This is a genomic window from Pseudomonas eucalypticola (assembly GCF_013374995.1).
In the GTDB taxonomy this organism is placed as follows: domain Bacteria; phylum Pseudomonadota; class Gammaproteobacteria; order Pseudomonadales; family Pseudomonadaceae; genus Aquipseudomonas; species Aquipseudomonas eucalypticola.
The window spans coordinates 3,064,069-3,119,745 of the sequence record NZ_CP056030.1; the positions used below are offsets into that span (position 1 = coordinate 3,064,069).

The window sequence follows — 55,677 nt, forward strand, 5'->3', positions numbered from 1 at the left end:
GGTGCGGGGACGGTAGCCAGGGCCAACCGGGCCGCGCCACGGCCCGCCCATTGCCCCGAAGACAAGGCCCAGGCGGAATTCTGCGCGCCGCCCCCGGAAGTAGCCCCCGCGATGAGCTCGCGGCTGGCGGCATCACCGGCGACGAACAAACCGGGGATGCCGCTCTGGCAGTCCCGGTCCACCACCCGCACACCGCCCACGCCGCGAATGGTGCCCTCCGGATGCAGGGTGACCTCGAACCGCTGGCGGTAGGGGTCGATACCCCGGCGGTCGAACGGCAACATCAGGTTGGGTTGGATGCTGGGCAGGCGTGCCCGCACATCGGCAGGCACGTCACCCAACTGGCAGAAGACCGGCCCGCGCAGCAACGCACGGCCCAGCGCTTCGGTGAAGCCCGGCCCCTGGGGCAAGTCCAGGGCACGGCCGGCCGTATCGGTGTAGTCGCCAAAACCGTAGACCATGGAACGGGTCATGGTGCTATGGGCGGCGGCGATGCAGTAGTAGTTGGAGAACTCCATGCCCGACAGTTCGGCGCCTGCTTCGACTGCCATCAGGTAGCCGTCGCCGGTATTGGTGTGGCAGCCCAGCAAGCGGGAAAGAAAGGCGCAGCCACCGGTGGCCAGCACCACGGCGCCGGCCCGTACTTGCCACTGCCCGCCAGCCTGGCGCCGCCAGCCACGAGCACCGGCCAGGCGCCCGTGGTCATCGCGCAACAGCTCCAGGGCGGGGCAGTGGTCCAGGATCGTCACCCCGCTGTCCAGCACCCGGCTGCGCAGCGCGCGCATGTATTCCGGGCCACGCAGGCCTCGGTACTGGGTCACGCCGTGGTCGTCGCGGGGAAAATCATAATAACCGGCCAGGCCGGGCAAGCTTGTCCAGGTGGTGTCGATGATGCGGGCCATCCAGTGCCTGTCTGCCAAGCCGAAGGCCGTGCCCAGGCGTTTGTCGATGGCCGCTTCGCGGGCGCCCGGCAACGGGGGTACCCACCAGTGCCCAGGGCCGGCCGTGGCGGTCACGCCACTGGTGCCGCAGTAGCCCTTGTCCACCAGCACGACGCGAGCGCCTTCGCGGGCAGCGCCGATAGCGGCCCAGGTGCCGGCCAGCCCGCCCCCGATGATCAGCACATCAGTGTTCAGCGCCAGGGCGGGGGTGGTTTTTCTCACGGTGGGTTTCCTTTTTCCCGATGGGGTGGGCGCACGCTATAGCGTCAAGGGCGGGTAAGGGAAATGTCGGTTAGTTATATGAATATATTGCATATATTTAGGTAAATATAATTCCTTTTGGTTTGGTAAAGCTGATGGCGGCCGCGGGTGCACGCTCCTCGGGAATGAAACTCTACCGGCGGGCCAGGGTCAGTTTTTGCGTAGCGCACTGAAACCGGTTCCAGTTTCGATCCACTCTGCCGTCAAGGAGACTTGCCATGCTTTCCCCTGTTCCCTCCATTACCCTCAACGATGGCCATACTCTGCCGGCCGTGGGCTTCGGCACCTACCGCCTCAATGGCAGGGAAGGCGTCGAGGCCATCGTCAACGCCACCGCCAGCGGTTACCGGCTGCTCGACGGCGCGGTGAATTATGAGAACGAAGGTGCCGTCGGTGAAGCCGTGCGCCGCAGCGGGGTGGCCCGCCAGGACCTGCGTATCGCCTCCAAGTTGCCCGGCCGCCACCACGCCTACGAAGAGGCGCTGGTGTGTATCGAGGAGTCACTGTTCCGCACTCGCCTGGACTACTTCGACCTGTACCTGGTGCACTGGCCCAACCCCAGCAAGGATCTGTACGTGGACGCCTGGCGAGCGTTGATCGAGGCCCAGCGGCGCGGTCAGGTGAAGTCCATCGGGGTGTGCAATTTCCTGCCCGAGCATCTGCAGCGCATCATCGACGCCACCGGCGTCAAGCCGGCTGTCAACCAGATCGAACTGCATCCCTATTTTCCCCAGCATGAGCAGTTGGCCTGGCACCGTGAGCACGGCATCGCCACCCAGTCCTGGAGCCCCCTGGGGCGCGCCAACCATTTGCTCAAGGACCCGGCGCTGCAGGGTATCGCCCAGCGGTTGGGCAAAACCCTGGTGCAGGTGATTCTGCGCTGGCATCACCAAATGGGCACCATCGCTTTGCCCAAGGCGGCGTCAGTGCAGCGCCAGCGCGAGAACCTGGCCATTTTCGATTTCGAGCTCAGTGCCGAGGACATGGCGCTCATCGCCACCTTGGCGACGCCCGACGGGCGTACGTTCGACCAGGACCCGGCGCACTACGAAGAGTACTGACCGGCCCTGGATGGCCGGTGTCACGAAGTCATCAGGGGGCCGTGAGGCTGCGCTTGATCCAGTTGTACAGGTTCAGCCCATCGGCGGACAGCTCGGTGGCTGAACGCCGGCACAGGAAATACGCCCGCCCATCATCGATCTGCAGCGGCGACAAGCGCACCAGTTCGCCGCTGGCCACCAGGGGCGCCACCAGGGGTGGGCGCAGCAGCGCGCAGCCCAGGCCGGTCAGGGTGGCAGTCAGTGCCAGTTGGCCATCCTCGAACAGCAGCCCATTGAGGGCCGCCGCGTGTTTGACCTCGGCGGCCTGGAGCCACTGCGCCCAGGTGCCGCGCTCTTCATCATGCAGCAATGGCAGGTCGGCCAGCGCGTGGTCGCCCTCGAACGGCCCATGCTCGGCGCTGAAGGCGCGGCTGCAGTAAGGGCTCACCGCACCGCTGAGCAGCAGTTCACTGTGGTAGCCCGGCCAGTGCCCGGTACCGAAGCGTATCGACAAGTCTGCCGCGTCACTGGGATAGCTGCGGTGGTTGGCGTAGGTGACGTTGATGTCCAGCCCCGGGTTTTCCTGCAGGAAGCTGCCCAGCCGGGGAATGAACAGGTTGAAACCGAACATGGGGATCAGGCTGATGGTGACCTGGCGCGTGGCGGACTTTTCCAGCACATGCTCGGTGGCACTGCGCAGCACCGCAAACGCGGAGCGAATGGCGCGGTAATACTCGCGGCCTTCTTCGGTGAGCACCAGGTTGCGGCCCTGGCGCAAGGTCAGTGGCTGCTGCAGGAAGGTTTCCAGCAGGCGCAGCTGGTGGCTGACCGCGGAAGCGGAGATCCCCAGTTCCCTGGCAGCGGCGTTGACGCCGCCATGCCGGGCGAAGGCTTCGAAAGTGCGCACGGCACGCAGGGGAGGGTCATTGGGTAACTGTTCTAAATTATTCATGTATTGAATTTAGCATGAGTGTAATGGCGACTAAAACCCCTGTTTTTATTCAATTGTTGAAGTTCAAGTGGGCGATTTTCGATTGGAATAAGCATATAAACTTCTGATAGTTGATAAAAACAGAATAGATAATTACCGTGCCGCCTTCTCGCTTCTCGGAATTGATCGATTCACATGGATACTTTTATCCAGCAGGTGCTCAACGGGCTCCTGCTCGGCAGTCTTTACGCGCTGATCGCCCTGGGCTACACCATGGTCTACGGCATCTTGCGCATCATCAACTTTGCCCATGGCGACCTGCTGATGGTGGGCGCGCTCGTGGGCCTGTCGGTGCTGCATGGGGTGCAGGCTGCGTTCCCGCACTGCCCAGGGACATTGATGCTGTTGGCGGCGACCCTGATGGCCATGGCCGCCTGCGCCTTGTTGGCCATGCTGATCGAGCGCGTGGCCTACCGCCGGCTGCGCAACGCGCCGCGCCTGGCGCCGCTGATCAGTGGCATCGGCGTGTCCTTGCTGTTGCAGACCGTGGCCATGCTGGTGTGGTCGCGCAACCCACTGATGTTTGCCCAACTGTTGCCCCTGGACCCGATCCAGGTCACGCCGGGGCCCACGGGCGCCATCACCAATGGCACGGCCCTGACCACCATCGCCGTGGCGTTGCTGGTGATGGCCGGCCTGTGGTTGCTGGTGGAGCACACCCGGCTGGGCCGTGCCATGCGCGCCGTGGCCGAAAACCCCCAGGTCGCTAGCCTGATGGGCATCAACCCCAACCGGGTCATCGTGCTGACGTTCGCCATCGGCGGGGCGCTGGCGGCGTTGGCCGGCATCATGATGGCCAGCAACTACGGCAGCGCCAATTTCTACATGGGGTTCCTGCCGGGCATCAAAGCCTTCACCGCCGCGGTGCTGGGCGGTATCGGCAACCTGCGTGGCGCGATGCTGGGCGGCATTCTGCTGGGGCTGATCGAAGCCCTTGGCACCGGTTACCTGGGCCAAGCCACCGGCGGTGTATTGGGCAGCAACTACCAGGACGTGTTCGCCTTCGTGGTGTTGATCGCGGTGCTGGTGCTTCGGCCTTCGGGCCTTCTCGGTGAACGCCTGGCGAGTCGCGCATGAATCTTTCAACGACATTGACCCTGCCACGGGCCAAGGCCCGCCTGGGGGTGCTGCTGTTTGCCCTGGCGATTGTGCTGGCGCCCTGGCTGTTGGGCCATGCGGGCGGCAACGCCTGGGTACGGACCCTGGATTTTGCCTTGCTGTACCTGATGCTGGCGCTGGGCTTGAACATCGTGGTGGGTTACGCGGGGCTGCTGGACATGGGCTTCATCGCGTTCTACGCCGTGGGCGCCTACCTCACCGCACTGCTGGCGTCGCCGCACCTGACCAGCCAGTTCGCCGTGCTGGCGGCCTGGTTTCCCCAGGGCCTGCATGTCAGCGTGTGGCTGATCGTTCCCCTCGCAGCCCTGCTGGCGGCCGGTTTCGGGGCGCTGCTGGGAGCGCCGACCCTACGCTTGCGCGGTGACTACCTGGCCATCGTCACCCTGGGCTTTGGTGAAATCATCCGCATCTTCATGCGCAACCTGGACCGGCCGCTGAACATCACCAATGGCCCCAAAGGCATCGCCTCGGTGGACCCGGTCAGCCTGTTCGGCGTCAACCTGGCACGCACCCAGGACCTGTTCGGCCTGCGCGTGCCCTCGGTGTATCTCTATTACTACCTGTTTGCAGCATTGGCCCTGTTGATCGTGTTCGTCTGCGTGCGCCTGGAACACTCGCGCATCGGTCGCGCCTGGGTGGCGGTGCGCGAGGACGAACAGGCCGCGAGCGCCATGGGGCTGGATACCCGGCGGCTGAAGCTGCTGGCCTTCGCCATGGGCGCGGCTTTTGGCGGTGTCAGCGGGGCGATGTTCGCTTCCTTCCAGGGCTTTGTCTCGCCGGAATCATTTAGCCTCAACGAGTCCATCGTGGTGCTGGCCATGGTGGTGCTCGGCGGCATGGGGCACATTCCCGGTGTCATCCTCGGCTGCCTGTTGCTGGCCGCCTTGCCGGAACTGCTGCGCGCCAGCCTTGGCCCGTTGCAGCAAAGCGTCTTCGGCCAGGTGCTGGTGGACCCGGAAATCATCCGGCAATTGATCTACGGCCTGGCGCTGATCCTGGCGATGCTCTATCGCCCGGCGGGCCTGTGGCCGGCTTCCCGAGGTGGCCAATGAGCACTCCCCTGTTGCAGATCGACCAGGTGCGCAAGCAGTTCGGTGGGGTCGCCGCGCTCAATGGCGTGAGCCTGACCATTGCCCCCGGGCATGTCCACGGCCTGATTGGCCCCAACGGCGCTGGCAAGACCACCTTTTTCAACGTGATGACCGGGCTGTACACCGCTGACAGCGGCCGGTTCATGCTCGACGGCCAGCCCTACGCGCCCACGGCGGTGCACAAAGTGGCCCAGGCCGGCATTGCCCGTACGTTCCAGAACATCCGCCTGTTCAATTCGATGACAGTGCTGGAGAACGTCATGGTCGGCCGCCATGTGCGCACTCGCAACGGCGTGTGGGCGGCCCTGAGCCGCCACCGCCGGGCCCGGGAGGAGGAGCGCGAGACCGAAGCCATGGCCCGCCACCTGCTGGACTATGTCGGTATTGGCCAGTGGGCCGACAGCCGTGCCGATGCGTTGTCCTACGGCCACCAGCGGCGCCTGGAAATTGCCCGGGCGCTGGCCACCGAGCCGCGCTTGCTGGCCCTGGATGAACCGGCTGCCGGCATGAATGCCACCGAGAAGCAGCAACTGCGCGGGCTCCTGGAGAAGATCCGTGACGATGGCCGCACGGTGCTGTTGATCGAGCATGACGTGAAGTTGGTGATGGGCGTGTGCGACCGTATCAGCGTGCTCGACTACGGCACCCTGATCGCCGAAGGCACGCCCCAGGACGTGCGCCGCCATCCCGCCGTGATAAAGGCTTACCTGGGGGGCGCTGCCCATGTCTGAAGCACTGTTGCACATCAAGGGGCTGAAGGTGCGCTACGGCGCCATCGAAGCGGTGAAGGGCATCGACCTGCAGGTGCAGGCCGGGGAGCGCGTGACCCTGATCGGCGCAAACGGCGCTGGCAAGACGTCCACCCTCAAGGCCCTGGCAGGCTTGCTGCCAGCGGCAGCGGGGGAGATCCGCTTCGGCGGGCGCTCGATCGCCGGCGCGGCCGCCCACCGGCTGCCGGGGCAGGGCATGGCCCTGGTGCCGGAGGGGCGGGGTATTTTCACCCGCATGAGCGTGCTGGAGAACCTGCAAGCCGGCGCTTACCTGCGCCGCGACCGTGAACAGGTGGCCAGTGAAATGGACGGCCTGTTCGACCACTTTCCGCGCCTGCGCGAGCGCCTGGCACAGCCGGCAGGCCTGTTGTCCGGCGGTGAACAGCAGATGCTGGCGCTGGCCCGTGCGCTGCTGTCCAGGCCGCGCCTGCTGGTGCTCGATGAACCGTCCATGGGCCTGGCGCCGTTGATGGTGGAGAAGATATTCGAGGTGATCGACCGCGTCTGCCAGGCCGGCATGACCCTGCTGCTGGTAGAGCAGAACGCCCGGCTGGCCTTGCAGGTCACCGACCGCGCTTACGTGATGGACAGTGGCCGCATCACCCTCAGCGGGCCGTCTGCGCAGTTGCTGGACGATGCGCAGATTCGCGCGGCGTACCTGGGTGAATGAAGTGATTTGAACCCCGACGCCACCGGACCGCCGGCGTGTTCCTCCTTGCAGTGTGGCTGGCAGCAGCCGCGATTTTTTACAGGAAATGACCATGAACAACTTTTACAAGCGCGCGGCCCTCGTGGGCGTGGCCCTCAGCAGCCTGGCCAGTGCCGTGGCCCAGGCCGACCAGGAAGTCCTGATCGGCCTGGCCGGGCCCTTGACCGGGCCGTCGGCCCGTATCGGCAAGGACCTGGAAAACGGTGCTCAACTGGCCATCAGTGATGCCAACGCCAAGCACCCGACCCTCGGCGGCAAGCCGGTGACGTTCAAGCTGGTCAGCGAAGACGACCAATCGGACCCGCGCACCGCGGTCACCGTGGCCCAGCGCCTGGTGGATGCGGGCGTGGTGGGCGTGGTGGGCCATTGGAACACCGGCACCAGCATTCCGGCGGCGCGGGTTTACCATGATGCCGGTATCGCCCAGGTGGCCCCGGTCGCCACTGGCCATGCCTACACCCAGCAGGGCTTCGACACCAGCTTCCGCATCATGGGCCACGACGATGACGGCGGCCAGGTTGCGGGCCAATACGCCTTGCAAACCCTCAAGGCCCAGCGCATCGCCGTCATCGACGACCGCACGGCCTTCGGCCAGGGCCTGGCCGACCAGTTCATCAAGGCCGTCGACGCCCATGGCGGCAAGGTGGTGGCCCGTGAGTACGTCGACGACAAGACCATCGACTTCAGCGCCGTGCTTACCACGATTCGCGCGCAGAACCCGGACCTGATCTTCTTTGGCGGCGTCGACTCCCAGGCCGCGCCCCTGGCCCGGCGCATCAAGCAGTTGGGCATCAAGGCTACCCTGATGGGCGCGGGTGGCTTCGTCAGCCAGACCTTCCTGCAACTGGCGCAGAACGATGGCGAGGGCGTGACTGCCCTGGAGCCGGGCCTGGCCGTGGCGCAGATGCCGGGCGGCCAGGCGTTCGAGGCGGCCTACCGCGCCCGCTTCAAGGCGCCCATCGAGCTGCACGCGCCCTTTGCCTATGACGGTGTGGGCGTGCTGATCGCCGCCATCGAAAAAGCGGACTCCACCGACCCGCAGCAGTACCTGCCGGCGCTGCGCGCCAGCCAGTATGCCGGGGTGACTGGCACCATCGCCTTCGATGCCCAGGGCAACCTGAAGAACCCATCGTTCACTGTGTACCAGGTCAAGGCCAACCAATGGCAGCCGGTCAGCGTGGTTCACGGCGGCCAGTAAACATTTCATCACGGCGCGGGCAGCCCCCGCGCCTTCGCAGGAGACACGCGCATGAGCAGTCATGACGGTGAACTGGGCATTCTGGCCCGTCGGCGCATCGAAGCCGAAATCATCAAGCCTATCTACGAGATCCTCGTCCGTGAGCATGGCAAGGCCCACGCCGCGGCAGTCATTGGCGAGGCGGTGGGCAACGCCGCCATCGAGGCCGGGCGCAGCTTCGCGGCCAAGGAAACCAAGGGCGCCGACCTGCAGAGCTTTGTCGAACTGCAGGTGCTGTGGGAGAAGGATGACGCCCTCAAGGTCGAGGTGATCGCCAGTGACGCCCAGCACTATGACTACGACGTCAAGCGCTGCCGTTACGCCGAGATGTACCACGAAATGGGCCTGGGCGAGATCGGCCACCTGTTGTCGTGCAACCGCGATGAGTTGTTCATCGTCGGCTACAACCCTGACATTGAGCTGACCCGCACCCAGACCATCATGGGCGGGGCGCCGCGCTGCGACTTCCGCTACCGCGCCAAGCCCGAGGGCGGCCAGCCATGAGCCAGGGGCCACGGGTAAACGGCGAGCGCTTGTGGCAGACGCTGATGGACATGGCCCAGCATGGCGCCACCGCCAACGGCGGCGTGTCGCGCCTGGCCCTGAGCGAAGAAGACCGCCTGGGCCGTGAGCTATTCGTACGCTGGGCGGAGGAGGCGGGGTGCCAGATCCGTGTCGATGCCATGGGCAATATTTTCGCCCGTCGTGAAGGCCGCGATCCGCAATTGGCGCCGGTGGTCACGGGTTCCCACGGTGATTCGCAACCGGCGGGGGGCAAGTTCGACGGTATCTACGGCGTGCTGGCCGGCCTTGAGGTAGTGCGCAGCCTGAATGACCATGGTATTCAGACTGATCGGTCTATCGAGGTGGTCAACTGGACCAACGAAGAGGGCTCGCGGTTCGCCCCGGCCATGATTGCCTCGGGTGTCTATGCCGGGGTATTCGACCTGGAATACGGTTTGTCGCGGGTCGATGCCAACGGCGTCACGCTCGGTCAGGCACTGGCGCAGATCGGTTACGCGGGCTCGCATCTCTGCCAGGTCACGCCTATTCATGCTGCGTTTGAGTTGCACATCGAACAGGGGCCGATCCTGGAAGCCCAAGGCATCACCATCGGCGTCGTCACCGGCGCCCAAGGCCAGCGCTGGTATGAAGTGGAGCTCAGGGGCCGCAGCGCCCACGCCGGCACCACGCCCATGGACCACCGGCTGGACGCCTTGCTCGGCTTTGCCCGCGTGGTAGAGGCGGTCAACGGCCTGGGCCTGGCCCAGGGGGCGGAAGGGCGGGCCACGGTGGGCATGGCCAACGTCTACCCCAATTCGCGCAACGTGGTGCCCGGCCGGGTGTTCTTCAGCGTGGAATTCCGCCATCCGGACGAAGCGGTGCTGGCCGCCCTGGATGGCCAGTTGCGCGAGGCCGTGCAAGGCATTGCCGACGGTATCGGCTTGCGCTGGCAGGTAGAGCAGATTTTCCAGTATGCGCCGATTGCGTTCGATGCCGACTGCGTGGCCACCGTGCGTACCGCCTGCGAGCGTCTGGGCCACAGCTATCGCCCCATGATCTCGGGTGCGGGGCATGATGCCTGCTACCTCAACCGCGTGGCGCCTACCGCGATGATCTTCGTCCCCTGCGTGGATGGCCTCAGCCATAACGAAGCCGAGCACATCCATCCCCACTGGGCAACCGCTGGGGCCGATGTACTGCTGCACGCCATACTGGCCAAGAGCAGCGCCCACGACTGAAACTGTGGGGCCGGGCTTGCCCGGGAAAGGCCTGGCGGGGTATGTCGGGAATACCGCGGCGCCTGCTTCCCGAGCTTCGCCCGGTCCCACAGGGCAAACCCCAAAACCGCAGCCACTCCTTGTGGGACCGGGCTTGCCCGGGAAGGGCCTGGCGGGGTATGTCGGGAATACCGCGGCGCCTGCTTCCCGAGCTTCGCCCGGTCCCACAGGGCAAATCCCCAAACCGCAGCCACCTCCTTGAACTGACCCCAGCTGCACCCTCCCTGTGGGACCGGGCTTGCCCGGGAAGGGCCTGGCGGGGTATGTCGGGAATACCGCGGCGCCTGCTTCCCGAGCTTCGCCCGGTCCCACAGGGCAAACCCCAAAACCGCAGCCACCTCCTTGAACTGACCCCAGCCGCCCCCCTGTGGGACCGGGCTTGCCCGGGAAGGACACGCAGCGGTGGGACTGGATAACCAAAGCGCCGCTTTCTCGGCGGTCAGCGCCCCGTGCTGTCCCAGATCGGCCAGCAGGTCCTCGCGTACGATGTGTTCGAGGCGCGCAGCTGTAATGCCCAGCGCTGCAGCAGCGGCGTCGAACACGGGGATGGCTATGCAAACAGGCAATATGCCTGGACAGCCTCCCAACGCAATGAGTGAAAATGCAAATAGCTGATAACACAATGAAGATTTAATAAACATTAATTAGCATATAACTAATCAGAATTTTACTAGTAATACTTAGACGAATAATGTTGATACACGCTTGAGCCCGAGCGTCCATCCCGACCCCCCGCACGGTGGAGGAGAGCCTTTCTGCTTCCTGACCTGCGAGGGGTACACCATGCAAACCTGACCACCCGACTGCTTCGCGCCACCGCCATCGCAGCCCCCTGGCCCTCGCCAGCGAACCCGGCTGCGCCGAAGAAGCACCTGCCCCGGCAGGAGACAACCCGAGTCTGTCACCATGAGCCAACATCCGTCGTTCCCCCAAGGCATCTACAGCCTGCCCCAGGACAATAACCGCTTGGCCCTGCGCCAACCGGTGCGTCACGAAGACCCGCTCAAGGAACGCCTGCACCGCAAGCAGCGGCTGGCAGCGGCCTATCGCCTGTTCGCCCAATCAGGCTTCGAGGTCGGCGTAGCGGGGCATTTTACCGCCCGCGACCCGGTGGAGCCCGACCACTACTGGATCAACCCGCTGGGCGTGCCGTTTTCCCAGATCAGCGTCTCACACCTGCTGCGCGTGGACGGTGATGGCCAGGTCGTGGAAGGCGAGGGCGTGCTCAACACCAGTGCGCTGGAACTGCACTACGACTTGCAGAAGGCGCGCCCGGAGGTGGTGGGCATCGCCCATGTGCATGGTTTCCATGGGCGGGTGTGGTCGTCCCAGGGCCGCCTGTTCCAGCCCATCACCGCCGAGGCCGGGGCCTTCATCAATGACCAGGTGATTTTCGACCGCCACGCCTTGCGTGCCGCCGACGGGCGCCTGGAGCAAGACCGCGACCGGGTCAGCCAGGCGTTTGTCGAGACCTTTGCCGACCATAACCTGCTGGTGTGGCAAAACCACGGGCTATGGGCCGTAGGCCAGACCGTGGAGAGTGCCGCCTGGCGCTTCATTCTCGCCGATGACACGGCCCGGGCGCACTTGTTGGCGTATGCCGCCGGCACGCCCGTGGTGCCTGATCTCGACCCGGCCGACAGTGGCGACAAGGCCCGCCATGAGTTCTTTGCCTGGCTGAACTTCCTGCCGCTGTGGGACCGCATCCGCGTGGAACAACCCGACCTGCTGGATTGAGGAATCACCATGTCGCATTTTTCTCGACGCCGCGTGCTGCAGGCGGGGCTGGCGCTGGGCGCAGGCTGCCTGGCGGGCCGCGCAATGGCCACCGGGCCGGGGCTGCGGGTCTGGCGGTACAAGGGCCTGGTGCCGTCGTTTCTCGACCTGGCCGGGCAGGGCAACCTGCCGTACCCGGTGCAGTGGGCGGATATCGCCGGGGGCAGCATCGTCATCGAAGCGCTGGCCAGCGACCACCTGGACTACGCCTACATGAGCGAGATCCCGCCCGTGTTCGCTGCCGCGGCCAACGCTCCGATCAAGCTGATCGCCGTGGTGCGTGGCGATGCCAACGAGACGCGCCTGGTGGTCAACAAGGCGGCGGGCATCCAGCACATCCGTGACCTGCGGGGCAAGCGGGTGAGTTTCGTGCGCGGCACCAACACCCAGGCGTTTCTGCTCAACCTGCTGCAGCGCAACGGCCTGGCCCTGACCGACGTGGTGCCGGTGCCCATGCCCATGCAGGACGCGCTGATCGCCTTCCAGAACGGCCACATCGACGCGCTGGTGGCTGGTGGCATCAGCGGGCTTCGGGCCGCGACGATGATGGATGGCGAGATGCTCGAGGGGACGGCGGGTTACTACGCCGGCAACTACCTGATCGCCACCAATGACGCTGCCCTGGCCGACCCCGTGCGCCGCGCGCGCATCGGCGATTTCCTGCAGCGCGAGCGTGCTACCTGGGCCTGGATACAGGCGCACCCGGACGCCTGGGCCGACCGCAGCGCGCAGCTGACCGGCATCAGCCGCGAGCTGTACCTGCAGCAATTCCACCAGCGCAGCCAGCCGGCGGAGGTGGTCGCCGTGGATGACACGGCCATCGCTTCGCAACAGCACGTCGCCGACCTGTTTCATGACCAGCAATTGATTCGCCGCGCCGTCGACGTCCGACCGCTGTGGCGCCACGACTTCAATCAACTTCTGAGCCGTTGACATGACCCCGTATTCCTCGCGTCTTACCCTGCGCTTCGCCCCCCTGTTGCTGGCCGGTTATGCGCTGCAGCCGATGTTCGCCGCCGCCGATACCAACAGTGATGACACCTTGGGCACGGTGATCGTCACCGGCTCGCGCGGCAGCGAGTCCCGTACCGTGACCAGCAGCCCCGCACCTATCGATGTCATCAGTGGCCAGCAACTGGAGAAAACCGGCAGCGGCAGCCTGCGCGGCGCCTTGCAGAAGGCCTTGCCGTCGTTCTCCCAGCGGCCCTCCGGCAGTTCCAACGACAGCATCGCCAGGCCTTACAGCTTGCGAGGCCTGAACGGCTCAAACGTGCTGGTGCTGGTCAACGGCAAACGCCGGCACAACAGCGCGGTGATCAACCTCGACTCCACGGCAGCCTACGGCACCAACCCCGTGGACCTGGACATGATCCCGGTCAGTGCCGTGGACCATATCGAGGTGCTGCGCGATGGCGCCTCGGCCCAGTACGGATCGGACGCCATCGCCGGGGTGATCAACATCATCCTCAAACAACAGGATCATGGGGGTTCGGTCAGTACTTCCTACGGCGAATATTACGAACGCGGTGACGGAGGCACCCTTCGCCAGACCTACAACCAGGGCGCGGCGCTGCCCAACGACGGTTTCATCAATTTCTCCCTGGACGCCAAATCGCAGCAGACCGCCGTGCGTTCGCGCGACGCCACCGGCAGCTTCTACTATAAGCAACCGGACGGCAGCGCCGACCCGCGCGACGCCACCGCCGACCGCAAAGTGCAGGAGAACGGCCTGCCGAAGGTCAAGGACATCAAGGTCGCCTACAACGCCGAATTGCCGCTGGACGATGTGACGCTGTATTCGTTTTCCACCTACAGCCACCGTGACGCCCGAGGCGGGCAGAACTACCGCCGGCCCAACTCGACCAATATCATTCCGCAGATCTACCCCGACGGCACCGCGCCGTTCTACACCCTGGTGGAGGACGACTACCAGGCCGCTACGGGTGCCAAGGGCCAGGCCCTGGGTTGGGACTGGGACCTGAGTTCCACCTTCGGCCGCGATGACGCTCAGTCCGGCGCCGACAAGACCCTCAACGCCTCGTTAGGCCCCAGCAGCCCGACCCATTTCGATACCTACAGCAGCACCTTCGATCAATGGACCAACAACCTGGACGTCACCCGTGCCTTCGATGTTGGCCTGAGCAAGCCAGCCCAGGTGTCCTGGGGCCTGGAACACCGGCATGAGCGCTACAAGACCGAGTCCGACAACCCGCTGTCGTACATCAACGGCGGCTACATTTACCCCAGTGGCCCGTTGGCCGGCCAGCCCGCCGCCGTCGGTGCCCAGGGCGCCATCACCCTCACGCCCGAGGATGCCGGCCAGGCCAGCCGCAACAGCTACGCCAGCTACCTGGACGTGGGCTTCAACCCCTTCGAGAAACTCTACGTGGGCGCCGCGGGGCGCTTCGAAGGCTACGACGACGGCTCGGGCACTACCACCAGCGGCAAGCTCTCGCTGCGTTACGACCTGACACCGACCTTCGCCCTGCGCGGCACCGTGAGCAACGGCTTCCGCGCCCCGTCGCTGTCGCAATCGGTGTACGCCCAGACGTCCAACCAGTACACCTCGGTCAACGGCGTGTCGCAGTTCGTCGAAGCCAAGACCGCCCGCGTCGACTCGGCGCTGGCCCGTGCCCTGGGCGCTGAAGACCTCAAACCCGAAAAATCCCAGAACATCAGCCTGGGTTTCACCTGGCAGCCGATACAGGCGGCCAGCGTGACCCTGGACGCCTACCAGATCAAGATCGACGACCGTATCGCCTTGACCGGCTTCCTGTCCGGCGCCGGGGTCAACCAGATTCTGGTCGCCAACGGCTACAAGCCCGGTTACCAGGTCAAATACTTCACGAATGCCGCCGACACCACGACCCGTGGCCTGGACCTGGTGACCGACTACAAGGTGGACTACGGCGCCTACGGTAGCGTCAAGTACGGCGTCGCGTTCAACTGGAACAAGACCCAGATCGACAGCATCAAGTCCACGCCGGCGGCGCTCACCGCTGCCGGCAGCAACCTGGCGCTGTTCGACCGCGTAGCGCAGGGCTACCTGACCGTGGCCAACCCCAAGACCAAGCTGATCCTCAGTGGCGTCTGGGACATCGGCCAGTTCACCGTCACCGGCGCCGTGACCCGTTACGACAAGGTCACCGCCCGCGACACCAACCCTCAGTACGACGTGACCTACGGTGCCAAGTGGCTCACCGACCTGGAGGTGGCTTACGCCGTGACCAAGGACCTGAGCCTGGCGGTGGGGGCCAACAACCTGTTCGACGTGCGCGCCGACAACAACGCCTACCCCCAGGGGGACGTCAACGGCTTTCCCAAATTCGGCAGCATCTCGCCGTTCGACCCCTACGGCGGCTTCTGGTACACGCGCCTGACCTACAACTTCTGAGGAGTGGCACATGAGCACAGCGCATAAGCAAATCATCCTCGGCGCCTTCATTCCCAGCGCGGGCATCATGGGCGCCGGCTGGCGCCATCCCTCGGCGGCGGCGGACTCGTTCCGCGACTTCGAGCACTTTCGCTGGGTGGCCCAGACCCTGGAAGCAGCGCGTTTCCATGCCGTTTTCTTCAACGACACGGTGAACGTCGACACCGACCTGGACGTACTGGCCCACGGGCCCAACAGCGTGCGCTGGGACCCCCTGGTGCTGCTGCCTGCGCTGGCCCTGAGCACCCAGCGCATTGGCCTGATCGCCACTGCGAGCACCACCTACAACGAGCCCTACAACCTGGCGCGCAAGTTCGCCAATATCGACCACCTGAGCGGCGGCCGGGTAGGCTGGAATCTGGTGACGTCCCTGGGCGGTGGCGAGAATTTCAACCGCGACGCCCATGTGCTGCACGCCGATCGCTACGACCGCGCAGAGGAGTTCTACGACGTGGTCACCGGCCTGTGGGACAGTTGGGACGATGACGCGTTTATCCAGGACAAGGCCAGCGGCCGTTTTCTGGACACTGACAAGCTCCATGTGCTGAACCACCACGGCACCCATTTTCAGGTGCGTGGCCCGCTGAACGCCGCGCGCCCGGTGCAGGGCTACCCGGTGATTGCCCAGGCCGGTTCGTCCGACGCGGGCCGGGCACTGGCGACCCGGGCAGGCGAACTGATCTTCACCGCCCAGCACACGGTAGAGCAGGGCCAGGCGTTTTACGCCGAGATCAAGCAGCGCGCCGCCGCTCTGGGGCGCGACCCTGAGCACCTGAAGGTATTGCCCGGTGTGTCGCCCATCGTCGGCCGCACGCTTGAGGAGGCCCAGGCGCGCTACGACCAGCAACAGGCGCTGCTGGACCCGCCTTCGTTCCTGCGTTCGATCTCGCGTTTTACCAGCCTGGGCTTTGATCTGTCCGAGCTGCCGTTCGACGCGGTGGTGCCGCTGCCGCCCGAGCAATTCGACACCAACACCCACAAGAGCCGGCAGAAACTGGTCTTCGACCTGATCCGCCGCGAACGGCCCACGGTGCGTCAGTTGTTCAACAAGCTGACCGCTGGTGGCCATCGCATCCTGATCGGTACCCCCGAAAGCATCGCCGACGATTTTCAGGCCTGGTTCGAGGCGGGCGCCGCCGATGGCTTCAACGTGATGTTCTCCGGGCTGCACCAGGGCATCGGTGATTTTGCCGAACAGGTGGTACCGGAACTGCAACGTCGTGGGCTGTTCCGCCGCGAGTACCAGGGCCGGACCCTGCGGGAAAACCTCGGGCTGCCCTTTATTGCCAACCGCCGCGCCGGGGGCCGTTCATGAGCCTGCTTCGTCCTTTCGCCGCGTCGCTGCTGGCCGTGGCGCTGGCCGCCTGCGGTGATGCCCACGCGCCGGTGGCCAGCGCCGGCCAGCCAGGCACGCCGCACCGCGGGGGTGTGTTGAAGGTAGCCCTGGACGGTGACCCGCAATGCATCGATCCGCAACAGGCGGGTAACAACACGGCACTCAACGTGGGCCGGCAACTGGTGGATTCGCTGACCGACCAGGACCCGGCCACCGGGGCCATCGAACCCTGGCTGGCCGACCGCTGGGAAGTGTCCGCCGACGCTCGCCACTTCACGTTTCACCTGCGCCCGGGCGTGACGTTCAGTGACGGCACAGCCGTGGATGCCGCGGCGGTGAAGGCCAACCTGCAAGGGATCGTTGAACTGGGCGCGCGGGCCATTCTGGGTTCCACCTACCTGGCGGGCCTGGCCGGTATCGACACACCCGACGCGCACACCGTGGTGGTGCGGTTCGCCCAGCCCAACGCCCAGTTTCTGCAGGCCACCTCGACCATGAGCCTTGGGCTGCTGGCCGCCCGCACCCTGGCCACGCCGCCGGCCCAGCGCTGTCAGGGCGAGCTGGTGGGCTCGGGGCCGTTCACCCTGAAGTCATTTGTGCATAACCAGGTGGTGTCCCTGGCACGGCGTGACGACTACCGCTGGCCGTCAGCGCTGGCCGCGCACACCGACCAGGCCTGGCTGGAGGGCATCGACTTTCTGATCATCCCGGAGTCGGGGGTGCGCCTGGGCAGCCTGCTGTCGGGGCAGATCGACGTCAACACCAGTGTCGCGCCCCAGGACGAGGCCGCCTTGCAAAGCCAGGGCCTGCCGATTCTCAGCCGCGCCAACCCCGGCGTGGTGTTCATCCTCGCGCCCAATGAATCCACGCCGCTGTTCAGTGACCGGCGCGTGCGCCAGGCGTTGAACAAGGCCATTGATCGCCAGCAGTTCAAGCCTATTCTTTCCCAACATCAGCAGGTGGCCAGTGCCTTGCTGGCCAGCAGTACACCCTTGTATCGGGACTTCTCCGCATTGCTGGCCCATGACCCGCAGGGGGCAGGGCGGTTACTGGATGAGGCCGGTTGGGTGCCGGGCAGCGATGGTATCCGGGTCAAGGATGGCCAGCGGTTGTCGTTCAAACTCGACTACTGGCAATCCGTGCCGATTCTGGAACTGGTACAGCAACAATTGCGTCAGGTGGGCATCGAGCTGCGCCTGAACAAGACCACCCTCAGCCAGACCACCGCGCTGCAGGCCAGCGGGGACTACAGTGTGCGCTTTCTCAACCTGACCCGTGCCGATCCCGATGTGCTGCGCACCGTATTCCAGGCACCGGGCTATAACGTCAGCGTGCGCCAGCCTGGCCAGATCGACCAGTTGCTGGCCGACTCGGCGGCCACCCTTGACGCCAGTAAGCGCCAGGCGCTGGTGGATCAGGCCAGCCAGCAGTTGATCGAGGGCGGGCACGCCATCGCCCTGATCGAACTGGCCACGGTGCTGGCCCAGGGCAAGCAGGTGCACGGCCTGCATTATGAGGCCTCGTCGCGGCTGCAATTCTTCGACACTTGGGTGCAGCCATGACCCGCCTGGCGCAGCGCGCCTTGGCCAGTGCGGTGCGCTATTGGCTGGGCCGCCTGGCCCAGGCGGGGGTGGTGCTGTGGGCGGCGTTCAGTGTGTCATTCGTGATTCTGTACGCGTTGCCCAGCGACCCGGTGAGCATCATGCTCAACCAGAGCGGCGAGCAGACCAGCGTCGATGCCGCCCAGGTGGCGAGGCTACGAGCCGAGTACCACCTGGACCAGCCGGTGATCGTGCAATACGGGCTGGCGCTGGAACGGGCGTTGCACCTGGACTTCGGCCATTCGATCCAGACCGGCCAGCCGGTGGCGGGCGCGCTCTTGCAGGCGCTGCCAGCCACTGCGCAACTGGCCTTCGCCGCCCTGGCCCTGGCATTGCTGCTGGGCGTGGGCCTGGCGTTGATTGCCAGCCTGACCCGGGTGGCATGGCTGCGCGATGCGCTGCTGGGGGTGCCGGCGCTGGCGGTGTCCTTACCCACGTTCTGGCTGGGGCTGTTGCTGTTGCAAGGCTTTTCCTTCGGCCTGCACTGGTTTCCGGCCATGGGTAACCGTGGCCTGCCGGCCCTGGTGCTGCCGGCCCTGACCCTGGCCATCCCCACCGCTGCGATCATCGCCCAGGTGCTGCTGCGGTCCATGGCGACGGTGCATCGCCAGCCTTTCGTCGAAGCCTTGCGGGCCAAGGGGCTAGGCTGGCCCCGGGTGGTCTGCCGGCACATTCTGCATAACGCACTGATCCCCGTGCTGAGCCTGGCAGGGGTGATCGTGGGCTCGCTGCTGGCCGGCTCCGTGGTCACCGAAACCGTGTTTTCCCGCCAGGGGGTGGGGCGCCTGGCGCAAGCAGCGGTCAGCGTCCAGGACATTCCCATGGTGCAGGGGGTGGTGGTGCTGGCGGCAGTGATTTTCGTACTGGTCAACCTGCTGGTCGATGCCCTGTACCCCTGGCTCGATCCACGCCTGGGGAAACGCTGATGAAACGACTTTTTCTGGTACTGGCCATCGCCATCCTGCTGACTGCCGTGGGCTGGGCCTTGTGGCCGGGCCTGTTCAGCCATGCCGACCCGTTGCTGGGGGTACCAACCCAGGCTTTGCAGGCGCCGGGCGCCCAGCACTGGTTTGGTACCGACCAACTGGGGCGCGACCTGTACAGCCGCACGGTGTATGGCGCCGGCTTGTCATTGCGCGCGACCTTGCTGGCGGTGCTCATCGCGCTGGTCAGCGGCATGGTGCTGGGGGTGCTCAGTGGCTTCTTCGGCGGCTGGCTGGACGCGGGCTTGATGCGTGTGGTGGAAGTGCTGATGGCGGTACCGGCGCTGCTGCTGGCCATGGCGGTGATCACGGTGCTGGGCTTCGGCACCCTGAATATCGCCCTGGCCGTGGGCCTGTCGGCGGTAGCCAGCTTTGCCCGCCTGGTGCGCGGCGAAGTGCTGCGCTGGCGGGTGAGCACCTTCGTCGAAGCGGCCAGTGCCTGCGGGGTGCGGCCCTGGACAATCATTGCCCGGCACATTCTGCCACCGGTGGCCGGGCCGGTGCTGGCCTTGGCCGCGCTGGAGTTCGGCAGCGCGGTACTGGCGGTCTCGGCACTGAGCTTTTTGGGCTTTGGTGCGCCACCGCCGCAACCGGAATGGGGCCTGCTGGTGGCCGAGGGCCGCAACTACATGGTCACGGCCTGGTGGTACACCGGCCTGCCCGGGCTGGTGGTGGCCGCGGTGGTCATTGCCGCCAACCAACTGGCCAGGGCCTTGCAGGCCCGTCAAGGAGTCTACCGATGAGTGCGCGGACCACGCCGTTGCTGCAGGTCAGCAACCTGCACATCGACTATCACAGTGCCCAGGGTGATGTGCCCGGGGTGACCGGCGTAAGTTTCGAACTGCACGCCGGCGAGGTGCTCGCGATCGTTGGTGAGTCGGGTTCCGGCAAGTCCACCACCGCGGCAGCCCTGGTCGGCCTGCTGGCCGAGAGTGCCCGGGTCCGCAGCGGCAGCATCCGCCTCGATGGGCGCGAGCTGCTGGGCCTGGGTGAGCGGCAATGGCAGCAGGTGCGCGGCGTGCAGATCGGCTTCGTGCCCCAGGACCCGGGCCTGTCCCTGGACCCGGTGAAACGCGTCGGCGCGCAACTGGTCGAGGCCATGACCGTGCACGGTCTGCCACGTGCCGTTGCCCGGGACCGGAGCCTGGGGTTGCTACGCGAAGTGGGGCTGCCCGCTGTCGAGCAACTGGCGCGGCGCTACCCCCACGAGCTGTCCGGCGGTATGCGCCAGCGGGTGCTGGTGGCCATGGGCCTGGCCAACCGCCCGGCACTGGTCATCGCCGATGAGCCTACCAGCGCGCTGGATGTCGAGGTGCAGCGCCAGGTGCTTGATTGCCTGCAGGGCCTGGCCCAGGAGCGACAGGCGGCAGTGATCCTGATTACCCATGACCTGGACGTGGCCTTGCAGCGGGCCGACCGGGTGTTGGTGATGCGCCGCGGGCGTGTTGTCGAGAGCGGCGCGGCGGCGCAGGTGCTGCGCCAGCCGCGGCACGCGTACACGCGGGCGCTGCTGGCCGCGGCCCCCAGTGCCCAGGCGGCCTGTCTGCGCCAGCGCTCACCGGCGCACTGGGCGCTGGCCCCGATACTGGAGGTCAGTGGCCTGCACAAGAGTTTTGCAACCTGGCGCCAACCCGGGCCGCCTGCCGTGGACGACGTGTCGTTCGAGGTGCCGCGTGGGGGGACCACCAGCCTGGTGGGGGCCTCGGGTTCGGGCAAGTCGACCACCGCGCGGCTGTTGCTGGGCCTGGAACGCGCCGATGGGGGCTCGGTGCGGTTCAATGGCCGTGAACTGCTGGGTACTTCGCGGCGCGACTGGCGCGAATTGCGGCGGCAGATCCAGGTGGTGTACCAGAACCCCTACGCGTCGCTGAACCCGCGCCTGAGCCTGGCGCAGATCATCAGCGAGCCCCTGCAAGCCTTTGCCGTGGGCACCACGGCCACGCGCCGGCAACGGGTAGCTGACTTGCTCGCCCAGGTGCATGTCCCTGCCACCCTGATCGACAACCGCCCTGACAGCCTCTCGGGTGGTCAGCGCCAGCGAGTGGCCATCGCCCGCGCCCTGGCCCTGGAGCCGGAGCTGGTGGTGCTGGACGAGCCGCTGTCGGCCCTGGACGTGCTGGTGCAGCAGCAGATTCTCGAACTGCTGGATGAATTGCAGCAGCGGCTGGGGTTGAGTTACCTGTTCATTTCCCATGACCTTTCCGTGGTGCGGCGCATCTCCGACCGCGTGGTCGTGATGCAGGGCGGCAGGGTGGTAGAGCAGGGCGTGTGCGAGGAGGTATTCAGCCGGCCGGTGCATGGCTTCACGCAGGGGCTGCTGGAAGCCGCGATAGGCGTACCTCAACGGTAAGTTGGCGCCCGGTCTACAAAGGCTGTGGTGGGGCAGGCCGCCACAGGGGGGCGCCCTGGGCATCTATCGCCCAATGAGCCTGGCCCGGCCTGATCGCGACGCCACCTACCCAGCGCTCTCGGTCGCTGTGGTCCGGCCAGTACGCCTGGCTGGCGAGGACCCTTTCACCCAAGGCGGTCAACCGAACCGGCCGGTGTGGCCAAGGCAATTGCGGCGAGTCTTCGACCAACAGCGGTTGCCTGGCATCGATCAACGGCCGCAGCAGGGCATGGAACATCAGGTCGCCCAGGTACGGCAGCGGTTCGCGTCGGCTCATCAATTCGGCAAACACTTGGCCGATCGTCACTTCGCCCACCTCGTGGATGTAACGCAGCCCCAGGCGCTCGGTCAGTGACAGGCCATCGGCAATACCCGGCAGTTCCTGCAGTTGGCGACGCAACGCCGGGGCCAACAGGGGCAACGCCAGATGGTCTTCACGTGCCAGGTCCGCCAGGGCCAGCGGGGAGGGCGCACAGTAGGATTGCCAGGCCTGACGCGCCAGGGCAAGCATGGCGGCGTCCACAGGGCGACGCTGCGGCCACAGCCAGGCGAGCAGGTCCGGCGCCAGTTGGCCGATGCCGATGAAGCGTTGCACGCCCGGCACCTGTCGTACTTCGATCAGCTCCAGGCGTTCAGGCACCTTTGGGAGCCCAGCCAGGGCCCGGATCAGAAACAGTTGGTCATAGGCATCGGCCTCGCACCACAACACGTTGTGGCCGGGGCCTGCCAGTTGCGCCAGCGCGTTGTATTCATCCTGTGTTCGCTGCAAAGCGTCGGCCAGCGGAACATCGAATGTCTGGCTGATGAACGCACTGCGCAAGGCCCGATACGGTTGCGGCGCCACGTCCTGGACCGGGCCCATGCACAGGGGGTCGGCGAGCATGTGAAAGGCGCCGCGAAAACCGGCCAATTGCAAGCTGTGGGCAATGTCGTTGCCGCAGCGCCAGTGGCCGGTGTTGGCCTCATCGCTGGCCTCGAAGCCTGGGTGGCGGGCCGCGAAGTCGATGGCGTCGACATGGGCCTTGAGCTTCGGCCAACTGCTGAAGCCCAGCTCCCGAGCCGTCAGCCATTGAGCGTGGGCGAGTGTCGGTGGTGTCGACGGATTGGTCTCGGCCTTCAGTTGGCGCAGAAGGTCCTTGGCACGCTTGCGCTGCTGTTCAAGGTTGATACGGCCGTCGTTGGAAGATGCAGGCATACGAACTCCTTGGGCAACCTGGGTCCGCTTCAAGGTCGGGGAGTCGTGATGACAGAAAAACGCATGAACAATCCTGGGCGCAGCCCTTTCCGCGGATGGCGGCGTGGATAACGCCGGGGAGCCACTATAAGGCAAACATCCCGTTCGAGCCACCGTGCTTATAGCAGTGGCGCATAAGCGCGCATTTTCGATTATTGGACGCAGCCGGGCGCAACGCGCAAAGCTGGCACTTTTTGCACCGGCACAGGGAACCCTGCCCATGAGCACCGCCCGACAACTGAAACTCGGCGCTTTCATGCGTCCCGTGAGCATTCATACTGGCGCCTGGCGCTACCCCGGCGCGTGGAAAGACGCCAACTTCAATTTCCAGCACCTCAAGCGCCTGGCACAGACCCTGGAACGGGGCAAGTTCGACGCGTTTTTCATGGCCGACCACCTGGCCCTCCTGAACATGCCGCTCGATGCCCTGAAACGCAGCCATACGGCCACGTCCTTCGAACCCTTCACGCTGCTGTCGGCCCTGAGCCAGGCCACCGAACACCTGGGGCTGGTGGCCACCGCTTCCACCAGCTTCGATGAACCCTTCCATATTGCCCGGCGCTTCGCTTCTCTGGACCACCTGAGCAACGGCCGGGCCGGCTGGAACATCGTGACCACCTCCAACCCCGATGCAGCCCTGAATTTTGGCCTGGAACAGCACCTGGACCACGACCAGCGCTACGCCCGTGCCCGTGAGTTTCATGACGTGGTCACTGGCCTGTGGGACAGTTGGTCCGACGATGCTTTCACCCGCGACGTGGCCACTGCCGAGTACTTTGACCCAGCCAAGTTGCATACCCTCAACCACCGCGGCGAGCATTTGTCGGTGCGCGGCCCGTTGCACATCGCCCGGCCTGTGCAAGGCTGGCCGGTGATCGTCCAGGCTGGCGCTTCGGAGCCAGCTCGGCAACTGGCCGCCGAGACCGCCGATGTTATTTTCGCCGCACCCGGCAACCTGGAAGAAGGCCGGGCCTTCTACGCTGACGTCAAGGCCCGCTTGGCACCGTTGGGCCGTGAACGCGACCAGTTGAAAATCCTCCCCGCGGCCTTTGTGGTGGTGGGTGATACCGTGCAGCAGGCCCGCGAAACCCGCGCGCGGCTCGACAGCCTGGTGCATTACGAGAGCGCGATTGCCTCACTGTCCATCGCCTTGGGCACCGACGCATCACGCTTCGACCCCGACGCCTTCCTGCCGCCAGTACCGCAGACCAACGATAGCCAGAGCAGCCGTGAGCGGGTGCTGGCCCTGGCCGACCGCGAGCAACTGACCGTGCGGCAGCTGGCCCAGCGCCTGGGGGGTTATGCCGGATTGGCGTTCGTGGGCACCGCGCAGACGATCGCCGATGAGATGCAGGAATGGCTGGACGGCGAAGGCAGTGATGGCTTCAACGTGATGTTCCCGTGGCTACCGGGCGGGCTGGACGATTTTGTCGACAAGGTGGTGCCGGAACTGCAGGGGCGGGGGATTTTCAGGCGAGAGTATGAGGGCGCGACGTTACGCGAGAACCTGGGGTTGGCGCGGCCGGCGAACCGGTTCTTTACTGCGGATCAGGCTTCGCCCGAAAAAAAAATATAGCAAGACGCGGCCTCACGGCCGCGTGCTACAGAATGACGACTCGCTTAGCGGTAACGCTCAAGCCAATGCGCGTAAGGCGCTGGCAGCGTCCAGGATGCGTTGTCTACGCCCAGTTCCTTGGCCGCGAAGTACGCCCAGTGCGGGTCGGCCAGGTGCGCGCGGCCCACCGAGACCAGGTCCAGTTGGCCTGCCTTCAACGCGCCGTCCGCCAGTTGAGGGGTGCCGAAGCCCCAGGCCGAGGTGACCGGCAAGCCGGCTTCGCGGCGCACGCGTTCAGCGATCGGCCCCAGGAACGCCGGGCCCCAGGGAATGTTGGTGTCAGGAATGGTGAAGCCGACGCTGACGCTGAGCAGGTCCAGGCCACCGGCCTTGAAGCGGCGAGCCAGTTCAATGGATTCTGCAAGGGTCTGCTCGTCGCGACCGTCATATTCCACCACGCCGAAACGTGCCGTCAGTGGCAGGTGCTCGGGCCAGACTTCACGCACCGCCGCCAGGGTTTCCAAGAGGAAACGGCTACGGTTGTCGAAGCTGCCACCGTAGGCGTCGGTACGCTGGTTGGCGTGTTCGCTGAAGAAGCTCTGGCCCAGGTAACCGTGGGCAAAGTGCAGCTCGATCCACTCAAAGCCAGCCTCAAGGGCGCGGCGGGCGGCGTCGACGAAGTTCTGGCGAACCCGGGCGATATCGTCCAGGGTCATGGCCTTGGGCACTTTCGGCAGGTTGGCGCCGAACGCGATGGCGGAAGGGGCCAGGGTGTCCCAACCTTCAGGGTTGCCCTCGGCAATATGGTCGTCGCCTTCCCACGGGCGGTTGGCGCTGGCCTTGCGGCCGGCGTGGGCAATCTGGATGCCCGGCACCGCGCCGCCGGCCTTGATGGCCTGCACGATCGGTACGAAGGCCTGGGCGTGCTCGTCGCTCCAGATACCGGCGCAGCCGGGCGTGATACGCCCTTCAGGCGCCACGGCAGTGGCTTCGACCACCACCAGCCCAGCACCACCACGGGCCAGGCCGGCCAGGTGGACATGGTGCCAGTCGTTCACCAGGCCGTCCTTTGCCGAGTATTGGCACATCGGCGGAATCGCGATGCGGTTGCGCAGGGTGACGTCCTTCAGGGTAAAGGGCTCGAACAGTGCGGACATGTGCAGACTCCAGGGAAATGGACTAGATTCGGTTGTTCGATCATAATCGAACAATGGCATTTTATGGAAGCCTCGATATCATGTGCGCCATGCGAGCCTATACCCACCCCAATCCTGAAGACTTCACCCTGGAACGTTTGCTCTATGCACTGAGCGACCCCGTGCGCATGGGCATCGTGCGCTGCCTGGCCAACGTCGAGGAGGCCAGCTGTGGTGAACTGGATGGCGGGCGGCCGAAATCGAGCATGTCCCACCATTTCCGTGTGCTGCGTGACGCAGGGCTGGTGTATACGCGAAGCGTGGGCACCAGCCACATGAACTCGTTGCGAACCGAGGCGCTGAACGGGCGGTTTCCGGGGTTGCTGGCCAGCATCCTGGCCCAGCGTTGATGCCCCCGGGGTTGCTCCTCACTCGCCGCCTTTCATCCGGCGCGCCACTGCGTAGAGCCCCAACCCCACCACCGCGGTCGCCGCGCCGATGTAGCCGGTGCTGGTCCAGCCCAGGCCTGCGGTGATCGCCATGCCGCCAAACCATGGCCCCAAGGCGTTTGCCAGGTTGAACGCGGCATGATTGGAGGCCGCCGCCAGGCTGGGCGCCTGGTGGGCGATGTCCATCAGGCGGATCTGCAGCGGTGACGCCAGGGCCACCATGGTGCCCACCAGGCCGATGCCCAGCATCACGCCCCATAGCGAACCCGCGGCGAACGGGAAGAACAGCAGCACGGCCATGGACCAGACCAGCAGCAGGCCGACCGCGCGGAACCCCAGACGGTCGAACAGTTTGCCACCGGCGATGTTGCCGATGATGCCGCCCACGCCGAATGCCGCCAGGCCGAACGGAATCCACTCAGGGGCCACCTGGGTGACGTCGAGCATGGTGGGGGCCAGGTAACTGAACACGCAGAACATCCCGGCGAACCCGATCGCGCCAATGGCCAGGGCCATCCATACCTGGGGTTGGGTGAAGGCGAGCAATTCGCGCCGTGGGTCGCTGCGCGGTTCGTCGCGACGGTCCGGCACATAACGCCAGACCAGGGCGATGGTGCACAGCGCAATGGCGGCCACCAGCGCAAATGCCGAGCGCCAGCCGAAGAACTGCCCCAGGAACGTGGCGATCGGGTTGCCCAGCAGCATTGCCAGGGTCAGGCCCATCATCACCCGTGCAACGGCGCCGGCGCGCTTGTTGGCCGGCACCATGCTGGAGGCCACCACCGCGGCAATGCCGAAGAAGGCGCCATGGGGCAGGCCGCTGATGAAGCGGAACACCACCAGCGCGCCAAAGCTGGGGGTGAAGGCCGTGGCGGCGTTGCCCAGTGCGTACAGGGCCATCAACAACAGCAGCATGTGCTTGCGCAGCAGTTTGGCGCCCAGGATCGCCAGCAGCGGCGCACCCACCATTACCCCCAGCGCGTAAGCACTGATGGCATGGCCGACCTGGGGCTCGCTCAGGTGCAGGTTGCTGGCAATGTCGGGCATCAGGCCCATGATGGCGAACTCGCCGGTGCCGATGGCGAAGCTCCCCACGGCCATGGCCGCTTCCATTTTGGCGGCGTCGCGAGCGGGCAGTACATGCCCGGGTGTTTGCTGGATGGACATGCGTCTTTCCGTTCTCAAGTCAGTGCTGAAAGGCAAACCGCCGATGATAGCGAAATGGCGGCGAAGGCGTCTAGAACAGCTGTTTGCGGGATAGTTCCACGCCGTTGCACGAAAGCCGGGAGGGCTCGCGGTGCCCAGCCACCGGTCCGGCGCGGTGCTCCCCCGGCGGAACAACCCGCCGGGTGCCGAGGACGAACATAGACAAACCACGAAAAGGAGCCGCCGCCATGACCCAGCCCACCCGTTCCGGCCAGCACCCCGACCGCAGTCATCCCCCAGGGGAAGTGGAGCGCGACAACGACGCTCACCGCGCCGATACCCCCAAAGAGCGTACACGCGACTCCACGGCCCAGGAGACCGCCCGGGAAGTCACGCCTGGTAGCAAACCGGCTGGCTGAATCTGGCTGAACTTTTCGCCGCCCCACCGCCTCCCTTGTTAACCACCCCACAAGGAGACTGGACCATGAAACCGCTGAAGTTGCTGGGCCTGGCCTGCTGCGTCTTGACGCTGCATGGCTGCTTCAACGAAACCGACCACCCGGCCAAGGACGCGGACCGCAGCAAGGCGTCAGTGCAGATGCAGAAACCGGACGCGCCCACCGGCGAAGCCACCCCTCAAGGTGAGCCGTCCAAAGCCAACCAGTGACCCGTAGCGCCCAGGAGCCTGCCCATGGATGAATTCAAGACTTCACGCCGCTACCTGCTGCAAGGTGCAGCCATCACCGCCGCCGTTGGCTTCACCGCCCCGGCGCTGGCCCAGTCGACCACGCCCGGCGCCACCGCGGCCACCCCGCTGCGCAATCCCCAGGGCGGTTTCCCCAAACCGCCCTTTACCGAGCAGTCGCAACCCTGGCCAGGCCTGGCCAGCAAGATGAACCCGCGCCCGGACCACGGTGAAGACAGTTACCAGGGCTCGGGGCAGTTGAGCGGGCGTCGCGCCCTGATCACGGGGGGCGACTCGGGGATAGGCCGCGCGGTGGCCATTGCCTTTGCCCGCGAGGGTGCAGACGTGGCCATCAATTATCTGCCGGCCGAGGAGGCGGATGCCCAGGAGGTGGTGAAGCTGATCCGCGACGCCGGGCGCAAGGCCGTGGCCATTCCCGGCGACTTGCGGGATCCGGACTTCTGTCGCAACCTGGTGCAACAGGCGCATACCGCGCTCGGTGGCCTCGACATTCTGGTCAGCAACGCCGGGCGCCAGCACAGCTACGACTCGATCCTGGACATCCCCGACGAACAATTCGACTGGACAGTGAAAACCAACCTCTACGCCATGTTCTGGGTCACCAAGGCGGCGGTGGCGCTGATGCCCGAAGGCTCGGCGATTGTCTACACCGCCTCGGTGAATGCCTACGACCCGTCGAAAAACCTGTTGGACTACGCCATGACCAAGGCCGGTATCGCCAATTTCAGCAAGGGCCTGGCCAAGCAGCTGGCGGACCGTGGCATCCGTGTCAACGCCGTGGCGCCGGGGCCGTTCTGGACGCCCTTGCAAGTCAGCGGCGGGCAGACGATGGAGAAGCTCAAGTCGTTCGGCAGCGACACGCCACTGAAACGTCCAGGGCAACCGGCGGAGATCGCCGGGCTGTATGTGCAGCTGGCGTCCGCGAAGTCCACCTACGTCACGGGCCAGGTGTTCGGGGCTTCCGGCGGTGCCGGGCAGCCTTGAGGCGCACATGCGCGGCAAAGGTGGCAGATAGCTAGCATCGACCGCCGCGGCCATTGGTGAAACACTCGACGCCTCTAACGCAAGCGGGGGTGTCGTGGATATCCAATGGCAGGAGCTGCAAACGATTCAGGGCGACGTCATCGTCATTGAAGATGACCCCACGCTACGGGCGCTGATGGTCGACATTGTCGAGCAGCTCAATGCGCATTGCGTGGCCTTCGACACGGCTGACGACGCCCTGATCTATATGCTGCAGGCCGACCGTGCGTTCGCCTTGCTGATCGCCGATCATGGCGTACCCGGTACGATCCAGGGCACGGAGCTGTCGGCCATGGTCCAGCAGAAATGGCCGGACGTGGGGGTGATCCTCACCTCAGGTTACCTGCTGGAACCCTCGACACTGCCCCCCAACGTTGTCTATCTGCTTAAACCATGGTCACTCGATGGCCTGGTGACGGCTATCGCAGGCCTGGTGCAACCCGGCGTCGCGCTGCACAAGACGGCCGGGTAGGGCCCGGCCACCGTCTATACCGCCGCCTGCCCGTGCAGGGCCTGGCGTTGGGCTATCAACCGTGCCAACCACAGGCACAGGCCGAAAGCCAACAGCGCCATGGCCGCCAGCATGTGGATCATCGCTTCGCTGCCCAACGTCGAGATCAGGTAACCGCAGGCAATGGGAGCCACCGCCTGCGCCAGCAACGCTGGCCGCGCCATGCGCCCGGACACCACCGCGTAGTCGGCCGGGCGCACGACCACCAGGGGCAAGGTGCTCTTGACGATGGCACGCAGGCCATTGCCGGCGCCGTAGCACACGAGCCCCCAGGCGACCAGGCTGGGGACGAACTCCACCACCAGCAGGCCGATGGCCGTCATCCCACTGGACAGCAGCGCGGTGAACAACGGTGCCTGGCGCTTGAGCGCCAGGTCAATCACCCGGCACAGCACCTGGGCCGGCCCCACCAGCGCCGCCAGGGCAATGGCCGAGGCCAGGCTGTGCCCCCGCGCTTGCAGTACCGTCAGCAGAACGATGGAAATGCAGGTCATCAAGGCGGCAGCGATGGCGAACAGCGCCGTCATCACCCAGTAGATCGACGGTGCCAGCGGCTCGCCCGCTCCCTGTTCAGCCCGTTGATGCGCGGGGGCGTTGACATGCTCAGGCAGCGCCAGGCGGTACAACGGAAACAGCGCCACCAGCACCAGCACCGCGAAGGCCCCGCAGGTACCGCGCCAGCCCAGCAGATGCACCATCAAGGCCAGCAGGGGCCAGATCACGGTGGTGCAGAAACCGGAAATCAAGGTCACGCCGACAATGATAGGGCGCGCCTGCATGCCGTAGGTGGCGCCCAGTGACGTGAACAGGGCGTCATAAAGCCCCGTTGCCATGGCCGCGCCCAGCACCACCCACGCCAGCAGGTACACCGCCAGGTTCGGCGCCAGGGCCATCATGGCAAGCCCCACCGCCATGATCAGTCCATGGGCAGCGATGACCTTGCGCCCGCCGACCCGGGCGATCAGGCGCCCCACCCGCGGTGACAGCAGGCTGGCCACCAGCAGGCCGATGGACGCGCCGCCCAGCACCCACTGGTGGGACCAGCCGGTATCGTGGGCAATGGGGTCGGCCAGCACCCCCAGCAGGTAGAACGAGCCTCCCCATGAGAGGATTTGCAGCACCCCCAGCAGGGCGATCCTGGCGGGGCCCGGGCGTGGGGGCAGGGTAGCGGTGTTCACGCGATATCCTTGGTCAGCACAAAGAAGGGCCGCCAGCATGCCGTGGACGCACGCCGTGGTCCAGCCAGACCATTGGCGGGGACAACAACAGCTGCGCACTCAGGGCAACTGTTCTATCGTGTGGGGCACCCCGGCCCGGATGCCGAGGCACTACGTACCCTCATCGGCCTGGAGGCTGACATGACACTGGAGCAAGACCTGGCAATACTGAGCCGGCAAGAACACGCGTTGCAATGGGAGCGCTTCGATGAAGACGCCGCCTGGCAACTGGGCAGCCTGCTATACGCCCGTGCGGTGCACGAAGGGCTGGGGGTGGTGATCGATGTGCGGCGGTTTGACCGGCCACTGTTTTTCGCCGCCCGGCCCGGCGCCTCGTTCGATAACCACGAATGGGTGCGGCGCAAGGCCAATACCGTGCAGCGGTTCCTCAAAAGCTCTTACCGCATCGCGCGGGAACTGGCGCTCGAAGGGCTCGACATCACCCAGCGCTACCATCTTTCGCCAGCGGACTACGCCTACGTGGGCGGCAGCTTCCCGATCCGCGTGCGCGGCACCGGGGTGATTGGCAGTGTCACGGTATCTGGCCTGCCGGACCGCCAAGACCACCAGATCGTGGTGGAGGCACTGTGCGACCTGCTGGGGCACGAGCGCGCAGAGCTGGCGTTGCCTTGATGGCGTAAGGCTATAGGCGCGCGAGGTGTCTATTTCCGAACTCTGCGCCAATCCTGGGGGTCACAACCGATGCACGTTGCAAGGACCTCGACCCCCAAGGAGATGAACATGCCCCACGCACCTCACACGCTGTTTACCCGCACTTGCCTGGCGGCGTTGCTGCTGGCCGGCGCCTCACTGGCCCACGCCGATGACCTGCTGCTGGTCGGCAACAAGGATGGCGCCAGTGTGTCGGCATTGAGCCTGAAGGACGGCAAACAGGTGCTTCGCCTGCCGGTGAGCACGGGCCCCCATGAAGTCATCGTCGCCGCCGATGGTCGCCTGGCGGTGGTCGGCAATTATGGCGCCCAAGGCGTCGCCAACAACCGCCTGAGCGTGATCGACTGGCTTTCGCGCAAGGTCGTGCGCACCATCGACCTGGGCCAGGACTCCCGCCCCCACGGCATCCGCTTCCTGCCCGACAACCACCGCGTGGTGGTCACCACCGAGGACAGCGAACGCCTCCTGGTGGTCGACCTGGCGCAAGGCAAGGTGCTGCAGCGTATCGCCATTGGCGGCGGTCAGCCGCACATGGTCGTGCTGTCGCCCACCGCCGACCGGGCCTATGTCACCCACGTCAAGGACGGCAGCCTGTCGGTGGTCGACCTTGCCCAGCAGCGCAAGATCGCCACCGTGCCCACCGGCCACAGCACCGAGGGCATCGCCATCAACCAGGCGGGTACCGAGGTATGGGTGAGTAATCGCGAAGACAACGACGTGGCGATTGTCGATACCCGAACGCTGAAAGTCACTGACCGAATCAAGACCGGCCAATTCCCGATTCGCATCGTGATGACCCCTGATGGCCAATACGCACTGGTGACCTGCGCCAAGTCAGCGGAGCTGGCTGTGATCGACGTGGCGCAAAAACGCGAGGTCCGGCGGGTCAACCTGGCGTTCGAAGGCGCGCAGTACCGCAAGACCCTGCTGGGCGCAGCGGCCCTGCCCATTGGCGCCGTGGTGTCGGCTGACGGCAAGCATGCCTATGTGGCCATCAGTGGAGGCGATGAGGTGGCGGTCATCGATACCGCCACCTGGACGGTACAGGCCCGCTGGCCTGCCGGCCCTGAGCCTGATGCCCTGGCGCTGGTGCCAGAGGCGTGATGTCCTGTCGGTGATTGAGCCTTTACCGGCGGCAATCACCGACGTCGATATTCACTATGCCGCCAGGTGTTTTTTCGATCCGGCCGGCCAGTCGTACAGTGGGCTCCATGTTCTTCCACCCGCTCAGGAGCCCCACCATGAAACCTGTATTGACCTTCACCCTTGCCATGTCCTTGCTCGCCACCGGCAGCGCGTTCGCCACCCCACAGACGGTGACCAGCCACGAGCGGGTCACCGTTGCCCAGGACGGCGCCGAGCATGCGCGCAACCACAACCTGCGCACGGCCCAAGCTGGCAGCGAAGCGGTGCAACCACGCCAGCACATGGAGCGTGCGAGCGTTATCTATGTCGCTGAAGTGCGCAAGGAGTTCGGCTCGCAGTACCAGCGCTATTGATCGGCGGGCTGTTGCCCCAGCCCGGGAGCCGTGATGGTCCCGGGCAAAGCCGTGCCTGGCCTTCGCTGGAATACATGTCATACAGCCCCTAGCGCCGTTGATGGCCCGCCAGCAGGCGGCCCAGGGCGGTGCCGACCACGAACGCGGCGCCGACCGCCGCCCAGATGACCGCGGGGGAGGGGCGCTTTATTGGCAACGTGGGGCCGGTGGACGTGTCTTCCTCATCGACCCCTTGAGGGTCGGAAGGATGCTCCTGGGAAATGAAGCGCTGCGCTTGCAGCTTCAACGACGCGCCTTCGACCAGGGTCAACGTCAAATCCTCGATGATGCCGGCGATGCGGTCGGCGAAGACGGGCGCGCCGTTGGGGTCCAGTTGGTCATAAATGAACTGCTGGCCCTCCACCCAGCCGACCGCGGTCAGCAATTCGGGGCTCAGGTAGTATTTTCCGTCCAGGAAAAAACCCGGGAACTGATGACCATCGTCCCGGGTTTCGACGGTATAGCGTTCGCCTGCGCGCATGCCTGTGGCTGAGTCGATCATGGTTCACGTCTCCTGTTATTGTTCGGTTCCACCTTGAGATAGGCGGGCGCTGGCATTCCAGCGCCCGCATCAGCACCGGGATCAGGACACCGGCAGGCCGATGACGTCTTCCGAGACGGGCACCTCGATGCCAGCCTTGCCCGGCGTGAGGATGACTTTGCGGCAGTCCTCTTCCTTCTTGTCGAAGATCTTGTAGCCGTCCGCCGCCTGCTCCAGGGACATGCGGTGGGTAATGATGGTTTCGGGCCGCAATTTACCCGCCTCGATGATCTCCAGCAGTTCCGGCAAGTAGCGTTGCACATGGGTTTGCCCCATGCGGAAGGTCAGGCCTTTGTCGAACGCATCGCCGAACAGGAAACCGTGGATAAAGCCGGAGTACACCCCGGGCACGCTGACCACGCCGCCGCGCCGTACCGCGGCAATGCACTGACGCAGGGCCTTACCGCTGCTACCTTCGAGTTTCAGGGTAGCCAGCACGGTTTCGGTGGTGCTGCCCTTGGCTTCGAACCCGACCGCGTCCACCACGCCGTCGACCCCGCGCGAACCTGGGGTCTGGCGAATGATGGTGTCGGCCGGGTCGTCATCGTCATCGAAGTTGATCGGGATGACGCCATAGGCTTGCTGGGCGTAGGCCAGGCGGTAGTCATGATGGTCGACCATGAAGATTCGGTCGGCTCCCAGCATGCGGGCCACGGCCGCGCACAACAGGCCCACGGGCCCGGCGCCGTAGATGGCGATGCTGGAACCGGCACCGATCTGGGTATTGGTTACGGCCTGGTACGCGGTGGGCAGGATGTCGGAAAGAAACAGCACTTTTTCGTCCGCCAGCGTGCCCGGCACCTTGAACGGCCCGGTGTTGGCTTTGGGCACGCGCACGTATTCGGCCTGGCCGCCAGGGATGCCGCCGTACAGGTGGCTGAAGCCAAACAGGGCGGCGCCCGGCGGAATAGCCTTCTTGTTGATGATGGCGCCGCGGCCGGTGTTGGTGGTCTCACATGCGGCGAACAGATCGTGCTGGCAGAAGAAGCAACTGCCGCAGGCGATGACGAAGGGAATCACCACCCGGTCGCCGCGCTGCACGGCAGTCACATCGCTGCCGACGTCCTCGACGATGCCCATGAACTCATGCCCGAAAATGTCCCCGTGCTCCACAGTGGGGATCTTGCCGCGGTAAAGGTGCAGGTCGGAGCCGCAGATGGCGGTTGCCGTGACCCGCAGGATGATGTCGTCCGCCGCCTCGATGACCGGGTCCGGAACGGTGTCGACTTTCACGTCGTGTGCGCCGTGGTACGTCAATGCTCTCATGGTGCGTCTGCCTTTTGGTGGGGAGCCTTAAGTGCAGAGGAGGAGCGCAGGCGCGAAGTTCAACACAGTCGCCGGATAGGCGATTGATGGTGTTCCATCTGCCATCGGTTCCCTCCAGCAGGCGCACAACCGCGCCCCGGGCGCCGCACAGCGACAGGCGCCATGCATGCGCTCGGTCCAGAGCCTAGCGGTGCAGGGTGATCGGCACCGACTTGGCCGCCGGCACCTTGCTGCGTTCGGCGTGGTGCCATAGTGGGACCAAGGCGTTGCATTCCGGGTAGTAAGCCGCCGCGCACCCCGAGGGGATGTCGTAGGCGATGATCTGGAACGGCCCGACCTCCCGGCGCACCTCGGGCTCCACGGCGGTGCGCAGCCTCACCCAGTCCCCGGCCACGAGCCCGAGGCGCGTGACGTCGTTGGGGTTGAGGAAAACCACGCTGCGGGTGCCCTTGACACCCCGAAAGCGGTCATCGTAGCCGTACACGGTGGTGTTGAACTGGTCGTTGCTGCGGATCGTCATCAACTGCAGTACATCGCGCCGCTGTGCGCCGACGGCCACATCGCTGTCTTCTTCAAGGCTGCGCGGGCGGATGAACTGCGCCTTACCCGACTCGGTTTTCCATTGCCGCTGGGCGGCCGGCAGTGGGCGATGGAACCCGCCGGGGGCCCACATGCGGGTTTCCATGTCATGGAATATCTCCGGGTACACCTCGCTGATCGCCTGGCGTACCCGTGCGTAATCGCGCCGCCAGGCGTCCCACGGGATGCGGGTACGGCCGCCCAGCGTGGCCTCGGCGAGCCCGGCAATGATCGCGACCTCGGAGCGCAGGTGCTCACCGGCCGGTGCGCTGGTGCCTTTCCAACCATGCACGCAGCCGGTGCTGTCTTCGGTGCTGTAGGTCTGCACCACGCCGTCCTGGCTATCGAGTTCGATGCGCCCCAGGCATGGCAACAGCCAGGTGTGTTTGCCGGGTACCAGGTGCGTGCGGTTGAGCTTGGTCGCTACCTGGACGTGCAGGTCGAGTTGTGTCCACGCCGCTTCCATGCGCGGCGTATCGGGCACCGCGCGCAAGAAATTGCCGCCCAGGCCGATGAACGCCTTGATGCTGCCATCGAGCACCCCGGCACACGCATCGACGGTGCTGGTGCCTTTGCGCGGCGGCACCGTGAAACCGAACAGTTGCTCGATCTTGTCGACGGGCACCTTGGCCGGGTCTTCGGTAATACCTACCGTGCGCTGGCCCTGCACGTTGGAGTGGCCGCGCACTGGGCAGATGCCAGCGCCGGGTCTGCCGATGTTGCCGCGCAACAGCAGCAGGTTCACCAGCATTTGCACGTTCTCCACCCCATGGCGATGCTGGGTCATGCCCATGCCATACACCACCATCACCCGCTGGCTACGGGCATACACCGTGGCGGCCGCCTCCATGGCGCTGCGGTTCAGGCCCGACTTGCGCTCAAGGTCCGCCCAGTCGTGCCGTTCAACTTCGGCCACGAAGGCTGCGAAGCCTTGGGTGTGTTCGCCAATGAAGGCATGGTCGAGTATCGCCGGCAGGCCCTGTGCCGTCGCCAGTCGGTCCATCTCCAGCAGGTGGCGGGTGATGCCAATGACCGCTGCGGTGTCGCCGCCAATGGCCACCTGGTGATACTGCGTGCTGATGACGGTTGATTCGGGGCCGAGCATTTCGCGGGGTGACTGGGGGTTGACGAAGCGCTCTAGCCCCCGCTCACGAAGCGGGTTGAAAGTGATGATCGGCACCTTGCGCTTGCGCACCTCCTGCAGCGGGTGAAGCATCCTGGGACTGTTGCTGCCTACGTTCTGACCAAAGAAAAACACGCAGTCGGTATGCTCGAAGTCCGCCAGGGTGACGGTGCCCACCGGCACGCCAATGCTTTCCTGCAAGCCTACCGAGGTGCTCTCGTGGCACATGTTCGAACTGTCCGGCAGGTTGTTGGTGCCATACGCCCGCGCCAGCAACTGGTACATGAACGACGCTTCGAGCGACGCGCGGCCGGAGGCGTAGAACACTACCTCATCGGGTATGCGCTGGCGCAAGTGGCTACCGATTGCCTGATAGGCCTGCTGCCAGCTCGTTTCGACATAACGGTCGGTGCTGGCGTCGTAGCGCAGCGGGTGGGTGAGGCGGCCGTGCTGCTCCAATGCGTAGTCGGTCCAGGTTCGCAGTTCGGTCAGGGTATGCTGGGCGAAGAAGTCGGGGCCCGTCCGCAAAGCGGTCAACTCCCAGGCCGTGGCCTTGGCGCCATTCTCGCAGAACTCAAGCGCATGGGGGTCGCCGGGCTTCGCCCAGGCACAACCTACGCACGCAAACCCCTTGGGCTTGTTCTGCCGCATCAGTGCCAACGGCGCCCGCTGCAAGGCCTGCTCGCGCCACAGGATGGCCATGACCGACTGCGCGGAGCCCCAACCGCCGGCGGCATGGGTGTAGGGCTTGTAGCGGGGCTTGGGGTGAAACAACTGCATGGCGGCATCCTCGGCGAGCTTCGTGCTATTACGAAGCGTGGGCCGAGGGGTTGGTTCAATGCCCGGGATGGAAGGCTGCTTATGTGCCCTTACTCTGTACTTCATGGGTCGCGGCGCCTGGCCAAGCTCAGGCCCATGACCCACATGAGCGCCATTTGCATACGCTATGGCTAGCCACGGCACGCATGGCAATGATACGGTCTGGACTTTGATGCTTTCAGCTTCCACCTGATCAACCCATGGAGCCATGAATGAAACGCAACGGACGCCGCAAGCGAGCCCGGGAAAACATTGGGCGAATGATCGCCAGGATTGACGGTATGGACGACCGGCAGGGTTCTAAGGTGTTGCGGTTTGCCCGCGCGGGCTTCCAGATAGCCCGGTCGCTGGTGTTGAAAACGTTTGGCGAGAAGGGCGGGGCGAGGGCTCTATAGGCGGCTCGAAACCAGGCTCAGCACCGCGTCGGCAAAATCGGCAGGCGCTTCCTGCGGCACGTTATGCCCCACGCCATCGAGAATCACCCGGCGAACGGGCCCGGTAAACCTGCTCAGTGCCGTTCGTTCATCTTCGATCGGTCTCACACCGTCGTCAGTGCCCGCCAGTATGACCGTGGGTACCGAAATCAGCGGTTGCCGCGCTAGCTGCTGTTGTATAGCCGCGTACTGCGGATCGCCTTCGACCAGGCCGAAGCGGTGTCGATAGGAATGGGTGACGACCTCGACGAAATCGGGATTGTGGAACGACCGGGCCGTGGCCTGGAACTGCTGGTCGGTGAACGTCCACAACGGCGACCATTGCTGCCACAACAGGCGGCAGAAGGCATCCCGGTTCGTTTCCAGCCCGGCGTAGCCCCGGTCACTGTGCAGGTAGTACTGATACCACAGCCGATGCTCGGCCTCAGGCGCAATAGGCTGGCTGGCCGTTGCGATGTCCTGGATGTTGTAGCCGGGCTCGCAACTGACCAGGCCGACGACCCGTTGCGGCCAGAGCGCTGCGACGACGCAGGCGGCCCTCCCGCCCCAGTCGTAGCCAGCCAGCACCGCGCGCGGGATGTTGAGGGCGTCCAGCAGGGCCAGCAGGTCGGCACCCAGTGCCGCTTGCTCTCCGGAGCGCGGCGTATCAGGTGAGACAAAACGCGTGTCGGCATAGCCGCGCAGTGACGGGACGATGCAGCGGCAACCGGCCGCGGCGAGGCGCTCGACGACATCGTCGTAGGCGTGGGCGCCGTAGGGGAAGCCGTGCAACAGCAACGCCACGGGGCCGTCGGCCGGGCCCGCTTCCCGGTATGAGACATTCAGTACGCCGGCGTGGATTTCTTTCACAGCGTCGTCCTCCGCAAGGTGTCTGCTTCAGACCGCAACGGCGACCGTTGGGTCCTTCTGGCCGGTCAGAAAAATCGGCTCGATCAAACCCCACCGCAGCCGCCAGATGTTCTTTGAACTATTGCTGACAGCGGTTTGACTAATGCTGTGCACCCCGCCCTGGCCAGATGCCAGGGCAGTTTCTCAACGATGCATTTGCAGACGAAGGTCGGTGAAATCATGAAGCGTGAACAGATTGAAGGTGTTGCAGAAAAAGCCGCTGGCAAAGCACAGAGCGCAGTCGGGCGTCTGCTGGGCGATTCGCAGCTGGAAGCTGAAGGGGCAGGGCACCAGGCCGCAGGGCAGGTCACCAAGACCTATGGCGACGCGCTCGATACGGTATCGGCCTTTGTCAAGGAGAAGCCCGTGGCTGCGCTCGCCATTGGGGCAGGGCTGGCGCTACTGGTCAGCCGTCTGCTGCGCCGCTGAACCCATCCCGCCAGGCCGTTATCAGTCGCCCGCCGCCAACAGCTGCTGCACCTCGCCAAGCCCCGGTGCGTAAGCGCCGGCATGGCTGCAGGAGACTGATGCACAGGCCGCCGCGAAGCGCAGTCGTTCCTGCGCTTCGCTGATGCCCAGCCATTCGCTGGCCAACCAGCCTGCCATGCAGGCGTCGCCCGCACCGACCGTGTCGGCGACCTCCACCGCAATGGCCGGCTGTGTGTATTGCTGGCTCCCCACCTGCAACACCATTCCCTCTTCACCCCGGGTGAACAGTACTTGCGCGGCAGGGTTCAGGGCGCGCAGCGCGTCCAGTGCCTGCGCTTCCGTCTGCCCGGGGTAAATCTGGCGCAAGTCCTCGTCTGACAACTTGATACGGTCGGCCAGCTTGATCATGGTCGGGAAGGTGTGCTCCAGGTAGTGCGGGTCCATGAGGTTGCGCCAGTTGGGGTCGAAGCTGATGCGCTTGCCCGCTTGCCTGGCCTGCTGCGCGATGCTTAAAAGGCCGTCCGCCAAGGGTTGGCGTGCCAGGCTGATGCAACTGAAATGGCACCATTGCGCCGCGTCCAGCCAGCCTTCGGGCAGGTGACGGGCGTCGAACTGCAGGTCAGCGTCACCGGCGAAAAAATACCGGGGCGGGTGGCTGGACGCGACGATCGCCACGAGCGGGTCGCGGTCCACGCGCTGGATGAAGCGCATGTCCAGGCCCGCTGCGCGGGACTGGTCGGCGATTTCGTCACCCAGGGAGTCCTGGCTGATGGCACCAGCGAACGCGGCCTGCACGCCCAGGCGGCTGAGCCCGCGGGCCACGTTCCAGGGCGCCCCCCCGGGGTACCCGCGCCAGTGTCCAGGCGAGCCCTGGACAATGTCGGTCAGGGCTTCGCCGAATACGATTACGTTGGGCAGTGGCATGGTTTCTCCCGCTTCAAGGGTTGGCAGCAGCGCGGGAATAACCATACGTGGGGGGTGGCGGGGTGGCTAGTGGTGAATCGACGTGGCACCGATACTTATTTGCGCTGTAGCGGTCAGAGAATCGACAGCGGGTAGTCCACTATCAGCCGCAGTTCGTCGATATTGCCTTCAGCCTGAGCCGCATTACCGCGGTGCAACGCCTCGCGCACACGCACCGAGAGGTTTTTGGCGGGACCTTCCTGCACCACATATTTGGCTTCCAGATCGGTTTCGTGGTGTTCGCCACCGTCACCGTAGCCGTACGTGCGGTAGGCGCTATCGGTGGGCATGTGGGTGCCGTCGATGCCGTCCCCGTGGGTGTAGCGGGCCATGAAGCTCAGGCCTGGAACGCCCAGGGTCGCCAGGTTGAAGTCGTAGCGTGCCTGGAAGGATCTCTCCCCGGGGCCGTTGAAGTCCGAGTACTGCACCGAGTCAGCCAGGAAGACCGAATCGCCGGTGTTGTTGCGGTCGCCCACGCCGATGTAGTCGAAGGGGGTGTTGCCGTTGATTTTCTGGAAGCCCAGGGTCACGGTATGGGCGGACAGAAACGCATAGGAGGCAGACAACGAGTAAGCGTTGTTGTCGATCTTGCCAGCTTTGGCCGCACCGGTGTCGGTGGTGTGGTAGCCGTTGGCGTTGAACGTTATCGACTGGGTGTTCGTCAGTGGCAGCACGTAGTTGACGCTGGCGTAGTACTGGTTCCAGATGTCTTGCAGTGTCGCACCGTACAGGGAGGCGGTCAGGTTGTCGTTGAACGCGTACTTGCCCCCTGCGTAATTGGCGGCCCGGGTAGCGACGCCTGCGTACGAGGCCCACAGTTCGCCATCACGGTTGGTGGTGTCTGCGCTGGTGCCGGAATAGAAATGCCCGGCCTCCAGGTTCAGGTCCTTGATCTCGCTGCTCATCAATGAGACGCCGCTGACGGTCTCCGGTGTCAGGTGTGTGCCGCCCACGGCGAACACGGGTGAGGTAGAGGGTTGCTGATCGCCGATTTCCAATTGGGTGCGCGAGATGCGGAACTTGATGGCAGCGCCAGCCTTGCCGTAACTGTCGTGGTTCTTGCCGGGCACGAGGTTGCCGTTGTTGTCCAGGGTGTCGCTGTAGGTCAGGTTGCCAGAACCCGAGCTGCCCGCACCGCCGTCCAGTTTCAAGCCCAGGTAGCCGAAGGCGTCGATCCCAACCCCTACGGTGCCTTGGGTAAAGCCGGAACTGAACACGCCTTGAAGGCCTTGGGTCCAGTCCTTGTCGTCGGCGGCGCCGGCGCGTTTGTTGCGGTTCCAGTAGTAATTGCGCAGCAACAGGTTCAGTGAAGCGTCTTCGACGAAGCCTTTGGCTTGCGCCTGGTCGCCGACGAAATCGGCGGCGCTGGCCAGTTGGGTAGCGCCGGCGCTGATGGCCAGCGCCAGTGCGGTGTACTTGGTGACGATCATGGTGCGCAACATCCTGGTTGAGGGCGGCCACGGGGGCCGTGTTTCGGTAGGTAAGTGGTCAGGGTTTGATGTACTGGGCGCTGACAAAAGGGCTGTAGTCGGGTAGCACGCCCGGAATCTTCTTCTGCTCTTGCAGGAAGGCTGCGGTGCCGGCGATATCCTTGGCGGTGCCACCGCCCAGCAGTGCAGGGCTCAATTGGGCCTTGGCGTCCGGGTAGCTGGAGCCGGCCAGCAGTTCAGGCACATCGCTGGCATTGGCACCGGTCAGGCGGGCGATTTTCTGGATGGGGGCCGAATCGGCAGTCCATTCGCTTTTGTGCGCGGCGTAGTCGGCGAAGGCCTTGAGGGTGACGCCGGCGAATTGCGCGATCACCTCAGGGTGCTTCTGGGCGTAGTCCTTGCGCGCTACCCATACCTCAAAGGTGGGCGAACCCCACTGTCCCACCTGGGCGGCATCGGTGAGGGTTTTGCCAGTCTTGCGGATTTCCCCCAGCGCAGGCGACCAGACGAAGGCCCCATCGATATCCCCACGCTTCCACGCTGCGGCGATTTCGCTAGGTTGCAGGTTCACCACCTTGACCTTGCCTTCCAGGCCCCAGTGCTTCAGGGCGCCCAGCAGGCTGTAGTGCGAGGTAGAGACGAACGGGGTCGCGATGGTCTTGCCGACCAGGTCCTGGGGGTTGTCGATGCCGCTGCCATTGCGCACCACCAGCGCTTCGGACGAATTGATCTGCGCCGAAACGATGAAGGCCACGATGGGTAACTGCCGGGAGGCGGCGGCTGCCAGGGGGCTGGAGCCCAGGTTGCCGATCTGCACGTCGCCGGAGGCAATGGCGGTCACCACCTCTGGCCCACTGTTGAACCGGCGCCAATCGATTTTTTCGCCGATGGCTTTCTCGTACTCGCCATCGGCCTGGGGCACTTTGCTCGGGTCGGTGCCCGTCTGGTAGCCGATGGTCAGGTTTGCCGCCTGGGTGGCGAAGGCGGTGCTCAGCAACAACGAAGCGGCCAGCAGTTTCAAGGGACGGGAAGGCATGGACGGGGCACCTGGCTCAGTAAAGGTGCGCCAATCATATTGGCTATAAAAAACGCCAAACAAATAATATATTCGAATATGCATATGGCGATGCGCGCGGCGCCCACTATACCGCCAGGGTATGGCACCAGACCTTGGCAATATTGGCGCCCAGGGCCCGGGCAGGCGAAGATGAGCCCTCAGGCGAGCCATGCAGCGCGCCTGCCACAATAAAAACAGACAGAGTGATGACGCCCATGCACACGCCTTTACTGGGCCAGCGCAGTGAGATCTTCAACCAGGCCGATCCCCACGCCGTGTCGCTTTACGTCAACCAGCATGTGGGTAGCCACTGCATCGAGCTGCCGCGCACCAGCCATCCTCGAGCGCAACTGCGCCACCGCACCTTCGCCGAACTGGACCTGTGCCGAATCACGTACGGGGCACCGGTACGCGTGGTGTCGCCTGCGCTGGAACTGTGTTTTCACGTGCAGGTGCTGCTGCAGGGGCACTGCCTGTGGCGCCATGGACGCCAGGAACACGACTTGGCACCGGGCGAGCTGCTGATGATCAACCCCGATGACCCGGTGGACCTGACGTACTCGGCCGACTGCGAAAAATTCATCGTCAAAGTACCCGTACGGTTGCTGGCCGGCCTGTGCACCCAGCAGCGCTGGAACGTGCCCGCCAGCGGCGTGCGCTTCGTCCAGCAACGCTACCGCCTGGACGATGTGCAGGGGTTGGTGAACCTGTTGGGCCTGGTGTGTCAGGAAGCCGAGGAGCCGGAGGCGCAGCCGTTGGTGCAAGCCCATTACACGCAAATCGTCGCCAGCAAGCTGCTACGCCTGCTGAAAAACAATGTGCGGCGCGACGACGAACACACCCTGCCGGCAAATGTCGAGCGGGTGCTGGAGTACATCGACCGTCATTTGCAGGAGCCCCTGGATACCAACGTCCTGGCCCGCTTGGCCCAGGTCAGCCCGCGCACGCTCTATGGCCTGTTCGCACGCCACGCCTGCACCAGCCCGGTGGACTATGTTCGCCAACGCCGCCTGGCGCGGGTGCATGCCTGCCTCGCTGACCCGACCTGCACCGTGCGCAGCGTGTCGCAGCTGGCCCTGGACTACGGTTTCATGCACTTGGGTCGGTTCGCCGAGCAGTACCGCCAGCGCTTCGGGCAATTGCCGTCCGAGACGCTGGGCCAGCGCCGCGCGAGCGTTGCGAAGAACGGATAGCGGTCTGCGGAAATCGGCTATCGACATTACCCCCCCATTCGTACGCTGGAGGTGCCTGAACAATAACAACGGAGGCCCCGGCCATGACCCTGGGAATCGAGTACCTCAATGCCTTGCTGCAGGAAGACCGCGAGCAGGGTATCTACCGCTGCAAGCGAGAGATGTTTACCGACCCGCGCCTGTTCGACCTGGAGATGAAACATATCTTCGAAGGCAACTGGCTGTACCTGGCCCACGAAAGCCAGATCCCCAACGTCAACGACTTCTACACCACGCAAATGGGCCGCCAACCCATTTTCATCGCCCGCAACAAGGCCGGTGAGCTCAACGCTTTCCTCAACGCCTGCAGCCACCGCGGCGCCATGCTGTGCCGGCACAAGACCGGCAACCGCGCCTCCTACACCTGTCCGTTTCACGGCTGGACCTTCAATAACACCGGCAAGCTGCTGAAAGTAAAGGACCCCAAGGAGGCTGGTTACCCGTCGAGCTTCAATTGCGACGGCTCGCACGACCTGACCAAGGTGGCGCGGTTCGAGTCCTACCGCGGCTTCCTCTTCGGTTCGCTCAACCCTGACGTGCCACCTCTGGTGGAACACCTGGGCGAGTCAGCCAAGATCATCGACATGATCGTCGACCAATCTCCCGAAGGGCTGGAAGTGCTGCGCGGTTCGAGCAGCTACGTCTACGAGGGCAACTGGAAGCTGACCGCCGAAAACGGCGCCGATGGCTACCACGTCAGTGCCGTGCACTGGAACTATGCCGCCACCCAGCAGCAACGTCAGCAGCGCGAAGCCGAGGCGACGGCCAAGACCATGAGCGCTGGCGGCTGGGCCAAGCAGGGCGGCGGGTTCTATTCGTTCGACAGGGGCCACATGCTGCTATGGACCCGTTGGTCTAATCCCGAGGATCGTCCGCTATACGAACGGCGTGACCAACTGGCGCAGGAGTTTGGGAGCGCCCGCGCCGACTGGATGATCCAGCACTCGCGCAACCTGTGCCTGTACCCCAACGTCTACCTGATGGACCAATTCAGCTCGCAGATTCGCATCGCCCGGCCCATTGACGTCAACCGCACCGAAATCACCATCTACTGCATCGCGCCCAAGGGCGAGAGCGACACCGCGCGCGCCCAGCGTATCCGCCAATATGAAGACTTCTTCAACGTCAGTGGCATGGCCACCCCCGATGACCTGGAGGAGTTCCGCTCCTGCCAGCTGGGCTACCAGGGCAGCACCACGGCCTGGAACGACATGTCCCGGGGCGCCGAACACTGGGTGGAAGGCGCCGACCAGGCCGCCCGGGACATTGACCTGCACCCGCTGCTCAGCGGCATGCGCACCGAAGACGAAGGACTGTTCGTGATGCAACACAAGTTCTGGCAGGACACCATGATCAAGGCGCTGCAGGCCGAGCGCATTGCGGTGGAGGCGGTGCAATGACAATCGCCTACGAAACCATTCGCGACTTTCTGTTCCGCGAAGCCCGCTACCTGGACGACAAGGACTGGGACAACTGGCTGGAACTGTACGCCCCCGACGCCAGCTTCTGGATGCCCAGCTGGGACGACAATGACGAACTGACCCAAGACCCGCAGCGTGAAATCTCGCTGATCTGGTATGGCCGGCGGGACGGGTTGGAAGACCGTATTTTCCGCATCAAGACCGAACGGTCCAGCGCCACCGTGCCCGATACCCGCACCTCGCACAACCTGAGCAACATCGAAGTACTGGAGCAGGCTGACGGTGTCGCCAAAGTGCGGTTCAACTGGCACACCCTGAGCTTTCGCTACAAGACGGTGGACAGCTACTTCGGCACCAGTTTCTACACCTTGGATGTGCGCGGCGAGCAGCCGCTGGTCAGGGCCAAGAAAGTGGTGCTGAAGAACGACTACGTCCGTCAGCTGATCGACATCTATCACCTCTGAGGCGGCCATCATGACCTACAGGATCGCACTGAATTTCGAAGATGGCGTCACCCGTTTCATTGATAGCAGCGCTGCTGAAACCGTGGCCGACGCGGCGTATCGCCAAGGCATCAACATTCCGCTGGACTGCCGCGATGGCGCCTGTGGTACCTGCAAGTGCTTTGCCGAGGCGGGAAAATACGACTTGGGCGAGGAATACATCGAAGACGCCCTGACCGAGGAAGAAGCGGCGCAAGGCTTCGTGCTGACCTGCCAGATGCGCGCGCAGGGCGATTGCGTGGTACGTGTGCCAACCTCCTCGGACGTATGCAAGACCAAACAGGCCAAGTACGAAGCCACCATCAGCGCTGTGGAGCAATTGTCCGACAGCACCATTGCGCTGAAGATCAAGGGCGAGGCCCTGAGCCAGTTGGCCTTCCTGCCGGGGCAATACGTGAACCTGCAGGTGCCGGGCAGCGAGCATACCCGTGCCTATTCCTTCAGCTCGTTGCAACGTGACGGCGAGGTCAGCTTCCTGATTCGCAACGTGCCCGGCGGTCTGATGAGCAGCTTCCTCACCCGCCTGGCCAAGGCCGGGGACAGCATGACACTGGCAGGCCCGTTGGGCAGCTTCTACCTGCGTGAGATACGTCGGCCGCTGCTATTGCTGGCCGGTGGCACGGGCCTGGCGCCCTTCACCGCCATGCTCGAACGTATCGCCGAGCAGGGCAGCGGGTACCCGGTGCACTTGATCTACGGCGTGACCCACGACATTGACCTGGTGGAAACCGCGCGACTGGAAGCCCTGGCGGCGCGCATTGCCAATTTTACCTTCAGCGCCTGTGTGGCCAGCCCGGACAGCAGTTATCCGCGCAAGGGCTACGTGACCCAGCATATCGAACCCGGCCACCTGAACGATGGCGATGTGGACCTGTACCTGTGTGGCCCGCCACCCATGGTCGAAGCCGTGAGCCGGTACCTTCAGGACAAGGCCATCGTGCCCGCCAACTTCTACTTCGAAAAATTCGCGGCTGCCTGACGCGGCCGTGCGGCCGCTGCTACAGGACCGCGTAGCAGCTGCCGCCAGGCTGCGTCAGGGCGCCCAGAGGAACTGCCATGAACCGATTCGAGAACAAAATCGCCCTGGTCACCGGCGCCGCCCAAGGCATTGGCCTGCGCGTGGCTCAACGCCTGGCCGCCGAAGGCGCGCGCCTGGTGCTGGTGGACCGCTCCGAGCTGATCTACGAGCTTGAACACCTGCCTGGCAAGCCGCTGGTGCTCACTGCCGATCTTGAACAGTATGAAGAATGCGCCCGCGTAGTCGCCGCCGCAGTCAAGCACTTCGGCCGCCTGGACATTCTGATCAACAATGTGGGCGGCACCATTTGGGCCAAGCCCTTCGAGCACTACGAGCCCCAGCAGATCGACGCCGAAGTGCGCCGTTCGCTGTTCCCCACCCTGTGGTGCTGCCATGCCGCGCTGCCGATGATGCTGGAGCAGGGCAGCGGTGCCATCGTCAACGTCTCGTCCATCGCCACCCGCAGCCTCAACCGCGTGCCCTACGGCGCGGCCAAGGGCGGCGTCAACGCACTGACCGCCTGCCTGGCATTCGAAACCGCCCAGCGCGGGGTGCGAGTCAACGCCACGGCCCCAGGGGGGACGGAAGCCCCGCCACGACGCATTCCGCGCAACAGCGCCGAGCAAAGTGAACAGGAGAAAGTCTGGTACCAGCAGATTATCGACCAGACGGTCGATAGCAGCCTGATGCACCGCTATGGCACCGTAGACGAGCAGGTCGGGGCGATTCTGTTCCTGGCGTCCGACGAGGCTTCCTATATCACCGGGGTGACGTTGCCGGTCGGGGGTGGGGATTTGGGCTGAGCCTGGCAGCGCTGGCGAAACGTCGCCACCCACTAGCGCGGCTCGCTAGGCAGAAGGCGCTCCGATCTCGTCCAGGAACCCTTCCAGAAAACCCTTCAACCGCGCCTGCCTGACGCTTGCCAGGCGAGCCCCCTCGGTCGTCTGAAAACCCGAGGCCAGGGTCAGCAACTTCGTATGGAAATGTTCGAGGGCGAAACGGTTGTCCTGATAGTCCCTGCCGGTGGCGCCCGGGTTCGTGAAGTCATACAGCGCCGAGCCCATACGGCCTGCGACATAGAAGCAGCGCGCCACGCCGACCATGCCGATGGCGTCCAGCCGGTCGCTGTCCTGAAGGATCTTCGCTTCTATGGTAAGCGGTTCGATGCCGGCGGAAAAACTGTGAGCTTTCACCGCGTGTGCCACCCGCTCAATACGCGAGGCGGCCCAGCCGATACCGTGCAGAATGGAAGCCGCGTGTTCGGCCGAGAGGGTCGAGGCCTGTGCCCGCAATGGCGAGTTCTTTTCGACCGCCACGCAGTCATGCAGAAGCGTGGCGGCGAGCAAGATCTCCAGGTCCCCACCTTCTTTTTCCTGCAGCCGGCGCACGTTGACCCACACGCGGTGAATGTGAGAAAGATCGTGGGAGCCATCGCTACTGTCGGCCTGGCAGGCTAGCAGGTCCGACGCCAGGCTCTGGAAGGGGAGGAAGGGGTCATTGAACATCGGTCAACTCCAAGGCGCTTGCGCCGGCTACAGGGACTGCCCGTCACGCGGTGACCGCACCGCGCCATGGCCACTCGGCGCCCGGCGCGATGGACCCTGTCTGATAGGGCTACAGTGACTTCTCCAGCCACCTTTGCTTTTGCGGCAAAGATCTTACGCTTTGGAGAAATAATATGAGCTTTTTCAGCACAATTCTCGAAAAACTAGGTATCGGCGGTCACTCCGACAGTACACCCACCACGCCACCGCCGACCACCGCACCCAGCACTCCGCCGTCTGAGACGACACCGCTCGGCTCGCCTTCGCCCACCGCGATCTCACAGGTCGACGTGGCCGCCAAGCTTGAGGCCCTGGCCAGCCAGCATACCGAAACGCTGAACTGGCGGACCTCGATCGTCGACCTGCTGAAGCTGCTGGACATCGACAGCAGCCTCACCGCCCGCAAACAGTTGGCTGCCGAGCTTCATTACACGGGCTCCACGGACGACTCGGCCGCCATGAACACCTGGCTGCATGGCGCCGTGTTGAGAAAGCTGGCTGAGAACGGCGGCAAGGTACCGGCTGATCTCTTGCATTGAGCTGCCTGCGGAGCGACTGTTGGCGCACAGCACACTGGCGAATGATACGGCGCGGTCCATCAGGGGAACCGCGCCTGCCTTTTGATTGACCCGCAGGCTGTTTGGCTGGTGCAATACCTGGCCAGGCGTTTGCGTTGCAAACGTCAATCCAAAAGGAAGCCTATGACAGGTGCCGCGCTATTCATTGCCCTGGACGGGCCGAAAGGTACCGGCAAGACCACGCTGCTGGAAGCCGTTACGAAGGTGCTGAGGGCTGACGACAAGGTCGTGGTCCGGCTGACTGAAAGGAACAATGACCCTCACAGGGCTGAAACCATGGCCCTGGTCAACGAACTCGCGCGAAACCCGAGCCACGAGAGGGAGCGGGGTGTGTGCGAGCGCTTTGCCGACAGCCGTAGCTGGATCTCGCGCCACGTACTGCCGAAACAGCCTGCGGGCAGTATCATCCTGATGGACCGCTGGTACCCGTCCGATGCCGCGTTTCGCCGGTGGGTGCCGTTTTCACAGATTCTGCAAATGAACCTGGATCGACAGGTACGCGTCCCCGACTTGCATGTCGGGGTGGTCACCACTCCCGAGCTCTCATGGGCGAGGGCAGCGGCGCGTGCGCGTGGCTTCGGCAGTACCGTGATCCAGAAGCTCGAGGAGCATGCCGCCAGCACTGAAGCGTTCGAGCGAGCGGCTGTGCAGCACGGCTGGGTGCTGTGCCGCAACGAAGGAACGGTCGAAGCCGCCACGCTGCAGGTCGTGTCCGAGATCCACCGGTTGCTCCGAGCCCCGTAGCAGCGGACCCGGCCGCGTCGGGGCGCATCCGGTGTCCCAGGCACTACGCAGCGCCTGGGACGCGGCCAGGTCCGCTGCTACCGGGTGGCTGGAGCAGGCTTCTCGCCAGTTGCAACCACGCCTGGGCGGCAAACGACAACTGCCCATGGCGCCGCCAGGCCAACACCAGTTTCCAGATCAACGCCGGCGAGCGTACCTCGACGATCGTGAATTGCTCCGGCCGCAGGGTCTGGCAGTACATGTGCGGCAGCAAGGCGATGCCCACGCCCAACCCCACCAACGACGCAATGAAATCCCACTGCCCACTGCGCCCGCTGATCCGCGGCACAAAACCCGCCTCGGCGCAGGCGTCGGTGACCAGGTCATTGAGGGCAAAAGCGTCGCCATAGAAGATGAAGTCGCAATCGGCCAGCTCGCGCAGTTCCACGAACGCCCGGCCTTGCCAAGGCGATTGGGCGGGCGCCAGCAGACACAGCGGCGACTCGAACAGCGGCAATGAATCGAACTCCGTCCAGATATCCGCCACGCGCGGAAAATCCAGCAACGTGCCCAGTTCCAGGCCGCCGTCGCGCAAATCTGCAACCGTGGCGTTGCTGCCGATCTCGAACAGCTTCAGCTCGATCTTCGGGTGATTGGCGTGGTACGCCGCCAGCACGGGGGCCAGTACCGTGTGGGTAAAGGGCGACAGCCCCATGCGTAGCACCCCACGGCCCATTTGCTGCAGGTCGCGCACCTCGACCTTCATGGTGTCATGCAGCGCAATGATCTCCCGGGCCCGTTGCAGTACCACGTGACCGGCATCGGTCACCTGAAAGCGCTTGCCATCGCGGGCGAGCAGGGCGACGCCAAAGCTCTGCTCCAGTTGCTGCACCATCTTGCTCACCGTCGGCTGAGTGACATGCAAGCGCGTGGCGGCGCGCGTGAAGCTTTGCTGATCGACCACTTCCACGTAATAGCGCAGCGCGCGGATGTCCATGATGCATTCCAAATCGGCATGATTTTGATGAAGTTAATTCATTATATCTTTCAAGGTCAACTGGCTAGCATGGCGTCACTTTCACCTGATCGAACGCCCGGAACACCCCATGTCGACCTCACTCCCTATCCTTTCGAGCAAACCGAAGGCCGCCTGGCGCGGGCTGCAAACCCTGGGGCAGGTCCTTTTCCTGGTCCTGATCTGGGCGCTGGCCGACCGCATCGCCACGCTCGCGCACCTGCCGATTTCCGGCGGCATCCTGGGCCTGCTGATTCTGGTGGCGCTGCTGCTGAGCGGCGTGGTCAAACCCGCCCTGTTCGAACAGGGCGGCGAACTGCTGTTGGCCAACATGCTGCTGTACTTCATCCCGCTGGTCGTTTCAGTGGTGCAATACACCAGCCTGTTCGAAAGCGAAGGCTTGAAGCTGCTGGTCGCCATCGGGGTCGGCTTTACATCGGTGCTGGTCACCACGGCCTTGACCGTCGAGTGGTTGTGCGCCTGGACGCGTAAACGACACTTGCAGCGCCTCACCCAACAACGCAGCAAACGCCCCGTGCTGACCAAACAGGAGCTGGTGTAATGCAGGCTTGGCTGATTTCCCTGCTGTTCCTGTTGGCGACGGTGGGCTTGTTTTACGCCAACCAGGCCGTTTACAAACGCTACAAACGCGTGTGGCTGATGCCGGCGATCGTCACGTCCTTGTTGCTGATCGGGCTGGTGCAGGTGACGTCGACTCCGTACTCGCTGTACTTCCAGGACGCCCACTGGCTGGTGTGGCTGCTGGGCCCGGCGACCGTGGCGTTCGCATTGCCGATCTACCAGAACCGGCACCTCATCCAGAAATACTGGCTGGCGCTGTGCCTGGGCAGTGTGGCTGGGATCGTGGTGTCCATCGCCACCACCGAGGTGCTGGTCAAGGCGCTGCATATCGACAGCGACATCGCCCGCAGTCTGCTGGCGCGTTCGGTGTCCACGCCGTTCGCGGTGGAAGCTTCAGCGCACCTGGGCGGTACGGCGCAGCTGACCGGGTTGTTCGTGATCATTACCGGGTTGTTCGGGATTGTGCTGGGTGAGGTGATCCTGGCGCTGCTACCGCTGCGCTCGCGGGTGGCCAAAGGCGCACCGTTTGGGGCAGCGGCGCATGGGTTCGGGCTGAGCATTGCCCGGGCGGTGGGGCCGGAAGAGGGGGCAGTGGCCAGCTTGACCATGATTTTCAGTGGCGTGCTGACGGTGGTGTTGGCGCCGGGGATCGCGCTGCTGCTGGGGTGAAGTGGCGACTGTCTCTAAGCCACCGCATGCACCGCCAAGGCGGCTTGCGCGCAACGCGTAGTAGCGGACCTGCCCGCGTCAAGAACGCCACGCCGTATCAGGCACACCGCATGCATGAACGCCGTCAGGGTAGATAAGCCCAAGCGCTGGCCCTCATGCGCCCCAATCAATGGCAGAATCTCCCTGACTTGATGGTTTTGGAGAACCCCATGCTTCGCGTGCTCGAACGACGCCTCGACCCTTTCCCTCCCGACGAGCTGCCGCCGCCCCCCGAAGGGCTGGCGCGCTTCATGTGGGCCTGCACGCGAGGCGCCCGTGGCTACGTGCTGGCACTCGCACTGCTCAGCGCCGGCGTATCCCTGTACGAAGCCTGGCTGTTTTCCTTCCTCGGGCAGGTCGTGGACCTGCTCTCTACCTGGCAGGCAGGCGGTGAGGGCGCCGGGCAGGAGCGCCACGTGCTGTGGGGCATTGGCCTTGTGCTGCTGGCCAGTGTCGGCCTGGTGGCCCTGCGCACCATGGTTCAGCACCAGGTGCTGGCCATCAACCTGCCGTTGCGGCTGCGCTGGGACTTCCACCGGCTGATGCTGCGCCAGAGCCTGTCGTTTTTCTCCGATGAATTTTCCGGCCGGGTCACCACCAAGGTCATGCAGACGGCGCTCGCCGTGCGCGACGTGCTGTTCACCGTGATCGAAATCATCCCCGGCATCGGCGTGTACTTTATCGCCATCATCGCCCTGGCTGGCGCCTTCGACCTCAAGCTGATGCTGCCTTTCGTGGCCTGGATCGTGCTCTTCGGGCTGGCCATGCTGTACTTCGTGCCACGCCTGGGCAAGGTCGGCCAGGAACAGGCCCACGCGCGCTCGTCCATGACCGGCCGTATCTCGGACGCCTATACCAACATCACCACGGTGAAGCTGTTTTCCCACTCCAAGCGTGAAGCCCAATTCGCCCGCGCGGCGATGGAAGACTTCAAGCACACGGGCTTTCGCCAGATGCGCCTGGTCAGCCAGTTCGAAATCGTCAACCAGGCGCTGGTCGTCGCCCTCATCCTCGGTGCGGGCGGGTATGCCTTGTGGTTGTGGCACCAGGGCCAGGTCGGCACCGGCGCCGTGGCTGCGATCACTGCCATGGCCCTGCGTATCAATGGCATGTCGCACTGGATCATGTGGCAGATGACGTCGCTGTTCGAGAACATCGGTACCGTCCAGGACGGCATGGGCACCCTGACCCGCGGCCCGAAAGTGCAGGATGCACCGGATGCCAGCACTTTGATCACCTCCGGCGGCGCGGTTACCTTCGATGATGTGAGCTTCAACTACAACGGCGAACGCCAGGTGCTCAACGGGCTGAACCTGCACATCCGCGCCGGTGAAAAAGTCGGCCTGGTCGGCCGCTCAGGCGCCGGTAAATCCACCTTGATCAATCTGCTGCTGCGGTTTTACGACGTGGACAGTGGCGTCATTCGCATCGACGGGCAGAACATCGCCGAGGTCACCCAGGACAGTCTGCGCAGCGCGGTCGGCATGGTGACCCAGGACACCTCGCTGCTGCACCGCTCCATTCGCGACAACATCGCCTACGGCCGGCCTGACGCCACCGATGCGCAGATCCGCCGGGCAGCAGCCAACGCTCAGGCGGATGGCTTCATCAACCAACTGAGCGACCGTGACGGCCACTCGGGCTACGACACGCTGGTGGGGGAACGGGGCATCAAGCTGTCGGGCGGCCAGCGGCAACGCATCGCCATCGCCCGGGTGATGCTCAAGAACGCGCCCATCCTGTTACTGGACGAGGCGACCAGCGCCCTGGACTCCGAAGTTGAAGTGGCGATCCAGGAAAGCCTGGACGAGATGATGCAGGGCAAGACCGTGATCGCCATCGCGCATCGGCTGTCCACGATCGCGGCGATGGACCGCCTGATCGTGATGGATGAAGGGCAGATCATTGAGCAGGGCACCCATGCGGATTTGCTGGCGAAGAATGGGACCTATGCGCGGTTGTGGCAGCATCAGAGTGGCGGGTTCCTGGGGGAGGATCAGGGCGTGGTGGAGGAAGTCGAGTAGGCGGGCGGAGGTGTGCAATAGGCAATCTTGCCCTTGCAGACGCTACCCACGAGCTGTTGGGGCCTTGAGACCTCAGGCGGCTACCCGTCAAGCCGTCGTTGCATGATGATCGTGCGCTCAGCCCCGTGAAACTCGTCGCGGATTTTTCGGTACCCCAAAGCAGCGTAAAACGGCTGCGCCGTAATCGACGACGGCAGCCGTAACGTGTCAACACCCATCCTGGCGGCAGTGGCATGAATGGCGCCCATCAACTGCCGACCGATTCCGTTACCTTGGTACGCCGGATCAACGAAGACACTTCTGACCACGTCACCGTCGAGGCTGGCGGTGCCGACAATGTGTTCGCCTTGCACGGCTACCAGGACGTGACGCTTACCGATCAGCACACTGACGGCTTCAGGTGCAAAGCTACGTTCAACCTGGGCGATAACGTCCGGGGGGTAATCCCGTGAATTCGACCCACGCAACGCCGCAATCACCACCCGGCTGATTGCGGCTGCATCGTTGGCTGTTGCGGGGCGAGTTTGAACGTCCATATTGGTAGCCTCGGCGATGGGAGCTGGCCTGTCATTTCACTGCAATCAGCGCATCCACCAACTCCTTGGCGCCTTTAATATGATGCAGCGTTGACCAGACAAGCCATTTCGACAAGCTGCCATTCATTGTGACCAAACAAATACCTCGTTGTGCCGTGTATATATCCCCGTCCTACGCCCGGTACCACGCTGGGCCCATGCTGCGAATACGCGTTGATCAAGTCGCGTGGCTTCTTGGTAATGAACCATGACCGGGACGCGGTAGCTCAACAGCCACAAACCGTTGCTGCTGCCCGGGGTCGATAACATCCGCGGTTTCCACCAACCACCTCAAGACACGCGCCATCAGCTGCTGCTGAACGTGGACATAGCCGGGCTCGTCGGCAAGATTATGCCTCTCGTGGGGATCGTTGAGCCGGTCAAACAGCTGCGCTGGCTCGTACAGCCGCCACACGTACGTCCACTCACGGGTGCGCAAGGCCACCACCTTGCCGACCGTTTCCGGTTGCTCATGTTGCAGTTGGCTTTTCAGGTCGTAGGGATAGCCGCCGCGCTCCATCAGCGCGGCTTCCTCGCGGCGGAAACCGCCCTCGCTGAACACCGCCTGACGGTGCGGCTCGGAGGGGTCGCGCAGGCATGCCGTAAAGGCGCGGCCGAAATGGTCGTGCTGCGCGCGGATACCGGCCAGGTCCAGGAGGGTAGGGAACAGGTCGATCAGTTCCACCAGGGCGTCGCACTGCGCGCCTTGGGCGATGCCGGGCCCGGCGATGATCACCGGCGTGCGCACCAGGCACTCTTCAACGCCTGCCGGCCATTTCTCCGCTAACCCGTAATCGCCCAGGTACTCACCGTGGTCGGAAAAGAAGGCTGTGTAGGCAGGCCGGCCGCCACTGTGTTGCGCGTGGGTGTCCATCACCCGGCCGATCAAGCTGTCGAGCCTCGACACCATGCCGGCGTACACCGCACGCAGTTCCTGCCACTGCCACGGTCGCAGGCGGTCCCAGCCATGGCGTGTGGCCAACGGATGATGAAACGCCGGCATCGCACCGCTGCCGTGGCGCGGCAGGGGCATGGCGTCGCGCGGGTAATGGGAAAACCAAGGCTGGGCCGCCGCGAACGGCGGGTGCGGGGAAAGCAGGGGAATGTATAGCACCCATGGCGCTTTCGGGGCGCCGGCCAGCCAGGCCTGCGCCGTGCGGATGACTTGCTCGTCGAAGTCCACCGCGGTGGCGTCCCGCTCGCCTTCGTAATGAGCGCGGGCCAGGCTGCCGGGCTCACCGTGAGGCTTGGGCTTGATGAAGTCGCGCAGGTCGGTGATGCCGGTGTCGGCGAAGCCATGTTCATGCAGCGACACTTCCGCTGCGCCTGGACCGAACGTGTCACCCCGGGCGCCGGCGTGCACCACGTGGTAGCCATTGTCCTTGAAAGTGCGCAGGAAGTTCGGGTCTTGCGGTGTCAGCAGGTATTGCAAGGTACGGTGGCCGTGCACATGGGGGTAAAGGCCGGTCAGGAACGACACCCGCGACGGCGAGCAAACGCTGTGCTGGGTGAACACCTGTCCGAAGCGCACACCCTGGGCCGCGAGGCGATCCAGGGCCGGGCTGCGCACCGGCGTCTGC

The 55,677-nt window shown here is 64.7% G+C and carries 54 protein-coding genes (2 of these 54 cut by a window edge); 37 read left to right on the forward strand and 17 right to left on the reverse strand.

Features of this window, described 5'->3' with window-relative positions:
- A protein-coding gene (locus tag HWQ56_RS13745; protein WP_176570839.1) for an FAD-binding protein crosses the window boundary here: on the reverse strand, positions 1–1,163 show its 5' portion. The gene continues 412 nt to the left of window position 1, outside the view; the window shows 1,163 of its 1,575 coding nt (coding positions 1–1,163); the start codon lies at positions 1,161–1,163; its stop codon lies off the left edge, out of view.
- A 257-nt stretch (positions 1,164–1,420) separates the two neighbouring features.
- Between HWQ56_RS13745 and HWQ56_RS13750 the strand changes: the two genes are divergently transcribed.
- Entirely contained in the window at positions 1,421–2,263 is an 843-nt protein-coding gene (locus tag HWQ56_RS13750; protein ID WP_158159105.1) for an aldo/keto reductase, read from the forward strand.
- Positions 2,264–2,294: 31 nt separating this feature from the next.
- On the opposite strand, the gene HWQ56_RS13755 is transcribed toward HWQ56_RS13750, so the two are convergent.
- Positions 2,295–3,194 (reverse strand): LysR substrate-binding domain-containing protein, encoded by a 900-nt coding sequence (locus HWQ56_RS13755; RefSeq protein WP_176570840.1) that lies wholly within the window; start codon positions 3,192–3,194, stop codon positions 2,295–2,297.
- Between the two features lie 174 nt (positions 3,195–3,368).
- Here HWQ56_RS13755 and HWQ56_RS13760 point away from each other — a divergent pair, with 174 nt between their 5' ends.
- From HWQ56_RS13760 to HWQ56_RS13830, 15 genes are all read left to right on the forward strand, one after another.
- Entirely contained in the window at positions 3,369–4,310 is a 942-nt protein-coding gene (locus HWQ56_RS13760) for a branched-chain amino acid ABC transporter permease (protein ID WP_176570841.1), read from the forward strand.
- Positions 4,307–5,404, forward strand: a complete 1,098-nt coding sequence (locus HWQ56_RS13765) for an ABC transporter permease subunit (RefSeq protein ID WP_176570842.1) — start codon at positions 4,307–4,309, stop codon at positions 5,402–5,404. Before HWQ56_RS13760 ends, HWQ56_RS13765 begins: the two co-directional genes overlap by 4 nt.
- Positions 5,401–6,174, forward strand: coding sequence for an ABC transporter ATP-binding protein (locus HWQ56_RS13770; protein ID WP_176570843.1), 774 nt, complete (start codon positions 5,401–5,403; stop codon positions 6,172–6,174). The genes HWQ56_RS13765 and HWQ56_RS13770 overlap by 4 nt, the downstream gene beginning before the upstream one ends.
- Positions 6,167–6,883, forward strand: coding sequence for an ABC transporter ATP-binding protein (locus tag HWQ56_RS13775; RefSeq protein WP_176570844.1), 717 nt, complete (start codon positions 6,167–6,169; stop codon positions 6,881–6,883). The genes HWQ56_RS13770 and HWQ56_RS13775 overlap by 8 nt, the downstream gene beginning before the upstream one ends.
- A 91-nt stretch (positions 6,884–6,974) precedes the next feature.
- Complete coding sequence (locus HWQ56_RS13780; RefSeq protein WP_158159093.1) at positions 6,975–8,120, forward strand: branched-chain amino acid ABC transporter substrate-binding protein; 1,146 nt, start codon at positions 6,975–6,977, stop codon at positions 8,118–8,120.
- A gap of 51 nt (positions 8,121–8,171) precedes the next feature.
- Complete coding sequence (locus HWQ56_RS13785) at positions 8,172–8,663, forward strand: L-2-amino-thiazoline-4-carboxylic acid hydrolase (RefSeq protein WP_158159091.1); 492 nt, start codon at positions 8,172–8,174, stop codon at positions 8,661–8,663.
- Positions 8,660–9,901 (forward strand): Zn-dependent hydrolase, encoded by a 1,242-nt coding sequence (locus HWQ56_RS13790; RefSeq protein WP_176570845.1) that lies wholly within the window; start codon positions 8,660–8,662, stop codon positions 9,899–9,901. Before HWQ56_RS13785 ends, HWQ56_RS13790 begins: the two co-directional genes overlap by 4 nt.
- Before the next feature lie 945 nt (positions 9,902–10,846).
- Entirely contained in the window at positions 10,847–11,677 is an 831-nt protein-coding gene (locus tag HWQ56_RS13795) for a class II aldolase/adducin family protein (protein ID WP_158153662.1), read from the forward strand.
- A 9-nt stretch (positions 11,678–11,686) separates the two neighbouring features.
- On the forward strand, positions 11,687–12,649 hold the full coding sequence (locus HWQ56_RS13800; protein ID WP_176570846.1) for an ABC transporter substrate-binding protein: 963 nt from the start codon (positions 11,687–11,689) through the stop codon (positions 12,647–12,649).
- Between the two features lies 1 nt (position 12,650).
- Positions 12,651–15,110 (forward strand): TonB-dependent receptor plug domain-containing protein, encoded by a 2,460-nt coding sequence (locus HWQ56_RS13805; protein ID WP_158153660.1) that lies wholly within the window; start codon positions 12,651–12,653, stop codon positions 15,108–15,110.
- Between the two features lie 10 nt (positions 15,111–15,120).
- Positions 15,121–16,464 carry an LLM class flavin-dependent oxidoreductase gene (locus HWQ56_RS13810; RefSeq protein ID WP_176570847.1) on the forward strand — a complete coding sequence of 448 codons (1,344 nt, stop codon included), beginning with the start codon at positions 15,121–15,123 and terminating at the stop codon, positions 16,462–16,464.
- The gene (locus HWQ56_RS13815; protein ID WP_176570848.1) at positions 16,461–18,047 is read left to right on the forward strand and encodes an ABC transporter substrate-binding protein; all 1,587 of its coding nucleotides are present in this window, start codon (positions 16,461–16,463) and stop codon (positions 18,045–18,047) included. The genes HWQ56_RS13810 and HWQ56_RS13815 overlap by 4 nt, the downstream gene beginning before the upstream one ends.
- Positions 18,044–19,012 carry an ABC transporter permease gene (locus HWQ56_RS13820; RefSeq protein ID WP_176570849.1) on the forward strand — a complete coding sequence of 323 codons (969 nt, stop codon included), beginning with the start codon at positions 18,044–18,046 and terminating at the stop codon, positions 19,010–19,012. Before HWQ56_RS13815 ends, HWQ56_RS13820 begins: the two co-directional genes overlap by 4 nt.
- Positions 19,012–19,812, forward strand: coding sequence for an ABC transporter permease (locus HWQ56_RS13825; protein WP_176570850.1), 801 nt, complete (start codon positions 19,012–19,014; stop codon positions 19,810–19,812). Before HWQ56_RS13820 ends, HWQ56_RS13825 begins: the two co-directional genes overlap by 1 nt.
- Positions 19,809–21,419, forward strand: a complete 1,611-nt coding sequence (locus HWQ56_RS13830; protein ID WP_176570851.1) for a dipeptide ABC transporter ATP-binding protein — start codon at positions 19,809–19,811, stop codon at positions 21,417–21,419. Before HWQ56_RS13825 ends, HWQ56_RS13830 begins: the two co-directional genes overlap by 4 nt.
- Positions 21,420–21,432: 13 nt before the next feature.
- Here HWQ56_RS13830 and HWQ56_RS13835 read toward each other — a convergent pair whose 3' ends face one another.
- Positions 21,433–22,653 (reverse strand): DUF1835 domain-containing protein, encoded by a 1,221-nt coding sequence (locus HWQ56_RS13835; RefSeq protein WP_176570852.1) that lies wholly within the window; start codon positions 22,651–22,653, stop codon positions 21,433–21,435.
- 259 nt (positions 22,654–22,912) lie between these two features.
- Here HWQ56_RS13835 and HWQ56_RS13840 point away from each other — a divergent pair, with 259 nt between their 5' ends.
- Complete coding sequence (locus HWQ56_RS13840) at positions 22,913–24,268, forward strand: LLM class flavin-dependent oxidoreductase (protein WP_176570853.1); 1,356 nt, start codon at positions 22,913–22,915, stop codon at positions 24,266–24,268.
- A gap of 44 nt (positions 24,269–24,312) precedes the next feature.
- Here the strand turns inward: HWQ56_RS13840 and HWQ56_RS13845 are convergent, their stop codons facing one another.
- Complete coding sequence (locus HWQ56_RS13845) at positions 24,313–25,404, reverse strand: NADH:flavin oxidoreductase/NADH oxidase (RefSeq protein WP_176570854.1); 1,092 nt, start codon at positions 25,402–25,404, stop codon at positions 24,313–24,315.
- A 53-nt stretch (positions 25,405–25,457) separates the two neighbouring features.
- Here HWQ56_RS13845 and HWQ56_RS13850 point away from each other — a divergent pair, with 53 nt between their 5' ends.
- On the forward strand, positions 25,458–25,793 hold the full coding sequence (locus tag HWQ56_RS13850) for an ArsR/SmtB family transcription factor (protein ID WP_176570855.1): 336 nt from the start codon (positions 25,458–25,460) through the stop codon (positions 25,791–25,793).
- Positions 25,794–25,811: 18 nt separating this feature from the next.
- Here the strand turns inward: HWQ56_RS13850 and HWQ56_RS13855 are convergent, their stop codons facing one another.
- Positions 25,812–26,999 carry an MFS transporter gene (locus tag HWQ56_RS13855; protein ID WP_158153651.1) on the reverse strand — a complete coding sequence of 396 codons (1,188 nt, stop codon included), beginning with the start codon at positions 26,997–26,999 and terminating at the stop codon, positions 25,812–25,814.
- Positions 27,000–27,226: 227 nt separating this feature from the next.
- Here HWQ56_RS13855 and HWQ56_RS13860 point away from each other — a divergent pair, with 227 nt between their 5' ends.
- The 4 genes from HWQ56_RS13860 to HWQ56_RS13875 all read left to right on the forward strand — a co-directional run bounded on the left by HWQ56_RS13860 (position 27,227) and on the right by HWQ56_RS13875 (position 29,179).
- Positions 27,227–27,397 (forward strand): hypothetical protein, encoded by a 171-nt coding sequence (locus HWQ56_RS13860; RefSeq protein ID WP_176570856.1) that lies wholly within the window; start codon positions 27,227–27,229, stop codon positions 27,395–27,397.
- Between the two features lie 65 nt (positions 27,398–27,462).
- Positions 27,463–27,645, forward strand: a complete 183-nt coding sequence (locus tag HWQ56_RS13865; RefSeq protein ID WP_158153650.1) for a hypothetical protein — start codon at positions 27,463–27,465, stop codon at positions 27,643–27,645.
- A gap of 18 nt (positions 27,646–27,663) precedes the next feature.
- On the forward strand, positions 27,664–28,668 hold the full coding sequence (locus HWQ56_RS13870) for an SDR family oxidoreductase (RefSeq protein ID WP_233270824.1): 1,005 nt from the start codon (positions 27,664–27,666) through the stop codon (positions 28,666–28,668).
- Positions 28,669–28,762: 94 nt separating this feature from the next.
- Positions 28,763–29,179 (forward strand): response regulator, encoded by a 417-nt coding sequence (locus HWQ56_RS13875; RefSeq protein ID WP_158153648.1) that lies wholly within the window; start codon positions 28,763–28,765, stop codon positions 29,177–29,179.
- Positions 29,180–29,193: 14 nt separating this feature from the next.
- Here the strand turns inward: HWQ56_RS13875 and HWQ56_RS13880 are convergent, their stop codons facing one another.
- On the reverse strand, positions 29,194–30,396 hold the full coding sequence (locus HWQ56_RS13880) for an MFS transporter (RefSeq protein ID WP_245217859.1): 1,203 nt from the start codon (positions 30,394–30,396) through the stop codon (positions 29,194–29,196).
- A 180-nt stretch (positions 30,397–30,576) separates the two neighbouring features.
- On the opposite strand from HWQ56_RS13880, the gene HWQ56_RS13885 reads away from it, so the two are divergent.
- The 3 genes from HWQ56_RS13885 to HWQ56_RS13895 all read left to right on the forward strand — a co-directional run bounded on the left by HWQ56_RS13885 (position 30,577) and on the right by HWQ56_RS13895 (position 32,606).
- A complete protein-coding gene (locus tag HWQ56_RS13885) occupies positions 30,577–31,068 on the forward strand; it encodes a heme-degrading domain-containing protein (RefSeq protein WP_158153646.1) in 492 nt (163 codons plus the stop codon).
- Between the two features lie 108 nt (positions 31,069–31,176).
- Complete coding sequence (locus HWQ56_RS13890) at positions 31,177–32,211, forward strand: YncE family protein (RefSeq protein ID WP_176570858.1); 1,035 nt, start codon at positions 31,177–31,179, stop codon at positions 32,209–32,211.
- Positions 32,212–32,348: 137 nt separating this feature from the next.
- A complete protein-coding gene (locus tag HWQ56_RS13895) occupies positions 32,349–32,606 on the forward strand; it encodes a polysaccharide deacetylase family protein (protein ID WP_158153644.1) in 258 nt (85 codons plus the stop codon).
- A gap of 88 nt (positions 32,607–32,694) precedes the next feature.
- On the opposite strand, the gene HWQ56_RS29430 is transcribed toward HWQ56_RS13895, so the two are convergent.
- From HWQ56_RS29430 to HWQ56_RS13910, 3 genes are all read right to left on the reverse strand, one after another.
- Complete coding sequence (locus HWQ56_RS29430; protein WP_176570859.1) at positions 32,695–33,147, reverse strand: short chain dehydrogenase; 453 nt, start codon at positions 33,145–33,147, stop codon at positions 32,695–32,697.
- 81 nt (positions 33,148–33,228) lie between these two features.
- Positions 33,229–34,452, reverse strand: coding sequence for a zinc-dependent alcohol dehydrogenase (locus tag HWQ56_RS13905; RefSeq protein ID WP_158153642.1), 1,224 nt, complete (start codon positions 34,450–34,452; stop codon positions 33,229–33,231).
- Between the two features lie 184 nt (positions 34,453–34,636).
- Positions 34,637–36,934, reverse strand: coding sequence for an FdhF/YdeP family oxidoreductase (locus tag HWQ56_RS13910; protein WP_176570860.1), 2,298 nt, complete (start codon positions 36,932–36,934; stop codon positions 34,637–34,639).
- 251 nt (positions 36,935–37,185) lie between these two features.
- Here HWQ56_RS13910 and HWQ56_RS13915 point away from each other — a divergent pair, with 251 nt between their 5' ends.
- Complete coding sequence (locus HWQ56_RS13915) at positions 37,186–37,368, forward strand: hypothetical protein (protein WP_158153640.1); 183 nt, start codon at positions 37,186–37,188, stop codon at positions 37,366–37,368.
- Here the strand turns inward: HWQ56_RS13915 and HWQ56_RS13920 are convergent.
- The gene (locus HWQ56_RS13920; RefSeq protein WP_176570861.1) at positions 37,363–38,256 is read right to left on the reverse strand and encodes an alpha/beta fold hydrolase; all 894 of its coding nucleotides are present in this window, start codon (positions 38,254–38,256) and stop codon (positions 37,363–37,365) included. The two genes, HWQ56_RS13915 and HWQ56_RS13920, sit on opposite strands and share 6 nt — an antisense overlap.
- A 219-nt stretch (positions 38,257–38,475) precedes the next feature.
- Between HWQ56_RS13920 and HWQ56_RS13925 the strand changes: the two genes are divergently transcribed.
- A complete protein-coding gene (locus tag HWQ56_RS13925; RefSeq protein ID WP_158153638.1) occupies positions 38,476–38,724 on the forward strand; it encodes a CsbD family protein in 249 nt (82 codons plus the stop codon).
- A gap of 21 nt (positions 38,725–38,745) precedes the next feature.
- Here the strand turns inward: HWQ56_RS13925 and HWQ56_RS13930 are convergent, their stop codons facing one another.
- The 3 genes from HWQ56_RS13930 to tauA all read right to left on the reverse strand — a co-directional run bounded on the left by HWQ56_RS13930 (position 38,746) and on the right by tauA (position 42,153).
- Positions 38,746–39,648 (reverse strand): carbohydrate kinase family protein, encoded by a 903-nt coding sequence (locus tag HWQ56_RS13930; RefSeq protein ID WP_158153637.1) that lies wholly within the window; start codon positions 39,646–39,648, stop codon positions 38,746–38,748.
- Positions 39,649–39,761: 113 nt separating this feature from the next.
- Positions 39,762–41,117, reverse strand: coding sequence for an OprD family porin (locus HWQ56_RS13935; protein WP_176570862.1), 1,356 nt, complete (start codon positions 41,115–41,117; stop codon positions 39,762–39,764).
- Between the two features lie 58 nt (positions 41,118–41,175).
- The gene (gene tauA / locus HWQ56_RS13940; protein ID WP_158158619.1) at positions 41,176–42,153 is read right to left on the reverse strand and encodes a taurine ABC transporter substrate-binding protein; all 978 of its coding nucleotides are present in this window, start codon (positions 42,151–42,153) and stop codon (positions 41,176–41,178) included.
- A 236-nt stretch (positions 42,154–42,389) separates the two neighbouring features.
- On the opposite strand from tauA, the gene HWQ56_RS13945 reads away from it, so the two are divergent.
- The 5 genes from HWQ56_RS13945 to HWQ56_RS13965 all read left to right on the forward strand — a co-directional run bounded on the left by HWQ56_RS13945 (position 42,390) and on the right by HWQ56_RS13965 (position 47,151).
- A complete protein-coding gene (locus HWQ56_RS13945; RefSeq protein WP_176570863.1) occupies positions 42,390–43,367 on the forward strand; it encodes an AraC family transcriptional regulator in 978 nt (325 codons plus the stop codon).
- 83 nt (positions 43,368–43,450) lie between these two features.
- The gene (benA, locus tag HWQ56_RS13950; RefSeq protein ID WP_158158617.1) at positions 43,451–44,806 is read left to right on the forward strand and encodes a benzoate 1,2-dioxygenase large subunit; all 1,356 of its coding nucleotides are present in this window, start codon (positions 43,451–43,453) and stop codon (positions 44,804–44,806) included.
- Positions 44,803–45,291 (forward strand): benzoate 1,2-dioxygenase small subunit, encoded by a 489-nt coding sequence (benB, locus tag HWQ56_RS13955; protein WP_176570864.1) that lies wholly within the window; start codon positions 44,803–44,805, stop codon positions 45,289–45,291. Before benA ends, benB begins: the two co-directional genes overlap by 4 nt.
- A gap of 10 nt (positions 45,292–45,301) precedes the next feature.
- The gene (gene benC, locus HWQ56_RS13960) at positions 45,302–46,309 is read left to right on the forward strand and encodes a benzoate 1,2-dioxygenase electron transfer component BenC (RefSeq protein WP_176570865.1); all 1,008 of its coding nucleotides are present in this window, start codon (positions 45,302–45,304) and stop codon (positions 46,307–46,309) included.
- Between the two features lie 77 nt (positions 46,310–46,386).
- Positions 46,387–47,151, forward strand: coding sequence for a 1,6-dihydroxycyclohexa-2,4-diene-1-carboxylate dehydrogenase (locus HWQ56_RS13965; RefSeq protein ID WP_176570866.1), 765 nt, complete (start codon positions 46,387–46,389; stop codon positions 47,149–47,151).
- Between the two features lie 45 nt (positions 47,152–47,196).
- Here the strand turns inward: HWQ56_RS13965 and HWQ56_RS13970 are convergent, their stop codons facing one another.
- Positions 47,197–47,853, reverse strand: coding sequence for an HD domain-containing protein (locus HWQ56_RS13970; RefSeq protein WP_158158613.1), 657 nt, complete (start codon positions 47,851–47,853; stop codon positions 47,197–47,199).
- Positions 47,854–48,026: 173 nt separating this feature from the next.
- Here HWQ56_RS13970 and HWQ56_RS13975 point away from each other — a divergent pair, with 173 nt between their 5' ends.
- Together HWQ56_RS13975 and HWQ56_RS13980 are read left to right on the forward strand one after the other, a co-directional pair.
- A complete protein-coding gene (locus HWQ56_RS13975; protein WP_158158612.1) occupies positions 48,027–48,431 on the forward strand; it encodes a DUF3597 domain-containing protein in 405 nt (134 codons plus the stop codon).
- A gap of 162 nt (positions 48,432–48,593) precedes the next feature.
- A complete protein-coding gene (locus HWQ56_RS13980; RefSeq protein ID WP_176570867.1) occupies positions 48,594–49,214 on the forward strand; it encodes a nucleoside/nucleotide kinase family protein in 621 nt (206 codons plus the stop codon).
- 43 nt (positions 49,215–49,257) lie between these two features.
- Here the strand turns inward: HWQ56_RS13980 and HWQ56_RS13985 are convergent, their stop codons facing one another.
- The gene (locus HWQ56_RS13985) at positions 49,258–50,190 is read right to left on the reverse strand and encodes a LysR family transcriptional regulator (protein ID WP_176570868.1); all 933 of its coding nucleotides are present in this window, start codon (positions 50,188–50,190) and stop codon (positions 49,258–49,260) included.
- Positions 50,191–50,299: 109 nt separating this feature from the next.
- Between HWQ56_RS13985 and HWQ56_RS13990 the strand changes: the two genes are divergently transcribed.
- From HWQ56_RS13990 to HWQ56_RS14000, 3 genes are all read left to right on the forward strand, one after another.
- Positions 50,300–50,770 carry a CidA/LrgA family protein gene (locus tag HWQ56_RS13990; protein ID WP_176570869.1) on the forward strand — a complete coding sequence of 157 codons (471 nt, stop codon included), beginning with the start codon at positions 50,300–50,302 and terminating at the stop codon, positions 50,768–50,770.
- Entirely contained in the window at positions 50,770–51,459 is a 690-nt protein-coding gene (locus HWQ56_RS13995; protein ID WP_176570870.1) for an LrgB family protein, read from the forward strand. The genes HWQ56_RS13990 and HWQ56_RS13995 overlap by 1 nt, the downstream gene beginning before the upstream one ends.
- A gap of 209 nt (positions 51,460–51,668) precedes the next feature.
- Positions 51,669–53,522, forward strand: a complete 1,854-nt coding sequence (locus tag HWQ56_RS14000; protein WP_176570871.1) for an ABC transporter ATP-binding protein — start codon at positions 51,669–51,671, stop codon at positions 53,520–53,522.
- 80 nt (positions 53,523–53,602) lie between these two features.
- Here the strand turns inward: HWQ56_RS14000 and HWQ56_RS14005 are convergent, their stop codons facing one another.
- Together HWQ56_RS14005 and HWQ56_RS14010 are read right to left on the reverse strand one after the other, a co-directional pair.
- Positions 53,603–54,058, reverse strand: a complete 456-nt coding sequence (locus tag HWQ56_RS14005) for a GNAT family N-acetyltransferase (RefSeq protein WP_176570872.1) — start codon at positions 54,056–54,058, stop codon at positions 53,603–53,605.
- 217 nt (positions 54,059–54,275) lie between these two features.
- Positions 54,276–55,677, reverse strand: partial view of a sulfatase family protein gene (locus HWQ56_RS14010; RefSeq protein WP_209008712.1) — the 3' portion only. It continues 98 nt past the right edge of the window; only the last 1,402 of its 1,500 coding nucleotides appear in the window; its start codon lies beyond the right edge, outside the window; its stop codon occupies positions 54,276–54,278.

Coding starts and splice junctions, on each gene's coding strand:
- HWQ56_RS13825 (WP_176570850.1), top strand. CDS start 19,012: ATGAAACGACTTTTTCTGGTACTGGCCATCGCCATCCTGCTGACTGCC.
- HWQ56_RS13835 (WP_176570852.1), bottom strand. CDS start 22,653: ATGCCTGCATCTTCCAACGACGGCCGTATCAACCTTGAACAGCAGCGC.
- HWQ56_RS13965 (WP_176570866.1), top strand. CDS start 46,387: ATGAACCGATTCGAGAACAAAATCGCCCTGGTCACCGGCGCCGCCCAA.
- HWQ56_RS13800 (WP_176570846.1), top strand. CDS start 11,687: ATGTCGCATTTTTCTCGACGCCGCGTGCTGCAGGCGGGGCTGGCGCTG.
- HWQ56_RS13910 (WP_176570860.1), bottom strand. CDS start 36,934: ATGCAGTTGTTTCACCCCAAGCCCCGCTACAAGCCCTACACCCATGCC.
- HWQ56_RS13765 (WP_176570842.1), top strand. CDS start 4,307: ATGAATCTTTCAACGACATTGACCCTGCCACGGGCCAAGGCCCGCCTG.
- benB (WP_176570864.1), top strand. CDS start 44,803: ATGACAATCGCCTACGAAACCATTCGCGACTTTCTGTTCCGCGAAGCC.
- HWQ56_RS13805 (WP_158153660.1), top strand. CDS start 12,651: ATGACCCCGTATTCCTCGCGTCTTACCCTGCGCTTCGCCCCCCTGTTG.
- HWQ56_RS13970 (WP_158158613.1), bottom strand. CDS start 47,853: ATGTTCAATGACCCCTTCCTCCCCTTCCAGAGCCTGGCGTCGGACCTG.
- HWQ56_RS13865 (WP_158153650.1), top strand. CDS start 27,463: ATGAAACCGCTGAAGTTGCTGGGCCTGGCCTGCTGCGTCTTGACGCTG.
- HWQ56_RS13795 (WP_158153662.1), top strand. CDS start 10,847: ATGAGCCAACATCCGTCGTTCCCCCAAGGCATCTACAGCCTGCCCCAG.
- HWQ56_RS13925 (WP_158153638.1), top strand. CDS start 38,476: ATGAAGCGTGAACAGATTGAAGGTGTTGCAGAAAAAGCCGCTGGCAAA.
- HWQ56_RS13815 (WP_176570848.1), top strand. CDS start 16,461: ATGAGCCTGCTTCGTCCTTTCGCCGCGTCGCTGCTGGCCGTGGCGCTG.
- HWQ56_RS13890 (WP_176570858.1), top strand. CDS start 31,177: ATGCCCCACGCACCTCACACGCTGTTTACCCGCACTTGCCTGGCGGCG.
- HWQ56_RS29430 (WP_176570859.1), bottom strand. CDS start 33,147: ATGATCGACTCAGCCACAGGCATGCGCGCAGGCGAACGCTATACCGTC.
- HWQ56_RS13990 (WP_176570869.1), top strand. CDS start 50,300: ATGTCGACCTCACTCCCTATCCTTTCGAGCAAACCGAAGGCCGCCTGG.
- HWQ56_RS13820 (WP_176570849.1), top strand. CDS start 18,044: ATGACCCGCCTGGCGCAGCGCGCCTTGGCCAGTGCGGTGCGCTATTGG.
- HWQ56_RS13775 (WP_176570844.1), top strand. CDS start 6,167: ATGTCTGAAGCACTGTTGCACATCAAGGGGCTGAAGGTGCGCTACGGC.
- HWQ56_RS13850 (WP_176570855.1), top strand. CDS start 25,458: ATGGCATTTTATGGAAGCCTCGATATCATGTGCGCCATGCGAGCCTAT.
- HWQ56_RS13780 (WP_158159093.1), top strand. CDS start 6,975: ATGAACAACTTTTACAAGCGCGCGGCCCTCGTGGGCGTGGCCCTCAGC.
- HWQ56_RS13855 (WP_158153651.1), bottom strand. CDS start 26,999: ATGTCCATCCAGCAAACACCCGGGCATGTACTGCCCGCTCGCGACGCC.
- HWQ56_RS13790 (WP_176570845.1), top strand. CDS start 8,660: ATGAGCCAGGGGCCACGGGTAAACGGCGAGCGCTTGTGGCAGACGCTG.
- HWQ56_RS13840 (WP_176570853.1), top strand. CDS start 22,913: ATGAGCACCGCCCGACAACTGAAACTCGGCGCTTTCATGCGTCCCGTG.
- HWQ56_RS13750 (WP_158159105.1), top strand. CDS start 1,421: ATGCTTTCCCCTGTTCCCTCCATTACCCTCAACGATGGCCATACTCTG.
- HWQ56_RS13845 (WP_176570854.1), bottom strand. CDS start 25,404: ATGTCCGCACTGTTCGAGCCCTTTACCCTGAAGGACGTCACCCTGCGC.
- HWQ56_RS13895 (WP_158153644.1), top strand. CDS start 32,349: ATGAAACCTGTATTGACCTTCACCCTTGCCATGTCCTTGCTCGCCACC.
- HWQ56_RS13915 (WP_158153640.1), top strand. CDS start 37,186: ATGAAACGCAACGGACGCCGCAAGCGAGCCCGGGAAAACATTGGGCGA.
- HWQ56_RS13810 (WP_176570847.1), top strand. CDS start 15,121: ATGAGCACAGCGCATAAGCAAATCATCCTCGGCGCCTTCATTCCCAGC.
- HWQ56_RS13945 (WP_176570863.1), top strand. CDS start 42,390: ATGCACACGCCTTTACTGGGCCAGCGCAGTGAGATCTTCAACCAGGCC.
- HWQ56_RS13785 (WP_158159091.1), top strand. CDS start 8,172: ATGAGCAGTCATGACGGTGAACTGGGCATTCTGGCCCGTCGGCGCATC.
- HWQ56_RS13930 (WP_158153637.1), bottom strand. CDS start 39,648: ATGCCACTGCCCAACGTAATCGTATTCGGCGAAGCCCTGACCGACATT.
- HWQ56_RS14000 (WP_176570871.1), top strand. CDS start 51,669: ATGCTTCGCGTGCTCGAACGACGCCTCGACCCTTTCCCTCCCGACGAG.
- HWQ56_RS13980 (WP_176570867.1), top strand. CDS start 48,594: ATGACAGGTGCCGCGCTATTCATTGCCCTGGACGGGCCGAAAGGTACC.
- HWQ56_RS13995 (WP_176570870.1), top strand. CDS start 50,770: ATGCAGGCTTGGCTGATTTCCCTGCTGTTCCTGTTGGCGACGGTGGGC.
- HWQ56_RS13770 (WP_176570843.1), top strand. CDS start 5,401: ATGAGCACTCCCCTGTTGCAGATCGACCAGGTGCGCAAGCAGTTCGGT.
- tauA (WP_158158619.1), bottom strand. CDS start 42,153: ATGCCTTCCCGTCCCTTGAAACTGCTGGCCGCTTCGTTGTTGCTGAGC.
- HWQ56_RS14005 (WP_176570872.1), bottom strand. CDS start 54,058: ATGGACGTTCAAACTCGCCCCGCAACAGCCAACGATGCAGCCGCAATC.
- HWQ56_RS13830 (WP_176570851.1), top strand. CDS start 19,809: ATGAGTGCGCGGACCACGCCGTTGCTGCAGGTCAGCAACCTGCACATC.
- HWQ56_RS13860 (WP_176570856.1), top strand. CDS start 27,227: ATGACCCAGCCCACCCGTTCCGGCCAGCACCCCGACCGCAGTCATCCC.
- HWQ56_RS13975 (WP_158158612.1), top strand. CDS start 48,027: ATGAGCTTTTTCAGCACAATTCTCGAAAAACTAGGTATCGGCGGTCAC.
- HWQ56_RS13905 (WP_158153642.1), bottom strand. CDS start 34,452: ATGAGAGCATTGACGTACCACGGCGCACACGACGTGAAAGTCGACACC.
- HWQ56_RS13935 (WP_176570862.1), bottom strand. CDS start 41,117: ATGATCGTCACCAAGTACACCGCACTGGCGCTGGCCATCAGCGCCGGC.
- benC (WP_176570865.1), top strand. CDS start 45,302: ATGACCTACAGGATCGCACTGAATTTCGAAGATGGCGTCACCCGTTTC.
- HWQ56_RS13985 (WP_176570868.1), bottom strand. CDS start 50,190: ATGGACATCCGCGCGCTGCGCTATTACGTGGAAGTGGTCGATCAGCAA.
- HWQ56_RS13760 (WP_176570841.1), top strand. CDS start 3,369: ATGGATACTTTTATCCAGCAGGTGCTCAACGGGCTCCTGCTCGGCAGT.
- benA (WP_158158617.1), top strand. CDS start 43,451: ATGACCCTGGGAATCGAGTACCTCAATGCCTTGCTGCAGGAAGACCGC.
- HWQ56_RS13885 (WP_158153646.1), top strand. CDS start 30,577: ATGACACTGGAGCAAGACCTGGCAATACTGAGCCGGCAAGAACACGCG.
- HWQ56_RS13755 (WP_176570840.1), bottom strand. CDS start 3,194: ATGAATAATTTAGAACAGTTACCCAATGACCCTCCCCTGCGTGCCGTG.